57 protein-coding genes, 1 tRNA gene and 1 pseudogene are annotated in these 49,650 nt (G+C 33.0%); 30 read left to right on the plus strand and 29 right to left on the minus strand.

Going from position 1 to position 49,650, the window contains the following annotated elements; all coding sequences use genetic code 11:
- Positions 1 to 143 precede the first annotated feature (143 nt).
- Genes FQU21_RS16170 through FQU21_RS17580 form a run of 5 tightly spaced genes read left to right on the plus strand, consistent with a single transcriptional unit; the run spans position 144 to position 1,334 of the window.
- Positions 144 to 530, plus strand: a complete 387-nt coding sequence (locus tag FQU21_RS16170; RefSeq protein WP_246124856.1) for a hypothetical protein — start codon at positions 144 to 146, stop codon at positions 528 to 530.
- Positions 527 to 730 (plus strand): hypothetical protein, encoded by a 204-nt coding sequence (locus FQU21_RS17765; protein ID WP_246124857.1) that lies wholly within the window; start codon positions 527 to 529, stop codon positions 728 to 730. The genes FQU21_RS16170 and FQU21_RS17765 overlap by 4 nt, the downstream gene beginning before the upstream one ends.
- Positions 717 to 941, plus strand: coding sequence for a hypothetical protein (locus tag FQU21_RS16175; protein WP_147679050.1), 225 nt, complete (start codon positions 717 to 719; stop codon positions 939 to 941). Before FQU21_RS17765 ends, FQU21_RS16175 begins: the two co-directional genes overlap by 14 nt.
- 1 nt (position 942) lies before the next feature.
- Entirely contained in the window at positions 943 to 1,110 is a 168-nt protein-coding gene (locus FQU21_RS17575; protein WP_222708015.1) for a hypothetical protein, read from the plus strand.
- 38 nt (positions 1,111 to 1,148) lie between these two features.
- The gene (locus tag FQU21_RS17580; protein WP_222708016.1) at positions 1,149 to 1,334 is read left to right on the plus strand and encodes a protein-export chaperone SecB; all 186 of its coding nucleotides are present in this window, start codon (positions 1,149 to 1,151) and stop codon (positions 1,332 to 1,334) included.
- A 294-nt stretch (positions 1,335 to 1,628) separates the two neighbouring features.
- On the opposite strand, the gene FQU21_RS16185 is transcribed toward FQU21_RS17580, so the two are convergent.
- The 7 genes from FQU21_RS16185 to FQU21_RS16215 form a co-directional block, all read right to left on the minus strand.
- Positions 1,629 to 2,132: a GNAT family N-acetyltransferase gene (locus FQU21_RS16185; RefSeq protein WP_147679051.1), complete on the minus strand. Its 504-nt coding sequence runs from the start codon at positions 2,130 to 2,132 to the stop codon at positions 1,629 to 1,631.
- Positions 2,133 to 2,445: 313 nt separating this feature from the next.
- On the minus strand, positions 2,446 to 2,724 hold the full coding sequence (locus FQU21_RS16190; protein ID WP_187269407.1) for a putative quinol monooxygenase: 279 nt from the start codon (positions 2,722 to 2,724) through the stop codon (positions 2,446 to 2,448).
- 112 nt (positions 2,725 to 2,836) lie between these two features.
- Positions 2,837 to 3,547, minus strand: coding sequence for a 3-ketoacyl-ACP reductase (locus FQU21_RS16195; protein WP_147679053.1), 711 nt, complete (start codon positions 3,545 to 3,547; stop codon positions 2,837 to 2,839).
- A 247-nt stretch (positions 3,548 to 3,794) separates the two neighbouring features.
- Positions 3,795 to 4,853: an ACR3 family arsenite efflux transporter gene (gene arsB / locus FQU21_RS16200; RefSeq protein ID WP_147679054.1), complete on the minus strand. Its 1,059-nt coding sequence runs from the start codon at positions 4,851 to 4,853 to the stop codon at positions 3,795 to 3,797.
- 3 nt (positions 4,854 to 4,856) lie between these two features.
- On the minus strand, positions 4,857 to 5,474 hold the full coding sequence (locus FQU21_RS16205; RefSeq protein WP_147679055.1) for an arsenate-mycothiol transferase ArsC: 618 nt from the start codon (positions 5,472 to 5,474) through the stop codon (positions 4,857 to 4,859).
- 37 nt (positions 5,475 to 5,511) lie between these two features.
- Entirely contained in the window at positions 5,512 to 5,979 is a 468-nt protein-coding gene (locus tag FQU21_RS16210) for a DUF6428 family protein (protein ID WP_147679056.1), read from the minus strand.
- Positions 5,980 to 6,028: 49 nt separating this feature from the next.
- Complete coding sequence (locus tag FQU21_RS16215; protein ID WP_147679057.1) at positions 6,029 to 6,358, minus strand: ArsR/SmtB family transcription factor; 330 nt, start codon at positions 6,356 to 6,358, stop codon at positions 6,029 to 6,031.
- Positions 6,359 to 6,498: 140 nt separating this feature from the next.
- On the opposite strand from FQU21_RS16215, the gene FQU21_RS16220 reads away from it, so the two are divergent.
- The 3 genes from FQU21_RS16220 to FQU21_RS16230 all read left to right on the plus strand — a co-directional run bounded on the left by FQU21_RS16220 (position 6,499) and on the right by FQU21_RS16230 (position 8,777).
- The gene (locus FQU21_RS16220; protein ID WP_147679058.1) at positions 6,499 to 7,149 is read left to right on the plus strand and encodes a VOC family protein; all 651 of its coding nucleotides are present in this window, start codon (positions 6,499 to 6,501) and stop codon (positions 7,147 to 7,149) included.
- Positions 7,150 to 7,218: 69 nt separating this feature from the next.
- Positions 7,219 to 7,977, plus strand: coding sequence for a peroxide stress protein YaaA (gene yaaA / locus FQU21_RS16225; protein WP_147679059.1), 759 nt, complete (start codon positions 7,219 to 7,221; stop codon positions 7,975 to 7,977).
- Positions 7,978 to 8,051: 74 nt separating this feature from the next.
- Entirely contained in the window at positions 8,052 to 8,777 is a 726-nt protein-coding gene (locus FQU21_RS16230; protein WP_147679060.1) for a PLDc N-terminal domain-containing protein, read from the plus strand.
- 3 nt (positions 8,778 to 8,780) lie between these two features.
- On the opposite strand, the gene FQU21_RS16235 is transcribed toward FQU21_RS16230, so the two are convergent.
- Positions 8,781 to 8,915 carry a 30S ribosomal protein THX gene (locus FQU21_RS16235; protein WP_147679061.1) on the minus strand — a complete coding sequence of 45 codons (135 nt, stop codon included), beginning with the start codon at positions 8,913 to 8,915 and terminating at the stop codon, positions 8,781 to 8,783.
- Between the two features lie 65 nt (positions 8,916 to 8,980).
- Between FQU21_RS16235 and FQU21_RS16240 the strand changes: the two genes are divergently transcribed.
- The gene (locus FQU21_RS16240; protein WP_147679062.1) at positions 8,981 to 9,658 is read left to right on the plus strand and encodes a uracil-DNA glycosylase family protein; all 678 of its coding nucleotides are present in this window, start codon (positions 8,981 to 8,983) and stop codon (positions 9,656 to 9,658) included.
- Between the two features lie 226 nt (positions 9,659 to 9,884).
- Here FQU21_RS16240 and FQU21_RS16245 read toward each other — a convergent pair whose 3' ends face one another.
- Positions 9,885 to 11,741 carry a M1 family metallopeptidase gene (locus FQU21_RS16245; protein WP_147679063.1) on the minus strand — a complete coding sequence of 619 codons (1,857 nt, stop codon included), beginning with the start codon at positions 11,739 to 11,741 and terminating at the stop codon, positions 9,885 to 9,887.
- A gap of 178 nt (positions 11,742 to 11,919) precedes the next feature.
- Here FQU21_RS16245 and FQU21_RS16250 point away from each other — a divergent pair, with 178 nt between their 5' ends.
- Genes FQU21_RS16250 through FQU21_RS16260 form a run of 3 tightly spaced genes read left to right on the plus strand, consistent with a single transcriptional unit; the run spans position 11,920 to position 13,651 of the window.
- Entirely contained in the window at positions 11,920 to 13,212 is a 1,293-nt protein-coding gene (locus FQU21_RS16250) for a DEAD/DEAH box helicase (protein ID WP_147679064.1), read from the plus strand.
- A gap of 3 nt (positions 13,213 to 13,215) precedes the next feature.
- The gene (locus FQU21_RS16255) at positions 13,216 to 13,440 is read left to right on the plus strand and encodes a DUF6500 family protein (protein WP_147679065.1); all 225 of its coding nucleotides are present in this window, start codon (positions 13,216 to 13,218) and stop codon (positions 13,438 to 13,440) included.
- A complete protein-coding gene (locus FQU21_RS16260; RefSeq protein WP_147679066.1) occupies positions 13,421 to 13,651 on the plus strand; it encodes a VF530 family protein in 231 nt (76 codons plus the stop codon). The genes FQU21_RS16255 and FQU21_RS16260 overlap by 20 nt, the downstream gene beginning before the upstream one ends.
- 47 nt (positions 13,652 to 13,698) lie before the next feature.
- Here the strand turns inward: FQU21_RS16260 and FQU21_RS16265 are convergent.
- From FQU21_RS16265 to FQU21_RS16290, 6 genes and pseudogenes are all read right to left on the minus strand, one after another.
- A pseudogene (locus FQU21_RS16265) lies at positions 13,699 to 15,267 on the minus strand (methylmalonyl-CoA mutase family protein); the annotation flags it as partial.
- A 77-nt stretch (positions 15,268 to 15,344) separates the two neighbouring features.
- The gene (locus FQU21_RS16270) at positions 15,345 to 16,709 is read right to left on the minus strand and encodes a methylmalonyl-CoA mutase subunit beta (RefSeq protein WP_147679068.1); all 1,365 of its coding nucleotides are present in this window, start codon (positions 16,707 to 16,709) and stop codon (positions 15,345 to 15,347) included.
- Positions 16,702 to 17,034: an FtsB family cell division protein gene (locus FQU21_RS16275; RefSeq protein WP_147679069.1), complete on the minus strand. Its 333-nt coding sequence runs from the start codon at positions 17,032 to 17,034 to the stop codon at positions 16,702 to 16,704. The genes FQU21_RS16270 and FQU21_RS16275 overlap by 8 nt, the downstream gene beginning before the upstream one ends.
- A complete protein-coding gene (gene udk / locus FQU21_RS16280; RefSeq protein WP_147679070.1) occupies positions 17,035 to 17,640 on the minus strand; it encodes a uridine kinase in 606 nt (201 codons plus the stop codon). It abuts the gene before it with no gap.
- 51 nt (positions 17,641 to 17,691) lie between these two features.
- Entirely contained in the window at positions 17,692 to 18,108 is a 417-nt protein-coding gene (locus tag FQU21_RS16285) for a c-type cytochrome (protein WP_222708017.1), read from the minus strand.
- A 10-nt stretch (positions 18,109 to 18,118) separates the two neighbouring features.
- Positions 18,119 to 19,243 (minus strand): PQQ-dependent sugar dehydrogenase, encoded by a 1,125-nt coding sequence (locus tag FQU21_RS16290; RefSeq protein WP_147679071.1) that lies wholly within the window; start codon positions 19,241 to 19,243, stop codon positions 18,119 to 18,121.
- Between the two features lie 229 nt (positions 19,244 to 19,472).
- Here FQU21_RS16290 and FQU21_RS16295 point away from each other — a divergent pair.
- Both FQU21_RS16295 and FQU21_RS16300 read left to right on the plus strand, forming a co-directional pair.
- Positions 19,473 to 19,547: transfer RNA gene (locus FQU21_RS16295), tRNA-Pro, on the plus strand.
- 232 nt (positions 19,548 to 19,779) lie between these two features.
- Positions 19,780 to 21,018 (plus strand): site-specific integrase, encoded by a 1,239-nt coding sequence (locus FQU21_RS16300; RefSeq protein WP_147679072.1) that lies wholly within the window; start codon positions 19,780 to 19,782, stop codon positions 21,016 to 21,018.
- Here FQU21_RS16300 and FQU21_RS16305 read toward each other — a convergent pair.
- On the minus strand, positions 21,011 to 21,328 hold the full coding sequence (locus FQU21_RS16305) for a winged helix-turn-helix transcriptional regulator (protein ID WP_147679073.1): 318 nt from the start codon (positions 21,326 to 21,328) through the stop codon (positions 21,011 to 21,013). The genes FQU21_RS16300 and FQU21_RS16305 overlap by 8 nt on opposite strands.
- A 101-nt stretch (positions 21,329 to 21,429) precedes the next feature.
- Between FQU21_RS16305 and FQU21_RS16310 the strand changes: the two genes are divergently transcribed.
- Positions 21,430 to 22,194, plus strand: a complete 765-nt coding sequence (locus FQU21_RS16310) for an MBL fold metallo-hydrolase (protein ID WP_147679074.1) — start codon at positions 21,430 to 21,432, stop codon at positions 22,192 to 22,194.
- Here the strand turns inward: FQU21_RS16310 and FQU21_RS16315 are convergent.
- From FQU21_RS16315 to thiC, 5 genes are all read right to left on the minus strand, one after another.
- Positions 22,191 to 22,880: an aspartate/glutamate racemase family protein gene (locus FQU21_RS16315; protein WP_147679075.1), complete on the minus strand. Its 690-nt coding sequence runs from the start codon at positions 22,878 to 22,880 to the stop codon at positions 22,191 to 22,193. The genes FQU21_RS16310 and FQU21_RS16315 overlap by 4 nt on opposite strands.
- 5 nt (positions 22,881 to 22,885) lie before the next feature.
- Positions 22,886 to 23,464, minus strand: a complete 579-nt coding sequence (locus FQU21_RS16320) for a GNAT family N-acetyltransferase (protein ID WP_147679076.1) — start codon at positions 23,462 to 23,464, stop codon at positions 22,886 to 22,888.
- Positions 23,465 to 23,616: 152 nt separating this feature from the next.
- The gene (thiE, locus tag FQU21_RS16325; protein ID WP_147679077.1) at positions 23,617 to 24,258 is read right to left on the minus strand and encodes a thiamine phosphate synthase; all 642 of its coding nucleotides are present in this window, start codon (positions 24,256 to 24,258) and stop codon (positions 23,617 to 23,619) included.
- Between the two features lie 11 nt (positions 24,259 to 24,269).
- Positions 24,270 to 24,998: a hydroxymethylpyrimidine/phosphomethylpyrimidine kinase gene (locus FQU21_RS16330; protein ID WP_147679078.1), complete on the minus strand. Its 729-nt coding sequence runs from the start codon at positions 24,996 to 24,998 to the stop codon at positions 24,270 to 24,272.
- A complete protein-coding gene (gene thiC, locus FQU21_RS16335) occupies positions 24,995 to 26,836 on the minus strand; it encodes a phosphomethylpyrimidine synthase ThiC (RefSeq protein ID WP_147679079.1) in 1,842 nt (613 codons plus the stop codon). The genes FQU21_RS16330 and thiC overlap by 4 nt, the downstream gene beginning before the upstream one ends.
- 138 nt (positions 26,837 to 26,974) lie before the next feature.
- On the opposite strand from thiC, the gene FQU21_RS16340 reads away from it, so the two are divergent.
- The 14 genes from FQU21_RS16340 (at position 26,975) to FQU21_RS16405 (ending at position 44,794) form a co-directional block, all read left to right on the plus strand.
- Complete coding sequence (locus tag FQU21_RS16340) at positions 26,975 to 27,892, plus strand: ketopantoate reductase family protein (RefSeq protein ID WP_147679080.1); 918 nt, start codon at positions 26,975 to 26,977, stop codon at positions 27,890 to 27,892.
- Complete coding sequence (locus tag FQU21_RS16345) at positions 27,893 to 28,666, plus strand: helix-turn-helix domain-containing protein (protein ID WP_147679081.1); 774 nt, start codon at positions 27,893 to 27,895, stop codon at positions 28,664 to 28,666.
- A gap of 65 nt (positions 28,667 to 28,731) precedes the next feature.
- Positions 28,732 to 29,601 carry an RteC domain-containing protein gene (locus FQU21_RS16350; protein WP_187269408.1) on the plus strand — a complete coding sequence of 290 codons (870 nt, stop codon included), beginning with the start codon at positions 28,732 to 28,734 and terminating at the stop codon, positions 29,599 to 29,601.
- A gap of 211 nt (positions 29,602 to 29,812) precedes the next feature.
- Positions 29,813 to 30,091 (plus strand): helix-turn-helix domain-containing protein, encoded by a 279-nt coding sequence (locus FQU21_RS16355; protein WP_147679082.1) that lies wholly within the window; start codon positions 29,813 to 29,815, stop codon positions 30,089 to 30,091.
- A 144-nt stretch (positions 30,092 to 30,235) separates the two neighbouring features.
- The gene (locus FQU21_RS16360; protein WP_147679083.1) at positions 30,236 to 30,772 is read left to right on the plus strand and encodes a lysophospholipid acyltransferase family protein; all 537 of its coding nucleotides are present in this window, start codon (positions 30,236 to 30,238) and stop codon (positions 30,770 to 30,772) included.
- A 76-nt stretch (positions 30,773 to 30,848) separates the two neighbouring features.
- A complete protein-coding gene (locus FQU21_RS16365) occupies positions 30,849 to 31,511 on the plus strand; it encodes an ATPase (RefSeq protein ID WP_147679084.1) in 663 nt (220 codons plus the stop codon).
- A gap of 159 nt (positions 31,512 to 31,670) precedes the next feature.
- Positions 31,671 to 33,593: an ATP-dependent nuclease gene (locus FQU21_RS16370; protein ID WP_147679085.1), complete on the plus strand. Its 1,923-nt coding sequence runs from the start codon at positions 31,671 to 31,673 to the stop codon at positions 33,591 to 33,593.
- Positions 33,594 to 33,595: 2 nt separating this feature from the next.
- Positions 33,596 to 35,419 (plus strand): UvrD-helicase domain-containing protein, encoded by a 1,824-nt coding sequence (locus tag FQU21_RS16375; protein WP_147679086.1) that lies wholly within the window; start codon positions 33,596 to 33,598, stop codon positions 35,417 to 35,419.
- 5 nt (positions 35,420 to 35,424) lie between these two features.
- Complete coding sequence (locus FQU21_RS16380) at positions 35,425 to 36,744, plus strand: hypothetical protein (protein WP_147679087.1); 1,320 nt, start codon at positions 35,425 to 35,427, stop codon at positions 36,742 to 36,744.
- Positions 36,717 to 37,397 carry a condensin complex protein MksE gene (locus tag FQU21_RS16385; RefSeq protein ID WP_394348412.1) on the plus strand — a complete coding sequence of 227 codons (681 nt, stop codon included), beginning with the start codon at positions 36,717 to 36,719 and terminating at the stop codon, positions 37,395 to 37,397. Before FQU21_RS16380 ends, FQU21_RS16385 begins: the two co-directional genes overlap by 28 nt.
- Positions 37,387 to 40,689, plus strand: coding sequence for a hypothetical protein (locus tag FQU21_RS16390; RefSeq protein WP_147679089.1), 3,303 nt, complete (start codon positions 37,387 to 37,389; stop codon positions 40,687 to 40,689). The genes FQU21_RS16385 and FQU21_RS16390 overlap by 11 nt, the downstream gene beginning before the upstream one ends.
- The gene (locus FQU21_RS16395) at positions 40,682 to 41,623 is read left to right on the plus strand and encodes a hypothetical protein (protein WP_147679090.1); all 942 of its coding nucleotides are present in this window, start codon (positions 40,682 to 40,684) and stop codon (positions 41,621 to 41,623) included. Before FQU21_RS16390 ends, FQU21_RS16395 begins: the two co-directional genes overlap by 8 nt.
- Before the next feature lie 11 nt (positions 41,624 to 41,634).
- On the plus strand, positions 41,635 to 43,848 hold the full coding sequence (locus tag FQU21_RS16400) for an AAA family ATPase (protein ID WP_147679091.1): 2,214 nt from the start codon (positions 41,635 to 41,637) through the stop codon (positions 43,846 to 43,848).
- Positions 43,826 to 44,794, plus strand: a complete 969-nt coding sequence (locus tag FQU21_RS16405) for a hypothetical protein (protein ID WP_147679092.1) — start codon at positions 43,826 to 43,828, stop codon at positions 44,792 to 44,794. Before FQU21_RS16400 ends, FQU21_RS16405 begins: the two co-directional genes overlap by 23 nt.
- A 571-nt stretch (positions 44,795 to 45,365) precedes the next feature.
- Here the strand turns inward: FQU21_RS16405 and FQU21_RS16410 are convergent.
- The 8 genes from FQU21_RS16410 to FQU21_RS16445 all read right to left on the minus strand — a co-directional run bounded on the left by FQU21_RS16410 (position 45,366) and on the right by FQU21_RS16445 (position 48,806).
- Positions 45,366 to 46,304, minus strand: coding sequence for a HipA domain-containing protein (locus FQU21_RS16410; protein ID WP_147679093.1), 939 nt, complete (start codon positions 46,302 to 46,304; stop codon positions 45,366 to 45,368).
- The gene (locus FQU21_RS16415) at positions 46,294 to 46,629 is read right to left on the minus strand and encodes a HipA N-terminal domain-containing protein (protein ID WP_147679094.1); all 336 of its coding nucleotides are present in this window, start codon (positions 46,627 to 46,629) and stop codon (positions 46,294 to 46,296) included. Before FQU21_RS16415 ends, FQU21_RS16410 begins: the two co-directional genes overlap by 11 nt.
- Positions 46,616 to 46,834 (minus strand): type II toxin-antitoxin system Y4mF family antitoxin, encoded by a 219-nt coding sequence (locus FQU21_RS16420; protein WP_008238836.1) that lies wholly within the window; start codon positions 46,832 to 46,834, stop codon positions 46,616 to 46,618. The genes FQU21_RS16415 and FQU21_RS16420 overlap by 14 nt, the downstream gene beginning before the upstream one ends.
- A gap of 191 nt (positions 46,835 to 47,025) precedes the next feature.
- The gene (locus tag FQU21_RS16425; RefSeq protein WP_246124858.1) at positions 47,026 to 47,211 is read right to left on the minus strand and encodes a hypothetical protein; all 186 of its coding nucleotides are present in this window, start codon (positions 47,209 to 47,211) and stop codon (positions 47,026 to 47,028) included.
- Positions 47,195 to 47,437: a hypothetical protein gene (locus FQU21_RS16430; protein ID WP_147679095.1), complete on the minus strand. Its 243-nt coding sequence runs from the start codon at positions 47,435 to 47,437 to the stop codon at positions 47,195 to 47,197. Before FQU21_RS16430 ends, FQU21_RS16425 begins: the two co-directional genes overlap by 17 nt.
- The gene (locus FQU21_RS16435; RefSeq protein ID WP_147679096.1) at positions 47,415 to 47,837 is read right to left on the minus strand and encodes a DUF5675 family protein; all 423 of its coding nucleotides are present in this window, start codon (positions 47,835 to 47,837) and stop codon (positions 47,415 to 47,417) included. The genes FQU21_RS16430 and FQU21_RS16435 overlap by 23 nt, the downstream gene beginning before the upstream one ends.
- 2 nt (positions 47,838 to 47,839) lie before the next feature.
- On the minus strand, positions 47,840 to 48,595 hold the full coding sequence (locus tag FQU21_RS16440) for a hypothetical protein (RefSeq protein WP_147679097.1): 756 nt from the start codon (positions 48,593 to 48,595) through the stop codon (positions 47,840 to 47,842).
- Positions 48,570 to 48,806 carry a hypothetical protein gene (locus FQU21_RS16445; RefSeq protein WP_147679098.1) on the minus strand — a complete coding sequence of 79 codons (237 nt, stop codon included), beginning with the start codon at positions 48,804 to 48,806 and terminating at the stop codon, positions 48,570 to 48,572. Before FQU21_RS16445 ends, FQU21_RS16440 begins: the two co-directional genes overlap by 26 nt.
- Before the next feature lie 12 nt (positions 48,807 to 48,818).
- On the opposite strand from FQU21_RS16445, the gene FQU21_RS16450 reads away from it, so the two are divergent.
- Positions 48,819 to 49,016, plus strand: a complete 198-nt coding sequence (locus FQU21_RS16450) for a hypothetical protein (protein WP_084176766.1) — start codon at positions 48,819 to 48,821, stop codon at positions 49,014 to 49,016.
- Positions 49,017 to 49,650 lie beyond the last annotated feature (634 nt).

Here is a 49,650-nt window from a genome sequence, read left to right on the forward strand (position 1 = left end):
CCTGAAATTTTAAGTGTATAAAAATAGAAACCGTCTCTAAAGACGGTTTTTAATTATAGTTATACTATTTATTACGGGCTTGTGCAACGGTTACCATTGTTGGCAGTAGTTTTTATTTTCTTATGTTTGTTTAAAAATTATTGATGACGAATAAGTTCAAAGGTTATCATGGAACAAGTATTTCTTCAGCAAAAGAAATACTCAAATCTAATTATGATTTATCCATAGGTGATAAAGAGTGGCTAGGTAATGGGGTTTATTTTTTTATTGAAGGAATTAGTTCAAAACCTAATGGACAAGCAAAAAATTGGGCAATTGCTCAATCTTGGGATAATGTAAATAAAAAAAATAAATATAAAGAATATTGTGTTATTAAATCTAATATAGAAGTAAGTGAACATAATTTATTAGATTTAACAAAAGAGGAAGGAGTTAATGTTTTGGAATATCTTCTAGAGTGTTTTGAAAAAAAGATTCAAAATATTAATAAAAAACTTGATTTTATTGATGGGTTATTGATGGGTTATTGATTAATTTAGCAAGAGGAGAAGGTATTTTGCCTATTGATGTTGTAAAAGGGAATTTTTACATTAAATTTGCAAAAGAAAGAATACAAAGAATTAACTTAAGAACTCCAAATTGTACTATTTGTACAGTTTTTAAACCAAATGAAAATATAGTAGACTCTACTATATTAACTACAGGAGATATAAAAGATGAAACTGGATAAAAACATAAAGGATAAAATTGATAATTATTTTCAGAATATTACTGCTGAAGAGCTTTGTAATATTGCTGTTAATAAATATGGATTTAAAGTAAATATTGATATTGAAATTGATAATCAATCTTTTAATGTAATTGAGCAAAATTTTTATGTTTCAAATACTGATAATAGTATTGATGTTAATACTATTAATTCAATGCCTTTAGCAGCTTAATATGAAAATACAGTTAGAAAATTGGAAAGTTCTTAAATTAAATTTTTCCTTTAATGAGGATGAAGTTAATAGAAAAGAAAATTCGTTTGACTTAAGTACAGGTCATTTTTTTCCTGAAGATAATCCTGATACTTTCGGTATAGGTTTTGAGATTGTGAGATTGAAATAAAAGATAAAAAATTCGATTTAAATGTCGAAACTATTTTTATGTTTAAATTAGATAAAGATATTTCAGAAGAATTTAAATTATCCGATTTCCCTAAAATTAATGCTCCTGCAATTGCTTTTCCTTATTTACGAGCATATATATCAAATTTAACATTACAGTCTGGTTTCGAACCTGTAATGTTACCTTCTATAAATTTTGTGAATTTAGCTAAAGAGAAAGAGTAAGTAAATTACTGCCAACTCCGGGATAAAAACAATTTCAGGCATGTTCGCATCAAACGCTTCCTTAAATATTCAATTTCTAATTAGTAAAATTTAACTTACACACCTTAAAAGGTTGTTAACACGAAGTAAACAAAAGCAAACTGATAAAACAGGGTTTGCAGAATTAATATAGCGGGTTTTAACTATTATAATTTCTACTGGCGTAAGCAATCACAAAACCCCGTACTTAAGGGGGTGCGAGAGGCGCGCTCCAACTGTTTTAGCTAGAGCCTTCTACGTGATTGGTTGTAGTTTTTATTTCAGTTCTTTTTCATAAAGATTATATATCGATAAAGGTAATTTCTTTATTCCTACTTTTTTAAACCCTAAATTTTCATAGTATTTACAAAGTTTTGGGTTTTGGGAGTCTGAATCAAGTCTTAAATATTTACAATTTTCTTTTTTTGCATTATTCTCTATTTTTAGTAATACCTTAGAGCCGTATCCTTTTCCATTGTATTTTTCTTTTATAACTAGAGAATGAATATATTTTGCTTTATGTTCTTGTTTACCCCAATATAAGATGTCTTCATTTAGTATTCGAACCATTCCCAAATTTTCGTTATCCATAGATTCTATAAAGAAAAATTCATTATTATTAATACCTTCTTCAACCCATTTTATTTTTTCGATAGGAGGATTTTTCCAGTATTGCCAGTGGTCAATATTCTTTTGACTAATTTTTTCAGCAGTCTCTTTGAATAGTTCTAAAACGGTGTTTCTATCTTTATTTTCTATTTGATTAAAATTAAGTTTCATTATTTTTTTTAAAATTATATCCAACTCCAAGAAAGATACTTTTCTGCATGCTGACATCAAAGACTTCCCTAAATATTCAATTTCAAATTTAGTGAATTTTAATCTACAAACCTTAAAAGGTTGTCAACACGAAGTGAATAAAAGCAACCTGATAAAATGCGGGTACAGAATTAATATAGCGTGTTTAACTATTAGCATTTCGATTACTGTAAGCAAACACAAACGCTAGGTTGTTTTATGGTTTAAAATGATGAGATTTCTCTTATCGTCGAAATGATATTTAGGCTAGTTTGGTAAGGAACAGTTCTCCCAATTAAAACACTTCAATCACCGGAGCACTAGCCAACAACGGCGTAATATCACTTACAAATTTTTTAAAATGTTCCGATGCATTATGAATTTCAATAGCTTCGGCATTTATATATTTTTCATGAAAAAGGAATTCCGTTTCTTTATCCACTTCGTTTAAAAGTCGGTAATGTAAACAGCCTGCTTCGGCATTACTTTCTGCCACCATGACTTTGGCTAACTTTAAAAATTCAGCTATTTTAGATTCTTGAACACTAATTTGGGCAATAATTACTTTTTCCATGTTATCAGGTTTAGGTGCTATGTTGTAAAGGTAAACTTTCAACTGCGTATAAAAAAATATGGCGGAATTCTCCATAGAAAATTCCGCCATACATAATAAATTTATGTAATAATTATGGATTTGTAGACCATAAGGCTGCGCTTTTAAGCATGGCGCGTCTTGGTAATTTTAAGCCTGCAACAATAAGTTCGGCAAAATCTTCGGGTTGTAAAACACTATCTTCAGAATCTTTAGTCGCAATGCCTAAATCGATAGACATATCCGATGCAATGGTACTTGGGGTTAAAGTACACACGCGGATATTGTTTTTACGAACTTCTTTCATTAAAGATTCCGACAGACCAATAACAGCAAATTTAGAAGCCGAATACGCCGATGTTGTAGCATTTCCGCTTAATCCAGCAGTAGAGGATACATTAATAATATCACCTTCATTTTTTTCAATTAAATAAGGTAACACTTCTTTGGTTACGTAATACATCCCCATAACATTGGTTTGCATAATTTGGCTCCATTGCTCAACTGGCATGTCGTTAAAGGTTCCAAAAGCAGCAATTCCTGCGTTGTTTACTAAAATATCTACAGTGCCAAGGGTATCAATAATACTTTTAATCCCTGTTTTTACGGCTTCATAATTTCCAACATCGAAAACTGAATAGGTGGCTTTTACACCGTAAGTTTCTAATTCCGAAACAGTTTCTTTTAAAACGGCTTCATTTCTGCCTGTGATAGCGACGTCGATACCTTCTTTTGCAAAGGCTATAGCTGTTGCTTTTCCTAAACCACGGCCACCGCCTGTAATGATTGCTTTTTTATTTTTCATATTATTTTTTTTGACTATATATTTAATGTTTGAGATCGAAAGAACTTTAGAAATCCTCACTAATATTTAGTAAAAGGAAAACTAAGAAAAAATGCTTAGAAATGGATAAGTGGTATATTAAATAAAGGTAACCAATTTTGACGTTGATTACCTTTATTTGCGATATCGATTATCAAATAGGTTAACAAAATTAGTTAAACCCAAAGATAAAATCAAGTATCTATTTTAATATTTAGAGGGATAATTTTTAATGCGCTGGCACAGACTTTTTATCATAGTATTTTTTCTTCAACCAAAACGACACGCGTACTAATAAAATAAGCGCAGGCACTTCAACCAAAGGTCCGATTACTCCTGTAAACGCTTGCCCAGAATTTAATCCGAAAACGGCGATAGCGACAGCAATGGCCAATTCAAAATTATTTCCGGCAGCAGTAAAAGCTACAGCAGCGGTTTTATCGTATGTAGCCCCAGTGGCTTTGGTAACGAAAAAACCAATGATGAACATAATGGTAAAATAGATAAGTAAAGGCACAGCAATGATTAAAACATCCATCGGGATTTCTACAATAAGTTCGCCTTTTAAAGAAAACATCACCACAATAGTAAATAAAAGCGCAATTAAAGTTAAAGGAGAAACGGTTGGAATAAAGGTGTTGTTATACCACGTTTCACCTTTAAGTTTTACTAAAAAGTAGCGACTTAAAATCCCTAAAATAAACGGGAGCCCTAAATAGATAGCGACACTTTCGGCAATGGTCGCAATGGAAATATCGACTATAGCACCTTCAAAACCAAAGTAGGGCGGGAGCACGGTAATAAAAAGCCAAGCATAAAAACTGTATGCAAAAACTTGAAAAATACTGTTTAGAGCTACTAAGCCGGCACCGTATTCACTACTACCGTCGGCGAGATCGTTCCAAACTAAAACCATAGCAATACAACGCGCGAGACCTATTAAAATAAGGCCTACCATGTATTCTGGGTAATCGTGCAGAAAAATAATAGCAAGAAAAAACATTAAAACTGGTCCAATAATCCAATTTAAAAGGAGTGAAATGGATAGCAGTTTGGTGTTTTTAAAAACCATAGGTAATAGTTTGTAATTCACCTTGGCAAGTGGCGGATACATCATTAAAATTAAACCAATGGCAATGGGGATATTGGTTGTGCCACTGCTCATATTATTAATTAAATCGGGGAACGTTGGGATAAAATACCCAATGCTAACACCAATAGCCATAGCCACAAAAATCCAAAGGGTTAAATTTTTATCGAGGAAACTGAGTTTTTTAGACTGTGCCATGTTTTAAGCTTCTATTTGTGAGAATACGTAAAATAATTCGGTTGCAATTTGTATGCTGCGTTCTTGATATTTTTCAGCCTGTTGTGGCGTGTTATCAAAAGCTTTGGGGTCTTCAAAAGTGATAGGAATTCGTTTTTCGGCACCTGCAATAAACGGACAACCATTATCGGCTTGGGAGCACGTCATGATGGCTGCAAAGTGTGCTTTAGGATTAAATTCACTATCCAATTTTTTTGAAAAACCAATAATTGGGTGTGAATTATCGGAATATTTTATGCTATAAACCGGATTGCTAGTTTCTGCAATTTTATTGATTTTAAAACCAGCGTTCACTAAAGTCTCTGCCACCATTGGGAAAAGCGCCGTAGCTTCTGTACCTCCCGAATAACAAAACACATTTTTAATATTGAAATAATACGCCATGGTTTGTGCCCAAACTTGAGATAAATGACTTCGTCTGGAGTTGTGCGTGCAAATAAAATTAATGCGAATGTCTTCTTTGGTATTTACTTTTAATTGAATAAAATCGATTAAAGGTTTTAATGTTTCTTTTCGTGAATCTGTGATGCTGTCAACCTTTAGTGTTGAAATTACGCTATTGATGTCGTTATATACAGTCATAAAATGATTTAAAAATTATTGATGAATAGATTAAAATTTAGCAACAACCACTTCCTGGTTTGCAAGATTGCCCAGTTGGAATTTCCGAGAATTGTAATTTTGGTTTTTCAGCAGGAACACCACATTGGTCTGGTGCTAAACAATCGGTTTGTTTGGTAGTTAATAAAAAGTTTGTCCCGTCGAAATCTAAGCCGAATTTCCCGATAGTTTCACCTTGATATTCTACTTCAATTTCCAAATCTTCAATACCTAAAGTTTTTTCAGACAGTTCAATAATGTTTAATAATTTTTCGGGATGTAATCTATGGTCGTAATCGTTGGCATTCCAAAGTTGAAAGTTTACAACGTTTTCTTTTCTTACGGTACCACCACAATCAATAAAGTGTTTTGTTATTTTTCCAACTTCAGTAACGTGAAAATGATTCGGTACTAATTCACCATTTGGCAATTTAAAAGCAATTTGATTCAAGGTGCTTAACTCTTTTTTTATTTCTGATAGTTTCATAATTCAATTTGTTTATTGTGATAATACGATTAATGTGTTCAAATTTTTTTTAGCAGCAATCCGTTTTAGGTAAATCTTGATTTAAAAAGGTATTCATAACGGCTTTCATTTTTGTCCAGTTTTCGGCATCTATACAGTAGCAAACGCTAGTGCCTTCTACATTCCCTTTTATTAAGCCTAAAAGTTTTAACTCTTTTAAATGCTGAGAAATGGTGGGTTGGGCTAAGCCAATTTCGTTAACCAAATCGCCACAAACACAAGAGTTTGTGTTAAATAAATGCTCTAAAATGGCAACGCGTGCGGGGTGGCCAAAAGCTTTGGCAAATAAGGCAATCTCGTTTTGTGAGTCGGAAAAAATTTCGGTTTTAGCTAATCCCATAGTTCTTTATTGTTTCATTGCAATATTACGATTAATATTTAAAACGAAAAAATATTGTCTATAAAATCCCTTTATCTCTAAATAAGTTTTATCGTTCTTGGAAGATGAAAAAGACCAGTTTTCTAATTTATCTTTGACCTATGAAAATCGAAGAAATCATATTATTCACGAATCAAATAGAAAAACAAAAACAGTTTTATCAACAGGTTTTAGAGTTGGATTTGGTTTTTAATTCCGAAGAAAAAATTACTTTTAAAGCGGGCTGTAGCTTATTAACTTTTCAATATAAGAAAGACGTTAAGGCAGCGCATTTTGCATTCAATATTCCGTCGAATAAAATTGATGACGCCTTAGTTTGGTTGAAAAAGCGGGTGTATATTTTGTCTGATGGTGAAACTGAAATTTCAAATTTTGAAAGTTGGAATGCTAAAGCGGTTTATTTTTATGATGCTGATAATAATATTGTAGAATGTATTGCAAGGCGCGATTTAAATATAGAATCATCGGTAAGCTTTTCATCAAAAAGTATACTATATATAAGTGAAATGGCTATAGCTACTGCGGATATTTCTGCTGTGTATCAAGCTATTTCAAACATAAAATCCATTCCCATTTTCGATGGGGATTTTAATAGGTTCTGTGCTTTAGGGAATCATGAAGGTCTGTTAATTTTAATAGATAAAACCGTTAAAACCTGGCAGCCAACCGGAGAAATGGCGCATACCGCCGATTTTATAATGAGAGGCGATTACAACTTTAGTTTTATAGATGGCGAAGTCCTTTCAACTTAAAGAAATATTGTAATTTAGAAGTTTAAAAAAAGAATAATATCTCAAGTATTTGAGTTAAAATATAAAGACATGAAATTAGTAATATCACCAGCAAAATCATTGGATCTGGAAACCCCATTGCCAACAAAACAATTCACGGAAGGCCAATTTTTAAAACAAGCAGCCCGCTTAAATAAAGTGCTTAAAAAGAAATCGGCTAAAAATTTATCCGAACTTATGAGCATTTCTCCAAATTTGGGACAATTAAATTATGAGCGCAACCAAGATTGGGCATTACCATTTACACCAGAAAATGCAAGGCCTGCAGTTTACGCTTTTAATGGCGATGTATATCGTGGTTTGGATGCTTATAATCTTCCTGAAAATAAGTTAGAAACCATGCAAAACACCGTGCGTATACTTTCTGGTCTATATGGCGTATTAAAACCATTGGATTTAATGCAGCCTTACCGTTTGGAAATGGGAACCAAACTACCCGTTGGAACCCATAAAAATCTTTACGAATTTTGGAAAAAGGATATTGTAAAAGCCTTAAATGAAGAGTTGGAAGATGGCGAGTTGTTTTTAAATTTAGCGAGTAACGAATACTTTAAAGCCCTAGATAAAAAGGCCTTAAAAGTACCCGTGGTTACTGCAAATTTTAAAGAATTTAAAAACGGAGCCTATAAAATTATTTCATTTTATGCTAAAGAAGCGCGTGGGCTTATGGCGCGTTATATTATAGATACCAATGCGCAAACGGTAGACGATTTAAAAGGATTTAATTATAGCGGTTACAGCTTTAGCGAAGAGCTATCTAAAGACAACGATTTAATTTTTATTCGATAAATCAGCCTCCAGTTTTTATGGTGGTCAAAAACAGAAACACTAAATTTGAACAATAACTCAGGATAAATTCATAAATGACTTACTACCTTATTATTGCTTTTCAAATCTATTGTATCTATCACATGTACAAAAACGGGAACTCCTTTTATTGGGCCATTCTTATCTTTTTTGTTCCGGTTATAGGTTGTATTATTTACTTGTTCACTCAGATTTATAATAAGCGTGACGCAGAAAAAATAACTAGTGAAATTACCGATATTATAAATCCGACTAAGAAAATTAAGGATTTAGAAAAGAAGCTGGAGTTTTCAGAATCTTACCAAAATAGGGTGAATTTAGCCGATGCTTATTTGGCGAATAAAGATTATAATAACGCTCTTACACATTATTTAAAAACCTTTAAAGAAGGGTATGAAAATGATTTGTATGTGAATAGTAAACTGGTTGAAACATATTTTTTACTTGAAGACTATAGCCGCGTGATTTTCCATGCTGAAAATATAAAAGACAAGTTAGAATATAAAAAATCTAAAACTCAATTTATTTGCGGATTGGCACATGAAAAATTAGGCGATTTTGAAGCTGCAGAGCAGAATTTGCGTGAAATAGATATTCGTTATTCTTTTTATAACGAACGCTTAATTTTTGCCGAGTTTTTAATACATAGAGATAAAAAAGAAGAAGCGAAATCTATTTTAGAAGACATAAAAAAAGAATCGCAAAATATGACGAAGACGAACCAAAAACTTTACCGAAGTACAGTGTCTCAAGTAGAAAAACTGTTATCCGAACTTAATTAAAACCTATTTAACAGTTGCTTTTTTAGAAATATCAATTTTAGTTTCTATAGATGGTTTTTTCTTAATTCGGGGTCTTCGAGCACCAAAAGTCCCTCTGTTTATTTTGCCTCGTTTTGTTTTTTTATCACCTTTTCCCATATTAATATTGTTTTAAATGTTATTGAAATAATATACTGAATTTTAAATTAAAAGTCAAGTAAAACGTGTTTAAACATCGGCACCCTTATCCTCCGTTTATAAAAAATGACACCACCAAATTGATTGTGGGCACGTTGCCGCCTCCAAGGTTTTCAACGGGCGATCTTTTAGAAAAGGATGTCGATTTTTGTTACGGGAGTTATTACAATTCCCTTTGGTTGTATTTGGATAAAATTCATGATTTGGGACTAAAATTCGATAATTCGGAAGAGGCGATTGCCCAACGAAAACAATTTTTAATCACTCACAAAATAGGTGTTTGCGATATTGTCGAGAGCTGCGAACGTGATAAAATTGATGCTTCAGATTTAGGGATGAAAAACATAAAACTTCGCGATCTAATCGGTTATTTAAAGCAATTTCCAACTATTGATACCCTTTTATTTACGGGCGGAAATAGTAAAAATGGCCCCGAATATTTTTTCAGAAAACATATAAAGGATTATCACTTAAAACTGGAATTGGTTTCTAATGAAGTTCCTAGAATCCATCAGTTTGAAATGCCAAATCATTTAGAAAATACAGAGAAAACCCGCATCATTAAAACGGTATCCTTAACCTCGTCTTCGGGTTCTGCAAATCGAGCCATTGGTAGTATGCCTCTTTATAAACAGTTAAAACAGCGGGATCCTAAATTTAATACTTTCGATTTTAGGGTGATGCAGTATCGTGAGTTTTTTTGAAGTATGCTGGTCTCAAATGCAGTTAACATGATGGCTTTAGCTTATAAAAAAATAGCCACGAATACACGAATTAATTAGTTATGTTTCACGAATTTCACCTAGCAGACTTTTAGTCTGCTAACCTAAGAGCTTCCAGTTCATAGTGGTTTAGTTCGGGGATAAAAAAAGACCTATTACATTTAAAACGAACAGGTCTTTTTCTTTAATACGCGGTTGTATTTTGAAATTATTCTGGGTTATATCCCAACATATCATCAATAGTATTCGCAGTTACCGAATGATAATTTTTACGTGCATATTTATAAATGGCTAAAGCTTCGTCTGTCTTGTTATTGTTTTTAAAGGCTTTATAAATGGTTGAAACATACCAACGACGGCCCACTTGGGTTAAAAATACTTCTATGTTTTTATCAATATTGTTACCGTGGTAATCGTGGTTTATGGCTTGCTCGTACCAAACCATGGCAATATAGGAATTGCTAGAATTGGTTAAATTGAATGTTTTATCAAGTGTTTTTATTTGTTCAACAGACATATCTTCTGGGAAATTACGAACAAAATGTACCCATTCTTGTGGTGTCCAACCGGTTGTAATGGCTTGGTCTATGGTATTTGTTTTTACAAAATCTTGAACTGTTTTTTCGACCTTTTCAAATTTATCAGAAACAATAATAGCTTGGTTTTCTGGAAGGCCAGGCTCATAAATCCATTCGGCAGTGTTGAACGTGATACCGTTTTTATCTAATAAATTTTCATTTAAATAATCAATAAATTTTTCAGTATTAGTTGTTGAAAACGCATGGGATTGGAAATAACTTTTCAGAAAAGCATCAAATTTTTCACGACCAACGCTTTCTTCTAAAGTTCTTAAAAATAGATAGCCTTTATCATAAGCAATACTGTTCATCCCATCGTCAGGATTTCTTCCTTTTAAATCTAATTTCAGTTTGGTATCCTCTGGTGCGTCCTTAAAACCTTCCAATTCTTCTTCTAAATCTTGTCTTCCAATTCGGGCTAACATATTGGCACGGTCTTTTCCGTAAAGGGCCTCCATAATGCGCATTTCAAAATAAACGGTAAAGCCTTCGTTAAGCCAAAAATCGTCCCAAGTGGCATTGGTCACTAAGTTTCCAGACCAAGAATGCGCCAACTCGTGCGCAATAAGTGAGGTTAAACTTTTATCACCAGTAATTACCGTTGGTGTGGCAAAAGTTAAACGCGGATTTTCCATACCTCCAAAAGGGAAACTTGGTGGTAATACAATCACATCAAACTGTTCCCAAGCATATTTTCCATAAAGTTTTTCTGCGGAAGCGACCATGTTTTCCATGTCTGAAAATTCATAAACGGCTTTGTCTAATAAGGATGGTTCAGCATAAATACCAGTACGATTACTGATGGGGTTATATGCGATATCCCCAACAGCAATGGCTATTAAATAAGGAGAAATGGGTTGTTTCATTTTAAAATGATACACACCATCTGGTGTTTTTTCTTTGGGGTTTTCGGCACTCATAACCGCCATAAGTTGTGCTGGTACTTGCACTTTGGCATTGTAGGTTAGCCTAATTTGCGGACTGTCTTGAATAGGAATCCAAGTTCGTGTTAGAATAGCTTGTCCTTGTGTAAATAAAAACGGCGCTTTTTTATCGGCAGTTTGCTGAGGTTTTAACCATTGCAAGGCTTCCGTTTTATTGGTGGTTTTATAAAATACCGTAATTTGTTTCGTGTCTTTTTTTATCGAAATTGTTAAAGGGTTTCCAAGTATTTCATCAAAATCACCTAAGGTAAAGTTGGTGTCTTTTCCATCGGCTTGTACCTTTTCAATATCTAAAAATTTGGAGTCGAGTATAATTTCCGAGGCATCGTTATTCGTTATTAAATAGGAAGCGCTTCCCGAAATGATTTCCGTTTCAAAATCCACATTAATATCTAAATCTAAATGGGTAATGACTGCTTTATTTGGTTTTGCGTAAGAGTGTGGTTCTTCAATATAAGTCATTAAAGGGTCTGTTTTTTTAGTGTTTTTACAGCTTATGAATAGGAGTAGGGCACAGCTAAAAAGAGATGTGAGGGTTTTCATATAATGTTGAAATAGGTTGAATATAGCCACGAAGTTACTCGTTTTTGTTTAAATTTAATAAATAAACTGCGGTCGAATAAATAAAACGTACATTTGCAGCTTAATAATTCGAGGTGATGTTTTATAAATAATTTGTCATCTCTACGGCTCGAACAAGAGGGCCGACTAAACAATTTATATGTCATTTCAATCTTTAGGCTTATCCGAAGCCTTGCTAAAAGCGATTAGCAAAAAAGGATATACTACCCCAAGTCCAATTCAAGAAAAAGCGATTCCTCCAGTTTTGGAAGGACACGATGTTTTAGCTTCGGCACAAACGGGAACCGGTAAAACAGCAGGTTTTACTTTACCGCTTTTACATATTTTATCGGAAAATCCGAAAGCAAAATATAGACCCATACGGGCTTTAATTTTAACGCCAACGCGTGAGTTAGCGGCACAAGTTTATGCCAATGTGAGAGAATATAGTGAGTTTTTAAATTTACGTAGCGCCGTTATTTTTGGCGGTGTAAACCAGAAACCACAAGTAGCCACCTTGCGCCAAGGTATTGATGTTTTGGTAGCGACTCCGGGTCGTTTATTAGATTTACAAAATCAAGGTTTACTATCATTGAAACGTGTGGAGATTTTTGTTTTAGATGAAGCGGATAGAATGCTCGATATGGGGTTTTTACGCGATATCGAAAAGGTTATAAAATCGATGCCAGAAAAGCGTCAGAATTTGATGTTTTCAGCAACGTTTTCAAAAGATATTAAAAAGTTAGCTCACGGGATTTTAAATCATCCGGTACAAGTTGAGGCTACTCCAGAAAACACAACGGTTGATGCGATTACTCAAAAAGTATATCGTGTAGCAAAAGGTTCTAAAACCGGATTAATTATTAAATTAATTTCTGAAGGAAACTGGAAACAAGTTTTAGTGTTTACTAGAACAAAACATGGGGCCAATAAACTTTGTGAAAAAATGGATAAAGCAGGAATTACTGCCGCAGCCATTCACGGAAATAAGAGTCAAGGCGCGAGAACAAAGGCTTTAGCTGGTTTTAAAAGCGGACGCATTCGTGTGTTAGTGGCGACAGATATTGCGGCACGTGGATTGGATATTCCATTATTACCACATGTTATTAATTTTGAAATTCCGAATATCCCTGAAGATTACGTACATAGAATTGGTAGAACGGGTAGAGCAGGAGCCAATGGTGTTGCTTTATCTTTGGTGAGTGCCGATGAAACGTCTTTTTTACGAGCTATTGAAAAACTGATTGAAATGAAACTTCCTATTGAAATTATGGAAGGTTTTGAACCCGATCCAAATGCTTCAACAGCACCTATAAAACAAGGGCAAGGGCGGCGAAATAGAAATTCTAGAAATTCAAATTCTAGATCTTCTAATAAATCGGGAGGAGCTTCAAATAGAAATTCTAATAGTAACTCAAGACGTCCAAAACGTAATTCTGACCGAAGAAATTAGAATATGCAGCAAGTTTTAAAAGATAAAATTATTGAGGTTTGCGATAAAAAGATAGCAGCAAAAGGAGACACCGTTGGTGTTTCCTTTTATGCGTTTTTTAAAAACAAAAATGATAATCCAGCATTGTTAATGGAAGCCGCTACGTGGTGGATAGAAACCCATAAATTGGATCATTTTGAAAAAGCAGTTAAAATAAAAGCATTAGTCAATGGAATCGCAACCAAATAATCCGTTACACGGTATAAAGTTAGAACAAATAATTAACGATTTGGTCGAACATTATGGTTGGGAATATATGGGACATACCATAAATATTAAATGTTTTAATGATAATCCTTCGGTAAAATCTAGTTTGAAATTTTTACGAAGAATGCCCTGGGCACGCACGAAAGTGGAGAACATGTATTTAAATATGCTGAAGAATAAAAATAGAAACTAAGCCATTCTAAAACATTACTGAACTCTTAGCTAAATCTTTTCAAAAGCTAAAGCCTTGGTGATTTCACCTAAAGTCGCGCGTTCTTGAGCAGCTTCAATAGCTAAGGTTAATAAATTATTTTTTCCTGTTTGTGCAGCTTCAGATAAACGTTGTAAAGTTGTTTTTACCTTTTCGGAATTTCTATGGGCTTTTATTTTTTGTAACTGTTCTGTTTGATATTTTCTAACGGCTTCGGTGTCAACTTTAAGAGTGGGAATAGGTGTTTCCTTTTCAAGTACATATTTGTTCATTCCAACAATAATATCCTGTTTTGTTTTTTCGCAAGCAGAAGGTTCTGCTATTTTAATTTTTGGTAGTCCTGCTGCTTCAATATCTTTAATTAAAGTCCACGCTTTTTCTGCAATCTCAGCGGTTAATTTTTCAATACCATAACTTCCAGCCCAGGGGTCAACGGTTTTGGTTATATGTGTTTCTTCTTGTAAATAGAGTTGCGTGTTTCGTGCTATGCGTTCCGAAAAATCGGTTGGTAAAGCCACGGCATGATCTAGCGCATTGGTATGTAAACTTTGCGTGCCTCCAAATACTGCGGCGGCGGCTTCAATAGTGGTTCGTGCCACGTTATTAAATGGATCTTTTGCTGTTAAACTCCTTCCAGATGTTTGGCAATGCACACGTAGCAAAAGAGATTTGGGGTTTTTTGGATTAAATTGTTGTACCAGTTTTGACCATAACATTCGGGCGGCTCGCATTTTAGCAATTTCTGTAAAATGATTCATGCCAATGCTCCAAGAAAAGGAAAGGCGTGGTGCAATCTTATCGATTTCTAAACCAGCATCAAGTCCTTGTTTAATATACTCCAAACCTTTAGCCAACGTATAAGCAAGTTCCGTAGCACAGGTGTCATCGGCTTTTTTTGTGAGGTTACCCGAAATACTTATGCCGTTAAATTTCGGAAGGTATTTGCTTGCATATTCCAAAATATCTAAAACAATTCGCATTGATGATTTTAGAGGATAAATAGCAGTTTTATTCAACATAAACTCCTGTAAAATATCATTTTGGATGCTTCCCGATAGTTGTTCGGGTTTTACACCTTGTTCTTCGGCTGCTACGATATAAAAGGCCATAATAGGCAAAACAGCGGTATTTATGTTTAGGGAAACCGAGATGTCCTCAAGTGGAATTTGGTCGAAAAGTAGTTTCATGTCTTCCACAGAATCTATGGCAACACCTGTTTTTCCAACCTGGCCAATGACCTTTTCGTGATCGGAATCGTATCCGCGATGTGTGGCTAAATCGAAAGCAACCGATAGGCTTTGTTGTCCTGCTTTTAAATTTCGTTTATAAAACGCATTGCTATCTTTAGCTGTAGAAAACCCGGAGTTTTGTTTAATAATCCATGGTTTTGTAACATACATGGTACTATATGGACCGCGTAAATAAGGTGGGATTCCAGCCGTAAAATGGAGATGTTCTAAATCTTCAATATCCTTTTTTGTATAGGTTGATTTAAACAGAATACCTTCGGGGACGGTAGATGGTTCATTTTTATCTAACCCAAAACCTTGGTTTTCTGTTTGTTTTTTTAAAGTGATATGTTGAAGATTTTTTCTCAAATTAGGTTTATTAAGCGTTAATCGTTTATGGTAATTTTATGGATTGTTACAACGGTTTTTTTAGAAAGACAGCTTATTCATCTTCCTTTTTTAAGCCTTACTTGCTCTACTTGTTCTGCTAACCGTTTTTCTATAATGGGCGCAATTAATGTTTTTCTTCGATTTGTTTTTACAAAAGGGTAAAGTTGTAAGTCCTGCGCCATAGTATCATTTGGATTGCAGAATTTATTTATACCCACTAAAATAGCTTCCCCGTTATTAAATTGTAGCTGCTCTTTGTCTGCACTTTCTTTAATTTTTCGTTGAATGGTGCCCGATTTTAACTGATTTAAAAACCCGCCGTTACGTTCAATATCCTTAAATACATCGAGTGCTTTTTCTGCTAATTGATGCGTTAAAGATTCTATGTAATAACTACCGTCTGCAATGGTATTGACTTTATTAAAATGACTTTCGTGTTTTAAAATAAGTAATTGATTTCTTGCGATACGCTCACTAAATTCGTTGGTTTTACGGTGAATAGCATCGTGAGGTAAATTGTAAACGGTATTGGCACCACCTAAAATAGCGCTCATACATTCGGTGGTAGTACGCAGCATATTGGTATTGTAATCGTATAGCGTTTTGTTGCGTTTTGTAGGTGTGGCGTTAATGTGGCAATCGATATGTATGTTGTATTCTTCAGCTAAAGTTTCCCAAAGTAGGCGCAATGCTCTAAGTTTTGCGATTTCGAAAAAATAATTTGAACCTATAGCAACATTGAAAGAGATTTGACTACCAACAAGCGATTCTGGTTTTAAAGCATGCAGGTATTCGTTAGCATGAGCCAAAGCATAGGCCAATTGCTGAACCATATTGGCACCTGCGTTTTGATATACCGCTGTGTTTATCGTTACAGATTTTGATGTTTGAAGGCTGGTTTCAAATGTTGAAAAATCATGGTTTAGACTTTGAAACCAATTGCCAGATTTGGCAAGATTACCAATAATATCAACCGCTACGGTAATGTTGTTTTTCCCCGTAAGGGTTATTAGTTTTTTTATGAAATTTACAGATAAAAACTGTAATTCAAAATGAATGGAAACAGTTTCTGTATTGATGTTTTTAAGTAAATCTTCAATAGAAATAGCGTCTTCTGAGGGTATAATAAAATGAATAGATTCCGCTCCGCCTTTAATCGCGTTTAAGGCATTTACATTCGATTTTTCTACATGGGCAACAAATATGCTTTGTCCAATGTGCCATGGAGACGTACTTGCGGTTGATGTAAGGGCGAGGTTCTCTAAATCGTCGGCATTATAAAATGGTTTTACGGCAATATCGTCGTTTGAATTCCAAATAAGGGTATCGTTAAAATCAGCTCCATTTAAATCGAACTGGATTTTTTGTTTCCATTGTTTTGTAGAAACCGCATTGAAAGTTTCGAATAAACCACTACTCATTATTTTTTACGTTTAAACTATCTTCATATTCGATAATATAAATGTCTTCATTTTCACGTTTCATATAATAGGTTTCGCGAGCAAATTTTTCTAAGCCTACTTCGGAACTTATTTTTTTAATTGCTTTCTTATCTTTTTCAATTTCACGTTTATAGTATTCTTTTTCGTTTTCTAGCGCTTCAATATCGTTGTTTAATTCATGGTGAATAAGCCAAGAATTAGCATCGAAAAATATCATCCAAATTAGGAATCCCGCAGAAATTAGGATAAACCAATTTTTGAAAGGTTTTAGATATTTGCTTGTATTTTTATTGAATTTTGCCATTTATAGTCTGTCGTTGATAATGGTACGCACAATATCCACAGCCACCGTATTATACTTATTATTTGGTATAATGATATCGGCATATTCTTTCATAGGCTCGATAAATTGGTCGTGCATAGGTTTTAGCGTAGTTTGGTAACGGGTTAACACTTCATCAATATCACGTCCGCGCTCGGAGATATCGCGTCTTAAACGACGAATTAAACGCTCGTCGGTATCGGCATGCACGAATATTTTAATATCAAACATATCTCGTAATTCCGGATTTGTTAAAATTAAAATCCCTTCAACAATCATAACTTTCCGCGGATGCGTTAAAATAGAATCTCCCGTTCTATTATGGTTTACAAAAGAATACACGGGTTGATGGATGTTTTTTCCTTTTTTTAGCGCTTTTAAATGCGAGGTTAGTAAATCGAAATCGATAGAGCGTGGGTGATCGAAATTTATATTAACACGTTCATCAAAAGATAGGTGAGAGGTGTCTTTATAATAAGAATCTTGGGAAATAATACCCACTTCACCTTCGGGTAATTCGTGGAGAATTTGGTTTACAACTGTTGTTTTTCCGCAGCCTGTACCGCCTGCAATTCCTATTATTAGCATGAATTTTTAATTTTCTGCAAAGTTAATTAAATGTAAAGGTTTCCGGAATCTTTATTTTTTAATTTTTGAAACTTCGTCTTTGGTAATCATTTTGTCATTCTTATTGCCCCAAGAATTGGTAATGTAGTTCATAACATCGGCAATTTCATCATCGCTTAAACCTAAAGGCATCATGGTGCCGTTGTACACCACATCATTTACAACCATACGACCTGTTTGCCCAAATTTTATGGCTTTAATGCTCGCTATTCTTTCTTTTTGTAGAAAATCCGATTTTGCTAAGGGCGGATAAATGCGCTCTACGCCTTTACCATTTGGTAAGTGACAAGACACGCAGAAATCGTTATAAATTTCGCGACCACGAACCTTGCTTTCTTTTAGAGGATCTGCTTGTTGTGCACTTAAAGGCGTTAGGATGGTGCTGTATATAGAACAGCCCATTATAATACAATATGCAATTAATTTCATAATATTTATTTTATTTATTCGGAATAATTTTAACAATACCTGTGCCTTCTATAGCAACATAAATATAACCATCTGGAGCTTGAATGACGTTGCGTACACGTCCCATATCTTTAAATAAAATCTCGCGTTTTATCACGGTATTATTCTTAAGTACTAAGCGTTCTAAATATTGAAACTTTAGCGAGCCCACCAAGATGCTGTTTTTCCAATCGGGATACTTGTCTGACGTAACAAAAGCCATACCACTTGGTGCAATAGAAGGTACCCAGTAAAAAATAGGTTGTTCCATGCCTTCTTTTTTTGTCAGCTCTGTAAAGGGCGTACCGCTATAATTGATGCCATAGGAAATTACTGGCCAGCCGTAGTTTTTACCTTTTGCAATGCTGTTAATTTCGTCGCCACCTTTCGGGCCGTGCTCATTCACCCAAATAGCGCCTGTTTTTGGGTGTATGGCCATGCCTTGTGGATTGCGATGTCCGTAACTAAAAACAGCAGTTTTGGCGTTGGAGCTGTTTACAAAAGGGTTATCGGCAGGGATGCTTCCGTCATCATTTAAACGGTATATTTTTCCACCATCTCGAGTAATATCTTGTGGATTTTCATCGCGATTGCCACGTTCGCCAATAGAAAAATAGAGGTAACCATCCTTGTCAAATTCAATTCGGGAACCAAAATGTTGACCTTTTTTAGTGTTTGGTGTGGCTTTGTATAATAGTTGTTTTTCAACAAAAGCGTTATTTTTTAATTTGCCACGCATTAGGGCGGTATTACCACCATCGCCTTCACCTTCCGCGGAAGCGTATGTTATGTAAATCCATCCATTATTTTTATAATTAGGATGAATTTTAATATCTAATAAACCGCCTTGTCCACGAAGGTAAACTTCGGGTAGGCCAGCTATATTTGTTTTTTGTCCATCTTTAAAATGAATAAGTTCGCCCGCTTTTTCTGTAATAAGCATGCTGCCGTCGGGTAGAAAATCCATACCCCAAGGAATGTTAATTCCTGGAACTACAATTTCTGTAGTGTAATTTAATGTTGTAGGTGTTTTTGCCTCTACTGAAGATGCTAATGGTTGTGCACAACATGTTAAAGTAATGAGTGTGACAAATAGGCTATACAGGGTAAGTTTCATTTTCAAGGCTTTTTATGCTTCTCAAATTTAGGTTAAAATAATATATTTTATTTGAATTAGAGATTAAGTCTGTTCTTTTTTTTTGTTTAATGTATAGTAAATCAATGGTTTATGTTATTTGGTTTTTTGGGTTAAAAATTATTTTAATTTTAAAGGAAAAAATAAAGTGAAATAAATTTGAATATTCAAAAAAAGCTTTATATTTGCACCCCGTTATAGATAGCTAATTCGGGGTGTAGCGTAGCCCGGTTATCGCGCCGCGTTTGGGACGCGGAGGTCGCAGGTTCGAATCCTGCCACCCCGACAAAAATTAATACCAATAGAAACTAAAACCTTGTAAATCGTATGATTTACAAGGTTTTATGGTTTTTGGGCTATCATAAGAATTGAATTAATATGACTTAATTCGGTTCACAATTCGGTTCACAGTTTCAAAACACAAAAAGTGTGAACCGAATAGATGCTTAAAATACTGTAATTGAAATAGTTGATTTGACTTTCGTCTTGAATGAATGTTTAACTAAAAGACGACAACTATGCAATCACAAACCACTTTTACCCTGTCATTTTGGGTTAATGCCACTCGTATTAAAAATAATCAAGTTTCAGTTTTTGCGAGAGTTACCGTAAACGGAAAACGAGCAAATATCAGTTTACAAAGAAAAGTAGTACTTTCCGAATGGGATTCTAATAAAGGAAGAGCAAGATGCAACAAACAAGAATCACGGCTACTCAACAGATATTTAGACCAGGTTAAAAATAGAATCTATGAAGCTCACGATCAACTTGTAAAAGAAAAAGCGTTTATTTGTGCCCAATCCATTAAAGCAAGGTTTCTAGGAGAAGATAACGAAGAATATTCTCTACTTACATTGGTTGATTATCACAACACCCAAATGAGTGAATCATTAAGTTACGGTACTTTAAAGAATTACTTTACTACCCAAAAGTATATCAAACTATTCCTAACCAATAAGAAAATACAAGATATCTATTTGTCTCAATTAACATTCCGTTTCCTGGTTGACTTCGAAAAGTTCTTGCGTTCTTATGTTCCGGAGGACCACCAAAAGCAAATGGAAAACAATACGGTTATGAAGCATATTCAAAGACTTCGTAAAATGGTTACGTTGGCTTATAAGATGGAATGGATAGATAAAGACCCTTTTATAAAATTCAAGCCTACTTATATCAAAAACGAGCGTGAATTTTTAAGAGAAGATGAATTGCAGAATATTATTAATAAGGAATTCGAAATTGAAAGATTAGAGCTCGTAAAAGACTTGTTTGTGTTCAGTTGCTATACAGGCTTATCGTACATTGATGTAATGAACCTCAACGAAGATAATATCACTTTCGGTATTGATGGTGGAAAATGGATAATCACCAATAGACAAAAAACACATAACAAAGTAAAAATCCCATTACTTACAGTCGCTGAAGAATTAATTCAAAAATACAAACACCATATAAAAGCAAAGAAAACAAAAACCTTATTCCCTAATATTTCAAATCAAAAGCTCAACGCATATCTAAAAGAAATTGCTGATTTATGCAAAATCAAAAAGAACTTAACATTTCATATAGCAAGACATACATTTGCTACTACAATCACTTTGAGTAATGGTGTGCCCATAGAAACAGTGTCAAAGTTACTTGGACATTCTAAAATTGCTACTACTCAAATATATGCTAAAGTAGTTGAAAGAAAAGTGAGTGAGGATATTGGATTGCTTAAGGCAAAATTGAATATAAAGAAAAGTAAGATTAATTAATATGTTTATTGCCAAAATCGTCTAGAGTTTTTAAAAGGTTTCCTAGTTCTTTTGCTTCTTCATGGATTTTATAAAACACCTTTGGAGGAAAGTCATTAAATTCTATTCGTTCAATAATATTATTTTCTTCTAGCTGTTTTAATTGTTCCAACAAAACTTTTTTTGATACCCGTGGCATTTTACGCCATAATTCAATAAACCGTATTTCTTTTTCTTGGAATAGATGATGCAAAATCAAGGGTTTCCATTTACCTGAAAGTAAATCTAAACTTCGCTTTACTCCGCAATTTTCAAACTCATTATAATTCATAATTAGGTTTTTAAGTGGGTTACTTAAAGGTAAACTTCTTTAAGTATACATAACGTGTCACTAATTTAGTGAATATAAATTATTCATAAAAAACAAACACTATGGAAGTTCAATTATGGCGAAATGCAACAGTATTACTACATATAAAAAACATAAAGTTTTTAATAGATCCTATGCTGGGGAAAAAATCTTCGTTTGGAGTTTTTCCTTGGACTCAGGACAATAAACCGAATCCCTTAGTAGATTTACCGTTTGACACAAAAGAGTTAGACAATTATTTAGCAAGTATAGATGCGGTTGTAGTAACCCATCTTCATCCAGACCATTGGGATAAAGCGGCTATAGAGCGTTTAGATAAAAACCTGCCTATTATTTGCCCTATTGCTATTGCAGAAACGATTGCAAACTATGGCTTTAAAAACATAAAAAGCTTTGAAAACAATATGCTATTTAAAGAAATTTCCATATCACTCACGGAAGGCTTGCATGGTACTGGAGAAATCGGAAAAAAAATGGGAACCGTAAATGGTTTTGTCTTTTCAACAAATGAAGAGTGTATTTATTTTGCCGGCGATACCATCTGGTGTAAAGAAGTAAAAGCGGTAATAAACTTATACAATCCACAATATGTGGTAGTAGCAGGTGGTGCAGCTACATTTGCAATTGGTGCACCTGTTACAATGACATCAGAAGATATAGTAGCATTATGTAAAACCTTTCCAGAAATAAAAGTCCTTGTAACACATCTGGAAGCTATTAGTCCATGTAAAGAAACCAGAGAATATATTTCTAAAAAAGTTTTAGAGAATGGATTTTCCAATAGATGTTATATTCCAGAGGATGGAGAAAGCTTCATTTTCGATTAATTTTCATCCAAAATAAAATCTAAAATAGCTTGCACGTGAATCTTGGTGGTATCAAAAACAGGGGTTGAATTAAAGTCTTTTTCGCTAATTAAAAGTGGGATTTCAGTACAGCCTAGAACAATACCTTGTGCCCCTTTTTGTATAAGATCTTCAGAAAATTTAACGAACTCCTTTTTCGAACTTTCTTTGATAATACCTTTGCCTAACTCTTCTTTTACGATATAATGAATACGCTCAATATCAGAAAGTGTTTCAGGTATAAGCACTTCTATTTGGTGTTCATTTAATTTTTTTCGGTAAAAATCCATTTCCATTGTAAACTTTGTTCCCAATAAACCTATTTTATCTATTTTCCTTGAATTAACCTCCTGTGCAGCTGCGGTTATTATACTGATTATTGGAATATTGATTTTTTTCTGAATTTCATCGGTAAATAAATGTGCTGTATTGGCACATAAAGCAATGCCGTCAACGTTGCTTTTTTCCAATTCTTTACTAGCTTTTAAAAGCAAATCAAAAGAATTTAACCATCCTTTGTCTTGTATATCAGCGAAGTTCAGAGAATAAAGAATAATTTCGGCAGAATGTAAACCTCCTAAAGCTTCATTAACACCTTCATTGATGTATTTATAGTAATCCAAGGTTGATGTCCAACTGATTCCACCAACTAATCCTATTTTTTTCATTTGTGTTATTCTTCTGTTATTTGTAAATCTTTTTTCATTACAAAAAAACGAAAGTTTTCCCTACCAATTTGAAAATCATGTTCACCAATTTTTTCAAATCCACTTTTGTTATAAAAACTTATAGCCCTAGTGTTTTCTTGGAGTACCGAAAGCCAGATTTCTTTAAAACCCAAATGTTTTGCTTTTTTTAGTAGATGATGTTGTAATTCACTCCCTATTTTCATAGAAAGGAAATCTTTAAGAACATATATTTTTTGAAGTTGACATACCTGGTTGGCTAGGGTAAATTCTGATGCCGAATTTAATTTAAGTTTGGCATAGCCAACAGGTAAATTATTAACTGTAGCTATCCAATATTTATTATTAGGTTTATCGATGCTATTTTCCATTTTATCAAGAGAAAAAGTAGCTTCAAGATAATCAAGTAAATCCTGCTCATAGCTAAAATAATGAGCAAAGGTTTCAGAGAATGTTATTCTACCTAAAAGTGCTATGAATTTAACATCTTTTTTACTTGCCTGCCGGATTTCAATTGTATTCATTTTAAGCTCAATTCTTTTGTTCATTATTTCTATAAACTCCAAAGTTTATAGAAGTTTTCAATACTTTTTGTATCTGCTCAATTGTTCTCCCTTTTCCCAATAGGAATTGGATATAAAATCAATTATAAACCGGGTATCCAATTTATTCTTTCTGATGTCGATTGTTATTGCTTTCATTTTCTAATTCATTTGCTTTATTGAAAAGCATCTTTAATGGTTTTTAATGTTAGCTTTTTGTTTTCACTTTCATTGATAAGGGAAGCGATGGCAATACCGTGTATTCCGACTGAAAGAAGCGGTGTAATATCATCTAACCGTATCCCTCCGATAGCCAATAGAGGAATCGTTGGAGTATCCATTTTCTGTAGAGTTGTAACCAGCTGACCAATCTCATCCAAAGATAAAAAAAAATCAATTTCAGGCTTGGTTCTTGTTTTACGAAAAGTCCCTAGTCCAATATAATCGGCAATACCATTTGATTGATGAAACTTGGCTTCTCTTTCATTATAGGCGGTTGCTCCAATAATCTTATCAACTCCAAGTTCTTTTCTAGCAATCTTATGATCCATATCTCCATTCCCTAGGTGAACACCATCTGCATCAATCTCAAGAGCAATATCCAAATGATCGTTAATTATTAAAGTAGCATCAAAAAGGTTACAAATTTTTTGGGTTTCCAATGCGATATCAAGCATTTCCGACCTTTCCATATCTTTGAGTCGAAGCTGTACCAAATCAACACCGGCTTCACAGGCTTCAAGTGCCAATTGCTGATGTGTTTTATGGGGCATATTTTGAGTGATAAAATGAATTTTGGATATTCTATTCTGTGTCATAGCGTATTTGTTTAAGCAATGCCAAGTAAAGACTCACTACTTAATATATAGTGATTGAGTAATTCTTTTGATTTATAATAAGCCTGTTTCATATTTAAACCCAGTGCCAGTCCAGCTGTTATGCCCGAAGACAGTATGCAACCCGTACCATGTTTATCAAAGCCAGTAAATCTTCTGGATTTTAGATGATGTACATTTTGATTCCACCACAAGTAGTCAATTACAAATTCTTCATTTTCAGAAACTGATTTCTGCAAAACAGAGGTATGTCCATTAAATTTATGAATGGCATCATTATTCCAAAGTTTTGAGTATTCCTCCTTGTTTGGTGTAATTAGGTCAATAAGTTCAATGGTGTTTAATAACTGTTTTGGGTCAATTTCATTCCAAAAATTAAATCCACTAGAGCTTTTGAATATAGGATCCCATACAATTTTTAAGTCTTGGTCGTAGTCTCTTAAAAGTTTGACCAACCATTTCAAAGTGTCGGAATCTTTTAAGATTCCAATCTTTACGGCAGTTATAGTGTGAAAGGAAAAAATGACATCTATCTGATCTTTAATCTCTTTTTCTGTCGACCAACGGATGCCACGAATTTCTGATTCATTTTGGATGGTTAAGGCACTAATTACCCCAAAACCATAGACATTGAAATGCTGAAATACTTTTATATCTGCTAGAATTCCTGCGCCCGCTGAAGAGTCAAACCCAGCAATCGATAATACTTTTGGTTGCTTCATAAGTAAATGGAGGATCCTTTTTTTGTAAATTCTTCAGCCTTTTCCTTTAAACCTTCTTCAATGACTTTCGTTTCTGTAGCTGCTTTTTCATGGGCCAGTTCGCGTATCTCCTGTGTGATTTTCATCGAACAGAATTTAGGGCCACACATACTACAGAAATGAGCTATTTTCGCCCCCTCTGCAGGTAAAGTTTCATCGTGATATTCACGAGCTCTATAGGGGTCAAGTGAAAGGTTGAACTGATCTTCCCATCGAAACTCGAACCTTGCTTTACTCAATGCATCATCCCTATATTGGGCAGATGGAAAACCTTTTGCCAAATCTGCTGCGTGGGCTGCTATTTTGTAGGCAATCAATCCATCCTTTACATCTTCTTTATTGGGTAACCCTAAATGTTCTTTAGGGGTTACGTAACAAAGCATAGCAGTACCAAACCAGCCAATCAAGGCAGCTCCAATAGCGCTCGTAATATGATCATATCCCGGAGCAATATCCGTAGTGAGTGGACCTAGCGTGTAAAAAGGGGCTTCGTGAGTAAGTTCCAATTGCTTATCCACATTTTCTTTAATTAACTGCATAGGAACATGCCCTGGACCTTCAATCATTACCTGAACATCATATTTCCAAGCGATTTTCGTGAGTTCTCCCAAGGTTTCCAATTCAGCAAACTGTGCTTTATCATTGGCATCTGCAATACTACCTGGGCGAAGTCCATCACCTAATGAAATGGAAACATCGTATTTATTCAATATTTCGCATAGTTCAGAAAAATGGGTGTAAATAAAGTTTTCTTTATGATGTGCCAAACACCATTTGGCCATGATGCTTCCACCTCGCGAAACAATACCCGTAAGCCGTGAAGCGGTAAGTGGAATATATTTTAATAGTACCCCTGCATGCAATGTAACATAGTCCACGCCTTGTTCCGCGTGTTCTATTAGGGTATCACGAAAAAGCTCCCAAGTTAATGCTTCAGGATTTCCATTGACTTTTTCCAACGCTTGATAAATAGGCACAGTTCCTAATGGCACAGGGCAATTTCGTATAATCCATTCTCGGGTTTCGTGGATGTTCTCTCCTGTGGATAAATCCATAATACAGTCAGCTCCCCAACGACAAGCCCATACCGCTTTTTCAACTTCTTCTGCAATAGAAGATGTCACTACGGAGTTTCCGATATTAGCATTCACTTTAGTAAGGAAGTTACGCCCAATTATCATAGGTTCTAATTCGGGATGGTTAATATTGGCAGGAATGATGGCACGACCTTTAGCCACTTCGTCCCGAACAAATTCTGGAGTAATTTTTTGAGGAATATTTGCGCCCCAACTATTTCCAGAATGCTGCTTGTAATTATCCATCATTAGTTTTTCCCGAATTGCTATGTATTCCATTTCTGGAGTAACTATACCTTGTTTTGCATAATACATTTGGGTATGGGTCGATTTTATAGAGCGTTTCGGTTTTCGAATATTTGGAAATCGCAATGTATCCAAAGTAGTATTCTTTAAACGTATATTCCCATATTTAGAGGATGGTCGTGAAAGTTCTATGAGTTTCTTGTCTTTTGCCAACCACTCCCTAACATCGGCAAGCCCTTGGGTTAAATCAATAGTTGCTTTTGGATCCGTATAGGGTCCACTGGTATCATAAAGGAATACTTCTGGATTTGTGGTATCTTTTTCTGTCCCATTTATGGTAGTTTTATCTTGCTTTACGCTTCTAAAAGGAATTTTCAAGCCTATTTCAGTAACTACATAGTGTTTTTTTGAATTGGGAAAAGGTTCTCTTGAAATATGTTGTGTATAATCTGCAGAAACCGTATCATTTTTGTTCATTTGTTTTTTTAACAAAAGTCATTAAATCACTATAAGTAAGATAGTATAAGTTGGACATTAGACTAAAATGTCCAACTTATACTATTTAAAATAGTGTGTTTTAACGTAATTTGTTGTTTATGTAAAATCAAAAATATAATGACTATATATATAATAGGCGCAGGAGCAATTGGTAAGGCATTGGCCGTTTGCTTAACACGACATGGTAGAGACGTTCACCTTATTCGCGGACGCGTGGATGATGGTAGTTCGTATAGTGAAAAAATAACATTGAAACTTAAATCAGGTCAAGAGTTGACAACGGATATAAGGTTTAATTCTTTATGTAACTTTTCTGACTTAAATAATAGTCTAGTTGTACTAACCAACAAATCTTTTGGTAATAAGGAGCTTGCCAAAAAGTTAAAAAGCAAAGCTATTAATTCTCCAATACTTATCTTGCAGAATGGTTTAGGTATAGAAAGATCATTTATCGAGCATGATTTTCAAGAGATTTATAGATGCGTACTTTTTGCAACCAGTCAAAATATTTCAAAAAATGAAGTAAGCTATAAGCCTGTAGCGGAATCTCCCATTGGTATAATCAGGCAAAATAATACAGTTTTAGAAACAATTGTAAGGGAAATGGATACACCAGAATTCAGATTTATTTCTGAAAAACAAATCGATAAAACAATATGGAAAAAGGCGATTGCAAATTGTGTGTTCAATTCCATATGTCCTTTATTGGACGTTGATAATGGGATTTTCCATAGAAATACTGAAGTCTTTTACCTAGCGAGGAGAATCATTAAGGAATGTGTGCTTATCTCCAAGAAAAAAGGGATTGCTTTGGAAGCTAAAGAAGTCGAGGATCAGGTGATTTCAATCAGTAAAATGTCCGATGGACAATTTATTTCCACATTACAGGATATTCGAAATAAAAGGGAAACTGAAATAGACACCCTCAATTTTGAAGTTGTAAGGATAGCAAAGCAAATGAACCTAGAGGCACAAGTCCAAGAAACAAAGTTACTTGGGGAGTTGGTAAAAATAAAATCAAAATTAAATAGATAGATGTATCAAATATTTTCCCCACCAGAACATTTACGTCATATAATACGCTATTATTGGCTACTTGATTTAAGCATAAAAGAGTGTGGAGTGACGGAATATATTTTTGCCTATCCCTACGTGAACTGGGTGTTTACCCTTGGGTCTCCATATACAGTTAAAGATAATCAGTCGGGGTCTCTAGTTATAAAAGATACACGCATTCTAGGGCCAAGAACCAATTTTGCAGAATATGTACACCCCAAAGGAAATCTGGCTTTTGGAGTGACCTTTCAATTTGGAAGTACACTGCCTATTTTCAAGGAAGAAACAAGTCTATTAACCAATAAAATTATTTTACAGGAAGAGATATTACCTGCTTTCAATTGGTTGACACCTTTCTTTGAAGAAGTCCAACCAGATATTTTTATGAATACTTTTAATCATCAAATTGAAAAAATTTCTTGTGGAAAGGATAGAAATGGGCAAGTTCTATGGAACCAATTTTTAGAACTCATCATAGGCGGAAAAAATTATGCATCATCTGCAAGTCGAATGTCAAGAATGCTCCAAATAAGTCAAAGGCACCTTCAAAGAATAACTATGCAATATGCCGGATTATCTCCAAAACAGGTACAATCAATGATTCGCTGTAGATTAGCAATTAAACATATTCATACAACAGGATGTACCCCTGATTTTTTTCACTATGGTTTTTACGATCAGAATCATTTTATTAAAGAGGTAAAAAGATGGTCAGGATATACACCTAACACGCTTCTATCCTTACTCAACTAATAATCTTATTAAGAATTGATTTGATTAGTGTAAAGAAGCAAAAAGTTTAATTAACACAGGAAATATTGAATGAAAAAGCAAGACTAAAAATTGAAAAAGTACTTAATACCTTCAAAAAAAGTATTAAGGAAATCGAAAGATCTGATCTTTCTGTAATCATAAATTCTTCAAAAGGGATACAAGTATCTAGAGATTGCCTACACCAATTAAGGTTAATTGTAAGAGTTAATCAATTTGATTCTATTCAAGAAGAAATAATTTTTTTTAAAGAACAAAAACCTTTTGTTTATGGTAGGTTGAAATTTTTTGTAAAAATTCATAAAAGTATTTTAGAAAGACCTAAAACATCTTTAGAAAGACAACGTAAATTTATTGACCAGCAACTTGAGGAATTAGACAGGCGCAGAAAAGCCTATCTTGATTTTGAAAAATATTATTTACAAAAAGAAACTAAATTAGACAAGTATTATTTCGTTAGAGGGAAAGATTCTTCAGAACTTATTTCTGACACCTCTCATTATTATACAGATCCAGAGTTCTCAACAAGTCATGATAATATGGTTGCGCAAATCATTGCTTCAGAGTTATTAATTAATCACTTTAATTCAGAATTACACTTTTTGCGTAGAAAAGAGCTACAGCCTTTCAAAGAAACCCTAACTATAATGCCATTAGATAATTCCGTTTGGACAGGAAGTAAAACCGATTTAGTGGAGCTTATATATGCGTTACAAGCATCGGGAGCTATTCAAAACGGAAAGGCAGAAATTAAACAGATGGCTACTATTTGCGAAGAGATATTTTCAATAGACCTTGGTAATTTTTATAGAACATATTTAGAAATTAGAGAACGTAAAATGGATAGATCTCGTTTTATCAAACATCTAAAAAAATGTCTTGACCAAAAAATGGAGAATGATGATCAGAAATATTAAATCTAAAACTGTTAAAATTCTTCCCAACCCATTCCCAACTTGGGAATATAACTTATCAATTCACTTCATATTTGCCAAACGAAAGTCAAATCGACAGATTCATGAACACATATTTATTAAAATGTGAAAGTTCGTGAGCTAAATCACATTAATAGCTACTGCTACGAATGTATATTCAAAGCGGTAGCTATTTTAAACAAAATCGTTTACTATGGCAGCAACAATTATCACAACAGAAGATCTTCGAGAGTTCAAATTAGAATTATTAGAAGACATCAAAGCAATAATCAATCATCAATCAGGTTTCGCACCTAAAAAGTGGCTCAAGTCACCAGAAGTTCGAGACCTCTTAAGTATCTCACCAGGAACATTACAAAATCTTCGTATCAATGGCACATTACCATACACAAAAGTCGGTGGAGTCATCTATTACGACTACGAAGAAATCCTCAAAGTAATGGAAGAAAACCGAATCCATAACAAATTTTAGTGTCATTGCGAGAAGCGTAGCGACGTGGCAATCTCACTCATATGCAAGAAGTAAACTACAGGATCGAGCGTTTAAAAAACATCCAGTGGATGTTTTTAGCGGAGAGGCCAGCTGGTGCATTGGCGTTTAAACTATAGAACTAATATGCAAGACGTTAATTATATTAAACATCTAAATTCAATCTTTGTCCAATTCTCAAAAGATAATCGATTAAATCCAACCCACATAAGCTTATACATAGCATTATTTCAGTTGTGGAATTTAAATCGATTTTTAGAAGAGTTTTATATAAACCGCGATGAGGTTATGCAATTATCTAAAATTGGTTCTAAATCTACCTATCACAGATGCATCAAGGAATTAAACCATTGGAAATATATCTTGTATTTCCCATCTCACAATCCTTATCGCGGAAGCAAAATTAAGATGTTCAAATTCGGGACAAGCTCTGGACAAGTAGTGGGACACAGCTCTACTCAAATCGAGACAAGCACTGGACAAGCACTGGTACCTATATATAAACATATACAAACTATAAAAAACAAAAACATTCATAAACAGGAAAATTTAAAAAATTCAGATTTAGAAGATTTTGAAAACAAGGAAAAACCTAATCGAGCTGTTCCAAATACAGACAACCTAAAGACTACTAAAAACAAAAACTACAATGAACCACTTTAATTTTTTGTCATTCTGAACTTGATTCAGAATCTCATCGTCATTGCGAACAAAGTGAAGCAATCTCATAAATACAAATATGAACACAAATCAACCTCACATAATCATTGAGAAAGGCGTTCAATACAAACTTGGCGAACTCAAAGACAATCATATCCATTATGATTTCAAAAGTATTCTCATTTACCTCAATGCAAAAGGAAAGTTGTTATTTGGCAAAAACTTCAAGATTTATGAAGAAGATAAGGTAGTGCTTTACAAATTATGCATTTATTTTATTCGCGATTTTGAAGCTTGCGAAAAACTAAATATAGATCCAAATAAAGGTATTCTATTGTCTGGTCCTGTAGGTTGTGGTAAAACCAGTTTAATGAAACTGTTAAGGCATATTGTATCACACCATAAACCCTATGAAGTTATTCCTGCAAGAAATATCACGTTTGCATTTAACAATATTGGATATAAAACCATTCAAGAATATGGAAACAGTAATTTCTATTGTTTTGATGATTTAGGAGTAGAAACAACCGGTAGACATTTTGGAAAGGACTGCAATGTTATGGGCGAAATCCTCTTATCGCGTTACGATCTATTCCTTCAGCGTAAAATAAGAACCCACGCAACCACAAACCTTAATGCTCAAGAGTTAGAAGAACGATATGGTAATCGTGTACGTTCCAGAATGAGGCAACTCTTTAATTTGATTGCTTTTGATAAGGAAAGTAAGGATAAGAGAATATAACTTTGAAACAAATTTTAACAAAATGAGGTAAACCGTAATAAAACAAATACATAATTTGTATATTTAGTGTGTAAAAAAATCCCTAAGCACTCAAAGTTTTTAATAGCTAATGATATTTCATTGGCTTTTTTATTTACTCAAAAAATAAATTAATAATAAATGTATCTATCTAAATTATATATAAAAAATTTTAGAGGAATTAAAGAAATGACCCTTAGCTTCAATCGTAGTATCAACATTTTGATTGGGGAAAACGGAAGTAACAAATCAGCGGTGATAGATGCCATAAGATTGCTTTACAATATGGGAGAACCCATTCGAGATATTTCAGTAAGTTTTGCAGACTTTCACGAAAGTGTGGCGTACGATGAAGATGAGAAAATTACTATAACAAGAACTGATAAGATTACTATAGTTTTTCAGTTTAAGGGGCTTTCCGCTTCTCAAAAAGGTGCTTTATACGAGTATATGGTCATCGACCCCGATGGCGAAAACGAATATGCGCAGGTAACGCTAACCTATGAAAATAAAGGTGGTAAATACCCAATTTCATCATATTACACAGGCAATGTTGAAGGTCAAAAAGCCGATTATAATACATTCGCAATTTTTCAACACTACTATTTAAGTGGCTTAAGAGACAGTACCCGAGATTTATTAACCAGCAGAGGTAATGTATTGGGACGTGTCATTAAAAGACGGGTAGAAAAAAACGAAACAGAGGATGTTATAGAAGGTATTATGCGGAATGCTAATGATGAGCTTTTGGCACAATCAGAAGTTTCAGAGACACGTGATGGTGTCAACGATAATCTTACAGGGATATACCAACGTTTTAAAGATAATCAAATTGGCCTTCAAATAGAGCAATCCAAAACTGAATACATTGTTAACGCTATAAAACCGTTTTTACCTCACGATAGGGTTAGTTTAGCTGGGGATGGATTTTCACTCTGGCAAAATAGCTTAGGGCAAAATAATCTCATATATATAGCAACAGTTCTCGGTGACATCAAGGATCAAATCAAAGAAAACAAAGTTCCTCATTTTGCTCTACTGATTGAAGAACCTGAAGCTCACTTGCATCCACAACTTCAATTAAGCTTATATAGTTTTTTAAGAGATTCAAGCACTTCAAAAAATAGCCAATTATTTATCACGACACATTCGCCTACTCTTACATCGAAAGTACCACTCAAAAATTTGATTTTATTGGATGGTAAAGCGTTTCAATTAAGTAAACAGTTTAAGCAAAGGGTTTCTGAAGAAATTGTTGAAGATACTGTAAAAAACAATAAACTGACCAGCTCGAACTTTAGATTTAGAAGAAAACAACTTGAAAGATATATTGACGTAACAAAATCTCAACTACTATTTGCAAAAGCAGTTCTTTTTGTTGAAGGTATTTCTGAAGAACTTTTAATTACAGCCTTTGCAGCAGTCAAAAAATATCGTTTAGAGGATTACAGAATTGAATTAGTGAATATTGGTGGGACGAGTTTTTACCCATTCATCCATTTGTTTAACTCAAATCAACCTAGCAGGTCTATCAACAAGCCTGTTTCAATTTTAACTGACAATGACAGGTTTCCTGAGTCTAAGAAAAAAGAATTTTCTTTTAAAAAATTGATTGAGGATGATTATGCTAAACTTGATGAATTGGACGCTTCAATTCAGGTAGCGGAAGTATCATCAAGGATACCCAACATTACTTCGGCTATTAATGGTAAAGACACCATTAAAGTTTTTCCGGCAGAAAAAACTCTTGAATACGAATTGGCTCTTGCAAATATTCCGAAGACAAAAGGAGGTATCGAAGCCAACTTTTTATTCAAATACATTGCTAAAAATAGGTCTGAAAAAGCAGAAGCTATACTTACCTATGTGGATTCAGTTATAGATGGTGAACTTTCTGAAGAGCAGCAAAGAAAGACTGCTATATTGTTGTGGAAGTCGTTTCCTTCAAAAGGTACATTTTCACAAAACTTTTCTCTTTACATTCTCAAAAACTTAAGGCGAGCTCGGAAAGAATTTGTAATCCCAAAATACATACGTAAAAGTTTAAAGCACTTAAAAGGATAAGTATGAAACTGGATATTACAGATGAATTACAAGCGTATTTTGATGCCAAAGGTAAAGTAGTTTTAAATGCTTGTCCAGGCAGTGGAAAAACTACGGCAATTGCCCAAAAAGTCATTCACCTTGAAGATGCATATAAAAGTACTTACGGTAATCACTCAGGTATTGCCTGTATCTCATTTACCAATGCAGCAAAAGATGAACTTAACCATACATACAATTTACTTTCGGGTAATACTCTTCAATATCCAAATTTGGTTAGCACAATTGATAGCTTTATCAACACCTTCATTACATTGCCCTTTTATTACCTTTTAGAAAGGAATTTTGCTAGACCGCAAATTTTAGAAAACAACGCCCGTTTAGATACATTTTGGAAAACCAAGTACAAGAATAGAAGTGGTAAGTTGGTTGATGGTCTTAAAAACCCTATGAACTCTTTTAAAGCCAAAACTGGCAGAAGCATATACTATCAATATTTACCATCCTCTATAAGATTAGAACCAGATGGTAGCTATACCGTAAATGGAAATGCACCTTCAGAAGATAAAGTAGATTTAGATGTCTTTGAAAAATATTGTAAATATATCAAAGGATGGCAGTTTGAAAAAGGTTTAATTACTACTAACGACTCAGCGTTTATTGCACTTAGGCTTCTTAGAAATAACCAAAAAATAAGCAAATGGCTTGGACAAAGGTTTCCTCACATAATCGTCGATGAAGCACAAGACAATTCACTTATGCAACATCGAATTTTCGAAGAACTCAATAATCAAGGATTAGTGAATATCGAATTCATTGGCGACCCTTATCAAAGTCTTTATGAGTTTAGAGATGCCAACCCACAGCTATTCTTGGACAAGTATGAAGGAGATGATTATGTTAGCCTGGATTTATCAAATAACAGAAGGTCCCCACAACGTATTATAGACTGTTTTTCACTACTAAGGTCACAAGATAAACGCACAATCAAAACAGCCTGTGAAACCGATTTAAAAGAGCCGATACTTATTTACAGGTACAAAGCCGATGGCAGAAGTGATATCATAAGTCATTTTGAAGAATATTGTATCAGTAAGGGATTTAATAAAAATAAGGTGGTGGTGCGAGGTAATAGTATAAGGAACAAAATGCTTGGTCGGGATGCACAACAAAGACCTTGGCACAACCCCTTGGTTTATGACCTAATCACTGCAAAGATTGAATATGATGACAAAAATTTAAAGGATGCCATAAACATAGCAAGGAACATTGTTATTCGATTAGAAAATAGAGGACTCTCTTTTGTAGAATTTGGTCATTTGCGAGCTGAACTTAAAACTGATTACCAACTCAATGCGCGAGTAATATGGTTTGTTGAAGGATTGCCAGAACTCTCTAATACGGTTGAAGAATGGTCAAAACTATGTCCCGCATATATAAAGAAAGCTTTAAACCTTGACTATGATTTAGATTTCGGTTTAAAAAAGACCTCAAAATATTTTGCTAAGGCTACACGCACCAACCCAGTATCAATGCACTTCAATCGAGTGGATATTGATAAAACCAGTTCACTTACAACAATTCATCAAGTTAAGGGAAAAACATTGGATGCAATTTTGATTTTTTTTGACGAAAACAACCACGCAAGTAATATTAATTTCAGGGATTTAGAGCCTGATGAGGATGGCTTTATTAAAGAAAAGAAACGTATAATTTATGTAGCAATGTCAAGACCTAAACACCTTTTAGCAATCGCATTTCCTGAGAAAATCACAGAAGCTCAGATAAAAGAAAAGTTAGGGAGCGATATATTGGTAGTGGTAGTTTCGGATATTGAAAAAAAGTGATAGTTATGAATAGCTTTAACCTATATAGAGAAGCAAAAGATCAGTATGAAAAATTAATCCCCGATAAAATCGACGGTTTAATTCTTCTGTCTCTATACGCAAAGTATAAGGATAAAGACTTTACTGAAGAGAATATTATATCAACGATTAATAAAGTATTTAAAGATCAAGGTAATGACAGCTCTAGAACAGAATACAATAGAAATAATTCTATAATTTTAAGATTCCAGGAATCCTTCCTTTGGAGAAATGCTTCAAAGAAAACTTATCAGTTTAAAAAATACGGTCTGGAGCTTTGTCAGAATATTGAAAAACGTTTAATCGAAAAATACAATCCTGCTAAAATTAAACGATTTTTTGATGAATTGCATAAAAGTCTCACTGAAAACATTGAGCAAAACAAAGATTTTAACGAATGGATTGAAGATCATTTTGAGATTAGACTTCCTGAACTTACTTCACAAATAGAAATTTTAGACCAGCAGGTTAACGAATCGGTAAAAGATTTTAAAACAGGAATAAATTCTAGGAATCAAGACATACTTGATGTCCTTAAAGGTATTGAAATACGTCTTGAAGTTATTAAAGAACAAGCATCCGAGTTAAGAAATGCATTTCAAATCTCATATGATATAGATGACCTTTTACTAGGATTACTAGAAGAAAACAAGGGGCAAAACTATATCGCAAATATTCACAGAGTTCAAACTTTTCACGATAATTCTAGAAGTCAATTAGAGCAAGTAAGTAAAAGAATTGAAAAAATTAAACCAAGAATTAGAGAGTTCATTTATGATTTCAATAAAAAGAACTTCGATAGGAAAACAAACAAGTTTATTGACTATTTACTACAACAATCTGTAGTAATTAGAGAAGGGGGAGCAAAAAAAATTAAACTTCCAGATAACCTGCCAGAATTATTGGTTAAATCTACAGAACATAATCTCAAATTTAATGTTATACCAATAAGAGAAATAAGTCCAAAACTACCTATTAAAGTAACAGAAAGAAAGATTAATGTAAACAAAAGAAGAGAGCTATTAGAAAAGACACTAAAATGGAAACAGGACAAAGAAAGAATACGTTACTGGACCAATTTGGCATTTAAAGAATTGGAAGAAAAAGGTACTTTTAACTTCACACCTTTTTTCTTTAAAATTCTAGAAGAAGATCAGCTCACAATTGCTGTTAAAACAGCTCATAGTATTATAAGAAAGAACATTATAAGTAGAACTAAATATAATGTGGCTATCAAAAAAGAACCAATATACGGCGCAACAAAAAAAGGAATATCCTTATGGCAAATGACAATACGGAAAGAATAGAATCATATAGTTTTTTGTATAATAAGAAAGCAAAAAACACCTTTGCAAAACTTGATTATGCTCTTCGAAGCGGTATCCATATTCAAAGAGAGTACCCTTTGAATGCAAACTTATATCGATTTTTAAGTGAATCAGAAAACTATGAGTCGCTTAAAGATTACTATAAGAACTTCTTCAACTTAAATCTCATAAAAGAAGGTAATGATTTCGATAATTACTATTATTTAAATTTCAATGAAGATGGTAAAGGAAATGTACCTTCTGATAATCGCGATTACTTAAAAAGCGAATACATTATTATCGGGATGCTATTCTTAAAGATGTATAAGCTAGATGGAAATATTGAACTAGACAGTGTGTCTGAATTTACCACACTATTATATGAGGAATATGAAGAACAGAAAAATGCATTGAGGAAACTTATTAATGATAATTCTTCTGATAAAAGTACAGATTTGGGTGATCAAAGATTCGAAACCGTTATAATGAAATCTTTTGAAAAGTTTGGAGATTTAGGGTGGTTAATATGGGAAAGGGAAGATGAAAAAGATAAATTTAAAATAATGCCATCTTTTGAACGCTTGCGAATTTACTATCAACCACAGATTGAAACCATTGATGATTTAATAAAGGAAGTGAAAGATGCTGAATAATTATCCTCGTATATATAGTTTGTCAACAATAGGTATTAAACAACATTTTAATGCCGATTATCTTTTCCATCCATACAGAACAGATTTTAGTGGCGAAAGTGGTAGTGGAAAGAGTATGATAGCCGATATGATACAATTAGTTCTTGTTGGATCAAGTGAGTTTAAATCTGCGACAGAAAGCAATAAGATTAGAGATATCAAAGGAATGTTAATTACCCCAAAAGGTCATTCAACATCTAGAGGTTATATTTTTTTAAATATTGAAGTCAATCCAAAAAAATACATTGTTATTGGTGCTTATATTGAGGGAACGAGTAATGCTGCCGAAATGTTTATTATTCAAAACGGTTATGATTGGGAGAACCCTACTGCATTAAGCAAACCGATTTTTTATAAGGATTTATTACTGGACAATAAAGTTGATACATTAAATAGCCTTTGTGAAAAGATTGAATTTGTTAGAATGAAATCTTTCAGGAGAAAGCAATACCATCAAATTCTTTATGATAATTCAATCCTATCTTTAAATTTGACTAAAAATGAAACCCTCAAAACATATGCAAATATCTTGAGGTCATTTTCAAGGGGAAAAGGTTTTAAAACCGAATCTGAAGATTTAAAAAAATTCCTCTTTGGAGATGATGAAAAAAATGCCATAATTGAAAAATATAATGAAGAAGTCGAAAATATAAGCAATGATTTTCACGAGCATAAAAGATATACTGAAGAGATAGAGCTCATCAATAATAAGCAGGATTTATTAAAGACGGCATTAAAAAAACAAAAGGAATATAAATCTGTATACACAGAATATTTAATAAAAAAATATAGTTATTGGAATAGCTTCAAAAAGAAAACTACAGAGTTGAAGTTCAAAATAAATGAGCAATTAAATGTAAGAAAACGTGAATTGCAATTTGTCGAAAATGAACTTTTGGAAATAAAAATAGAGGAGCTTAAAGAGTTGTCAGATATTAAAATTAAAGTTGCGGAGTTAACTAAAGTTGATAATTCTAAACACGATATTGAAAGTAAGTTTATAAATATTAGTAACGCCAAAAGACAAGTTGATATTGTAGAGAAATGGCTTACGTCTAACAATAACAATATTGAGAAAGTAAATACCTGGTTTAAACAACAATATGAAGAAACTAATAATAGAACAGCTTTACAAGAATTTACAAAACATCTCTCGACTCATAATGTATTAGATGTATTTAAAGTATCCAACTGGTTAATCGATTATAAGAAAGAAAGTAAAGCATATTCAAAAAAAATTGAAGCTTTAAAGAAAGAAGTAAACGAACTTGAATCTTTATCACGATTTTCAGATTTAAATAATCCAGAGTCTTTGGTAAATTGGGCTATAGATAACCTAAAGTTTCCTCTATCGCATAATCTTGAAAGTATTTTAATTTATTATCAAAAGTTTGGTAAGATTAAACCTTCAGAAGAAAATGCGAATAGATATGTCCCATTTCCAGAGCAACTTTTTCACAATATAGCCTCAAATATTAAGGATAAAACTGAAAATGGATTTTGGCTCAATCTAGATGGTGTTTATGAATTTATCTCATATTCAGAGCATCAGGTTCTCGACGTTGATAAACCAGAGGATATTGTAAAATCCTTATCAAAATTGAAAGAAAGTGTTGAAGAAAAACTGTCTAAACTTATCGCTAAAAAACAAAGTGAAGAGCACCTTAAAGATACACTGTTTGAATATAGCAATCTTGAAAAGCATATAGAGCTTTTTAAAAGAAAAGACCAGTTACTTAATTTCAATATAGATGATAGTATAAAAGATATAACAGAAGATACTTTTAAAGTATATATAAAGTCTTATGAAGACAAAACAAGTATCCTAAAACAATACAATTCTTTAAAGAAAAGATATGACGAAAATATAAATAGAAAGACCCTAATACAAAATCATCAAAAAAGAATTAAAGAGTTACGGTCAGACCTTTTTGAAAATAACGATTTGATTAATAATAAATTATTAAATGAAAGGATAGAGATAGAGAAACAACATTTGAAGATTCAGGAAGAAAACTTAAAAGAAAAGAACTTTGATGAAAAGTTGTTCAAAGAAACGTATGCCAAAGACAATAACAATAAATCTAAACTTTCTTTATCAAGCTTAAAACATCAATTTTTAAATTCTATAAAAGATTTAGAAAGGGAGATACAACAAAAAGAAGAACAATTTACTTTGGCAAAAGACCAAATAATGGAAACCCAAAATTTGAACGAACAGCTTTTTAAATCAAAGATTAGGTTTGATGAAAATATTGAAGAAACACTAAACCCTGATGATGGTGGTGACAATTCCTTTCAGGAAAAAGCAAAAAAAGTACAACGTGCTTATTTTGAATATTTAAAAATCATAACCAAAGACCTTCCTTATGATGAAACAGCATCAATAGGACAATTAGCAAATTACCTTCTACCTACTGTTTTTCCAACAATAAATGTTGATGAAGATTTAATTGAAAATGACATAGTTGAAAGATTAAATAAATTGACTCTTGATATTCAGGAAATAGGTTCTAGAAAAGTTGAGATTTTAGGTAGCATATTTAATGATGTATATAAAGTTTATACTGGATATTTAACAAAAATTAATGAAATTAACAGCTACCTTAAAAAAGGAAATAGAGGTATAACGGGTGGGAATAAGGCATCATTATCTTCAAAAAAATCAATTCATTACCCAGAAAACTGGCTTACTACTTTTAGAAAACAGTTGCATAATCAACTAAGTTATACAGGTTTATTTAGTGAACTTCGAGAAGAAATTGACATTAATGAAATGATGATTAAAGCATTTCAAAAGCTTGGTGGAAGTTCTAAAGTTGAACCAGAGGAATTAATGAACCCAAAATCCTATTTTGACTTGACATTTGAATTAAAACTCGAAAACGAAGAGGTTAATTCTGGTAGTAATGGGCAGACCTATGCAGCCAATGCTTTATTATGTTTGGCTAGACTATCACTAATTGAAGAAGGAGATAAAAAAGGATTAAAAATTATGCCTATAGACGAAGCGGAAGGTTTAGGAAGTAATTATGATATGTTGCACGAACTTGCTAAAAAAGAAAGATATCAAATTATAACTATGGCAATTGAGACCGCAGGAGAAATCACAGATAACGGTCAATACATCTATGTTATGAATATGAATAACTTGGCTGATGTTGATAGCTACGTACCACCTTTAGGAATTTTTTCTGAAGATGTGACTGAAGACATCGACCAATACATACAATCTCTATCTAGTAATGAATAAAAATATCACTTGGAAAGAATTAAAAGCACTAGATGATATCTATAGATTTAAAAAGACTAGAGCTAGTATTCAAAAACATCCTTATATCAATTATTTAATAAATGAAAGGAGAATTTTGGATTTAAAACCAGATAACATAAAAGTCATTGTTACTACTGATGAGTATGAAGAATTTTATGAACAGGAATTTAAAATCCAATATGAAGAAGCTAAAAAGTTCTTAGTTAAAAACGGAATTGAGCCATCAGCTAAAAAGAGTTTTACATTAGAAGATGTTAAAACATTGATGTTGATTAATGAAAATAAAGAAGAATTAAAAAATAACCCAACCAATATCGAAGATTTTTCAAATGAATTTTTTGAAATATCTAAATATTTAAAAGAGAAGAAAAGCGTTAGAGAGGCAGTCTTTTCTATTTTGGGTATTGATCAGTTCCCCCTAGATAAAAAAGAAAATCAATGGAGGTTAGTCGTTGATTATAAAAATCCAAAAGCAATTGTTTTATGTGAAAACAAATCATTTTTAAAACAACCTTGGATTGCTAGAAATACAGAAGTTAAAATGTGGTATGTTGGAGGGAATAACATAAAAATATTAGATGACATTGACGAAGTTGAACTATCTAAACCTATATATTATTCCTGTGATTGGGATTTAGCTGGTTTACAGATATATTCTAGAGTTAAGGGAAAGTTAAAAGATAGAAATAGTGATATTATGCTTCTATATCCAAACATACCACATAAAAGAATTAGTTCTTATATAAATTATCACAATAGTCATTGGGAATTAACGAAAACATTATCTGGTTTAAAACCGGAATTTTTTTCCAAGAAAGAACTATTACTAATAACAGACTTAATTCAGAGTGAAGAGTGGATTGAAGAAGAATCAACGGATCTGGAATTAATGATAAAAGGGACCCTAAATTAAATTATAGAAGTATGAGCAACTTTAGATTATTATCAATTATACCTTTTAAAGGATGTGATGAAAAATTTAGTAAAAATTTGATAATTGGTAAACCCTATAAATTTACAGAAGAGTACTCTATAGAGCTTAATAAAGATAATAGTAAAATTGAAAAAGTTATTAGTGTCAATAAAATTGATGGTAATAACATTTATAAGCTCAAAAATGGTATCAATATAGAGATATCTGCAGTTGTTGGTTTAAATGGTTCAGGGAAAAGTGCTCTAATAGAGCTTCTGTATTACTTAATTTATGCTTTAAGTATCTATAATAAAAAACAAAAACTATTAGATGAACATTCTGAAGTATTGGATCCTCAAATAGATAAAGCTCAAAGTGATGCAAGAAAACTCGAAAACCAAAAAAATAAGAATTTAAGAACAATAGAATTGTTAAAGTTTATAAACGACAATAAGTTAATATTTGATAAAAAAGATTTACAAGGTATAACAAATGGACAAACTCTTATTAAGAGTTTATTTAGGAAAAGATTAGAGTTTTTATTGGGTCAACAGCAGGATGATTTAAAAATTGAACGTTTAATAAAAAATAATCTAGCTGCTAGTATAGTATATATAGATTCTGATATTGTTTACTCAGTTAGTTTTTCTAAGAGAGGTAAGTTAGAGTTCTACGAATATAGTCTAGAAGGTAAACCGATAAGGAAGGATGATTTCTTTTTTGATCCCTTTTTCTACTCAATATGTTTGAATTATTCTCATCACTCATTAAACTCTAAAGTAATGGGTAATTGGATCAATAGTCTATTTCATAAAAATGATGGTTATACAACACCGGTAGTTATTAATCCAATGAGAGATGAAGGTAATTTTAATATTAATAGAGAATTACATTTATCAAAAGAAAGGATAATGTCTAATTTATCCTTTGATGTTGTTCTCAACAAAAAAGTGTCTTTACTAGAAAAGTATGAGCTTAAAAAGTTCTTATATTTTACAAAGAAAGATTTTGAATTAATTAAAAGAGCAGGTTTTGAAGATAAAGATGAAAGATTAAAATATACTAATACAAGATACTTAGATATTGATGATTTTGATAGTTTAAAATCTGTAAAGTTGGTTCGATCTATATTAGGGAACAATTATTTAAGGAAATACACAAACTATCAAGACTACGCTCTAGGCTATTTAGAGAAAAAGATAGATAGAATAAAAGATAACTATTCTCATTTATTTAGAGATAAAAACTTAAATCATAACAATAATAAGTTTATGGCTTTTTTAAGAAATGATAGAAGTCATATTACAAGAAAGTTAAGACAAACTATAAATTTTATAAAATATACAAACGAACCTAATTCCATATGGAATACCCGTGGTCATCATTCATACAGAGAGTTGACCCCAGATGATTTAAAAATTTGGATTAATGAGTGTAATTTAGATGAAAAAAAGCTTACCCCTTCTTTATTAATGGATTATGCGTTACCTGGCTTTTTCAATATTGACTTTGAAGTATCTGTAAATAAAGGGAAAAACTTAAAATTAAGTGAGCTAAGTTCGGGAGAACAACAAATGATTTTTAATATCAATACAATAACCTATCATCTATATAATTTACATTCAGTTCATTTTTCTGAAGAAAACACTGATGTAACAAGAATAGCTTATAAAAATGTAGCAGTTATTTTAGATGAAGTAGAGATCTATTATCATCCCGATATGCAAAGGGAACTTACAAGCAGTATTTTAAATGCTTTAGAAAATATAAAAAGAAAAGGACAAAAAGGTGTTGAATCTATTCATCTAATTTATTTAACTCATTCACCTTTTATTTTATCCGATATAATTTCGTCGAATATTTTGAGGTTAGATAATGGCAAAATAAAAACTATAGAGGAACAGACTTTTGGTGCTAATATTCACGATTTATTAGCAAATGATTTTTTCTTGAAAAATGGATTTATGGGTGAGGTTGCAAAGGAGAAAATTAATGAAGTTGTTGAAATTATGAAAGATATTCAGGATGGGGAATATCTAAAAGATACTATAGATAACTTAAGAGTAAAATGTAAAACCATAATTAACATTGTTGGTGAACCAATTTTATATATGAGTTTAATGGATTTATATACTGAAACATTTAAGGATTCTAAAATAGAGTTTATAGATGAACAAATAAAAAAACTAGAACAACTTAGGAATGATAGCAATTCATCAAAATAAAGTAATTAATGCTCAATCTTTATTCCAACCTGAAATAGAGAGCCAAAGAAAAAAGGCCTTAACCAAGCTAAAAAAAATTAATAAAAATCAATTTAATACGAATGAAAAGGATTATTTAAGAGAAGTTATAAGTTTGTTTGAAGATAATTCTTCAATAAAAATTATAGAATGTAATCCTAGTTATTTATCAAGTTTAGTATCTTCAATTGGGATAATTCCACCTAATTCAAGATTCTATAAAAATGGTAAGACTAAAAAAAAATTAAAACAATTTATCCTTGAGGCACTTAACTACTCATACTTGAGAAGTTCTTTTTACCCTAAATACTTTAGAGAAATAGGTGTAAAATCATGTGTGTATTGTAATTCTCAATTGTCAATTACTGCAGTTAAATCAAGAGATGTCTATTCGGCAAAATTTGATGTAGATCACTATTATTCAAAAGATGAATATCCTTTTTTAAGTATTTCACTTTTTAACTTATACCCGGCTTGCTCATCTTGTAACAGAGCAAAAAGCAATAATAAAATTGAGTTTGAATTATATACATCAAATCATAAGAATACAACAAAATCAAATTATAATTTTAAACTAAGCCCATATTCTAAATCTAAGTATTTAACCACTAGAGATTCTATGGAAATTGATTTTTATTTTACAGAACCCATTTATCTTAATCCTAGTACTAAGAAATTTAATGATGTTTTTCATATTGAAAGTATTTATGAGACTCAGAAAGATTTAATAGAAGAATTAATTATTAAAAGCCAAATTTATAATAAATCATACTTAAAAGCTTTGAAGTATAATTTTAGCAAGCTCTCATTACATCCAGAATTATTCAAAAGGACATTAGTTGGAAATTATACCCAAGATAAAGATATTCACAAAAGACCTATGAGCAAAATTGTTATGGATATAGCTAAGGATCTAGATTTAATATAATTCCCTACAAACCAAAATTCAGTTTATTGCTGTCGCAACAATCCTCTGTCTTTTGGTTTGTTCCGCTAGCCAACGCTCATGCAGTTTTTAGCTGCCAACCCTCACACAGCACATTGCTTGTTTTGTTAGATTGTATATTTTAATAAGAAGTACAACAAAAAATCAAAGAGCTGTTCCCAACACTCACGCCAAAAACTACCCAAAGCTATGTTTACATAACGGGTAGTTATAGTAGCATTCATTCACTTTCTGTACTATAACGCCATTATGTAAAATATCCGCTCACCAGCCGCCAATTACGAACTAACATTGAAGTTTAGAACACACAATTTTTCCATCTTTTCCCCACCACCCATTTCAACGGTGTAAGTTCCAGCAATTTTTAAAAGTTTCCATGTGTCTGCGGTAGGATGCATTACATTCACTCAATCCCTTATCAGGGTATCACTCATTACATTTACTCACCTCAACACCGCGCATAAAAAAAGAGCATTTCTTAAAAAATGCCCTTTATTTATCTTTTCCTTACGCCACTTTTAAAAATCACTTCCGCTTACGACACTTTGCCCCGTTAAGTGAGTCGTTCATATCTTGTTTCTAAAATACCTTTGTAAGCAGTTTTCATATCATCCGATAAAAAGGAATTATCAATCCATTTTATAGCTTTATATTTATTTTTGAGCATACGCTTAAAAACACCTTGTATTTGTCTATCAGTTAATCCAAGTCCTTGACCTAAATGCTCAAAATGGGCTTTTTTAAGTTTTCGCTTTTTCCCTTCAAGGGTGAGTGCCAATTCTTCAGTATCTTCAGGAAGAACAATAGACACATTTAACAAATCATATGCAGGAGCTAATATCCAACCTGAAGGACTTTCTATCATGGAAAAGTTTTTCAAATGCATATCATTGTTTCCCGTGAGAAAACTAAAGATAGCCAATTCAAAATAGAAGATTTTATCCAACAAAGTATTATTAGAATAACTGTCCAAGGCTTTACCAACTTTTTCCATGGAGCTTTTATACTTATCAAAAGCTTCCGTTATTTGAAACATATCCAACATATGGATTTTCTTTCCTTTTTCAGTCCTATCGATACGTTTGGTAACATAAGACAATTCACCCGAAGACAATTTTATCAAACTAGAGGGAACAACCCGTATGCCAAAAGCTTCCGCAATCCGCATAGTCAAATGTTCGTTCTCTGGCATTTCCGGAAATTGATGGGATGGTGGTTTAAATATATACTGGCCACCAAGTGCACCAACAACTGTTAACCGTGTGTCGGCTTGTTCTTGCGTTTCTTTTATCAAGGACATTGATAATTTAGGTTGCACACCTGGTACAGCAACACTGCGCTCAACAACACTCTTTGCCAATTCTGCCATTTGGTCTATAGTGTATGGGATTATTGGAGGTGTTGTAGTGCCAAAGAATTCCATAGAACATTTTTCATGAAAATCAGTTTCATTTTCAAGTGGCTCATAACAATATAAACATCTATTCTTCATGGTTATCAGTTTTAGGTACAACGCTTACTGCCCCAATACAATTCTGGCAACAAGCCAATAATAATCCCATACGATCATTTCGGTTTATTTTCCAGTTTTTTGATGCTATATCCAATAACCAACCTTCAGGGATCAAACCTTCAAAAAAAGGAAATAGTTTATTATCAGTATAAGCTTCTTTCCTAACAGGCATGGTAAACGTTATAAATTCAAAAGGATGGGTTTCTATATAAGTTGCATCGTACTGAAAAACATAATCACCTTCGCCAGTTTCGGTAATAGTTCCTGCCAAATAATCTTTATAATATACGTTACCTTGTCTCATTGTTCAATGCTTTACTATTTACAGGGGCTAACTCATGCCCAAACATAGCAAGAACAAGATTAACCTTTTCCATATTAAGCTTGGTCTTACCTTGTTCTATTTTTCGTACCACAGTTAAAGCAACACCAGCTCTGTCGGCAAACTCTTCTTGTGTGAGCCCAACTTCTTTTCTTCGTTCTTTAACAAATTCTGCTAATGATTTCATCTTATATTTATATTATGATTATATGCTTTTACATATAATTTTAAGCAAATATACATAATTATATGCTTTTACATATAATTTAAATAAAAAAGACGCAATTATATTCTTTTGCATATAAAATTAGGGATAGGTTTTAAAATTAAGTGAAGAGGTTAAGTATAAGAAAGCCCAGAAAGATACTGGGCTTATATTTACATTTTAAGATTTTTAATAAACTTAACAATGGATTTGAACAACATCGAGGCAATAAAACTGACCAAAGCCCCAACAAATGCCAAAACAATAGTGGTAACCAAATCCTCAACACCAATATTGACGATTGATGAAAAGAAAGTACCACCAATAATGGCAGATTTGGTGTTATAATCCATCGTCATTCTCATCAGTTTCAGTGTTTTCATCATCAGTAACTACGGCTTGACTTACTGCGGTGGCCACAGTACCAGCAACAGTCATATAAGTAGCAATGGTTACCACAATGGCAGGCATACTAATCGGTGCAGCTATGATAGCACCACCTGCAGTAGCAAGGGCAATACCAATATTTCGTAAAGTCTTGAAAAATTTAGGAGTTGGTTTTTTATAACGTTCTACAATGTTCATAATTCTGTGATTTAATAGTTAATAAAATAGGTTCTTTTCGGTCTTTAGCTTGGTACACCAAAGACAACAGTTTTTGCATAGCGCTTTTAGAGTAAACACCTTTGCCAATACCACTCAAATACGTTACTGGAGCAATACACCCTTGAAGCTCTTTTAAGGCATCATTGGCAGGATGAAACAGTATAAAACTTCTGCCTTTTACATCCTTCAAAATCAGATGGTTCTTAAACCGTTTTGAAAAACGTGGTTCAACTTTATAAGTGCCTTCGGGAATGCAGGAAATGTTTCGCTTGTTATCGTTCCAGGGCAATTCAATGGTGTGACAAAGAAACTTACCAGAATTAAAGAGAGCACCATTGGTGCCCTCTTCAAAATAGGCTCTATGCAGCACTAATTCCATACTTACGGAGTATCTACAATAACAATTGCCAAAGCGTTGTAAGCACCGTTCTTAAGCTCGTACATTTGTCCGTTTACCTCTTGGTAAAACTCAACACCAAGCACCTGAACAACAGGAAGCGTTGAGTTAGCAGTCAACGAAGCTGTTAAGGCAATGGCAGCAGTATCAGCAGCAGTGTAAGGAAGAATGGCAGTCTCATCATTTTCAAAAGTTGAGGTTTCATTTGCAAAATCCAATTCAGCAGCACCCATTACCACTTTAAAATGGGTTGTTCCAGTCGGAGCTGCAATTCTAACCGTTGGAGAAAATGCATCAAGGTTAACCGTAGCATCACCAGAAACACGGTCAAAAGCATTCGTAAACGGAGCAAAAAGCGTTGTGCCTAACTTTCCATTCAAATTGAATTCAAAGCTATTTAACAAGCTTAAATCGCCATCTTGCAAGGTTCTTAAACCTCTCTCATTGGTTGTATCTGTTTTGGTTACTGCAACAAGCGTTTTCGTCAAACGAGAAACCACACGTTTATCCTTTGCATTTTGCAAAAGAATACGAATAGCATTTCGCAAGAGCTTGCCACCTTTACCAGCTCGCCCAAATTCAGACCCATTTTCACGTGTTCTTTGAAACGCAGGATCATTCGCAATACGATTGCCATCAACACCGCCTTTTTCACGGGCTAAATGGCCATCAGTTGTTTTGTAAAAGGAAATACCACCTATAGTTCCTTTCAGTTTAATAATACCAGTTTGTTTTGCCATAATAATTCGTTTTTTGATTAATGAAACCAAAACACGTAATTTTATAGCACGTTGTTAAAAACCCAATGCCGTTTTCGGTCATCCATTCCGATATAACCAAAAACGTCATTAAAATATTGAAAACCCATTCGGGTTTCCAACATTTTAACAACGCATCATCATCACCATAATGACAAAACAATGAAGTATGGATGATGTACGGATAAAGCATAGATAAAGTATTATGACCCCAAAAAGAGCTTGCATATACCCAAAAGATATTCAGCGTATCACAGGACGTAGTGAACGTTATGGGCGTAAGCTTTTAAACGATATTAGAAACTACTTTGGAAAGGAATCTTACCAATTTGTCACAATCAAAGAATTTGTTGAATACAGCGGAATAGAAGAAGAAATTGTCAACAAATATTTAATAGATTAATCATAATATTTGATGCAAATTGACTGGTTTTAATGGAGTTAAAATCGTAAATTTGTAGTAAGACGTTCAGATAAATAATACTATTTCAAACTAACAGATAGGTCTACAATTCGGTTAACACTGTTTTAGTCTATTTCTAAAAGTATTGATTTTACAGCATAGTGGCGGTATAGTTCACATCCTGCCACCCCGACTTTAAAAAATAACCTTGTAAATTTTATGTTTACAAGGTTTTTTTTGTTTGTATTTTTTATGTAGCACATTTTAGCGTCCCCCATTAAAGCGCTTTTATGGCGCATTAATGGGTCGGGCTTTCCGCTATATCTTTTTTTTAGGGCCGTTTTGTATTTATATAATATAGGTCTATAATAAAGATCCTTCCAAACCTACCAATATATTACAGTTAAGACCAAAAAAAGGATGCCGCATCAATCCCTTACGCGGGAGCAGTCAACCAAAAACAGAACAAACCCATAAATAAAAAGCCAGTCAGCCATAGACGATGCTAAAAAACATAAATAAAACAACAATCTAAAACCTTAAAAATAAAAGCATTAAGCAAAAGGATAAATAAAACTCTAAAAAAGACCACAAAACCTCTTGCCAGAATCAAAAAGGCATGTATATTTGCACC

Origin of the sequence: Algibacter pacificus (genome assembly GCF_008033385.1) — a bacterium.
Lineage (GTDB): Bacteria > Bacteroidota > Bacteroidia > Flavobacteriales > Flavobacteriaceae > Algibacter > Algibacter pacificus.

What these genes read in the sequence shown, in the direction of transcription:
- FQU21_RS16170 (WP_246124856.1), top strand. Translation starts at nt 144, where the DNA reads ATGACGAATAAGTTCAAAGGTTATCATGGAACAAGTATTTCTTCAGCA.
- FQU21_RS16175 (WP_147679050.1), top strand. Translation starts at nt 717, where the DNA reads ATGAAACTGGATAAAAACATAAAGGATAAAATTGATAATTATTTTCAG.
- FQU21_RS17575 (WP_222708015.1), top strand. Translation starts at nt 943, where the DNA reads ATGAAAATACAGTTAGAAAATTGGAAAGTTCTTAAATTAAATTTTTCC.
- FQU21_RS17580 (WP_222708016.1), top strand. Translation starts at nt 1,149, where the DNA reads ATGTTTAAATTAGATAAAGATATTTCAGAAGAATTTAAATTATCCGAT.
- FQU21_RS16185 (WP_147679051.1), bottom strand. Translation starts at nt 2,132, where the DNA reads ATGAAACTTAATTTTAATCAAATAGAAAATAAAGATAGAAACACCGTT.
- FQU21_RS16190 (WP_187269407.1), bottom strand. Translation starts at nt 2,724, where the DNA reads ATGGAAAAAGTAATTATTGCCCAAATTAGTGTTCAAGAATCTAAAATA.
- FQU21_RS16195 (WP_147679053.1), bottom strand. Translation starts at nt 3,547, where the DNA reads ATGAAAAATAAAAAAGCAATCATTACAGGCGGTGGCCGTGGTTTAGGA.
- arsB (WP_147679054.1), bottom strand. Translation starts at nt 4,853, where the DNA reads ATGGCACAGTCTAAAAAACTCAGTTTCCTCGATAAAAATTTAACCCTT.
- FQU21_RS16205 (WP_147679055.1), bottom strand. Translation starts at nt 5,474, where the DNA reads ATGACTGTATATAACGACATCAATAGCGTAATTTCAACACTAAAGGTT.
- FQU21_RS16210 (WP_147679056.1), bottom strand. Translation starts at nt 5,979, where the DNA reads ATGAAACTATCAGAAATAAAAAAAGAGTTAAGCACCTTGAATCAAATT.
- FQU21_RS16215 (WP_147679057.1), bottom strand. Translation starts at nt 6,358, where the DNA reads ATGGGATTAGCTAAAACCGAAATTTTTTCCGACTCACAAAACGAGATT.
- FQU21_RS16220 (WP_147679058.1), top strand. Translation starts at nt 6,499, where the DNA reads ATGAAAATCGAAGAAATCATATTATTCACGAATCAAATAGAAAAACAA.
- yaaA (WP_147679059.1), top strand. Translation starts at nt 7,219, where the DNA reads ATGAAATTAGTAATATCACCAGCAAAATCATTGGATCTGGAAACCCCA.
- FQU21_RS16230 (WP_147679060.1), top strand. Translation starts at nt 8,052, where the DNA reads ATGACTTACTACCTTATTATTGCTTTTCAAATCTATTGTATCTATCAC.
- FQU21_RS16235 (WP_147679061.1), bottom strand. Translation starts at nt 8,915, where the DNA reads ATGGGAAAAGGTGATAAAAAAACAAAACGAGGCAAAATAAACAGAGGG.
- FQU21_RS16245 (WP_147679063.1), bottom strand. Translation starts at nt 11,741, where the DNA reads ATGAAAACCCTCACATCTCTTTTTAGCTGTGCCCTACTCCTATTCATA.
- FQU21_RS16250 (WP_147679064.1), top strand. Translation starts at nt 11,920, where the DNA reads ATGTCATTTCAATCTTTAGGCTTATCCGAAGCCTTGCTAAAAGCGATT.
- FQU21_RS16255 (WP_147679065.1), top strand. Translation starts at nt 13,216, where the DNA reads ATGCAGCAAGTTTTAAAAGATAAAATTATTGAGGTTTGCGATAAAAAG.
- FQU21_RS16260 (WP_147679066.1), top strand. Translation starts at nt 13,421, where the DNA reads ATGGAATCGCAACCAAATAATCCGTTACACGGTATAAAGTTAGAACAA.
- FQU21_RS16270 (WP_147679068.1), bottom strand. Translation starts at nt 16,709, where the DNA reads ATGAGTAGTGGTTTATTCGAAACTTTCAATGCGGTTTCTACAAAACAA.
- FQU21_RS16275 (WP_147679069.1), bottom strand. Translation starts at nt 17,034, where the DNA reads ATGGCAAAATTCAATAAAAATACAAGCAAATATCTAAAACCTTTCAAA.
- udk (WP_147679070.1), bottom strand. Translation starts at nt 17,640, where the DNA reads ATGCTAATAATAGGAATTGCAGGCGGTACAGGCTGCGGAAAAACAACA.
- FQU21_RS16285 (WP_222708017.1), bottom strand. Translation starts at nt 18,108, where the DNA reads ATGAAATTAATTGCATATTGTATTATAATGGGCTGTTCTATATACAGC.
- FQU21_RS16290 (WP_147679071.1), bottom strand. Translation starts at nt 19,243, where the DNA reads ATGAAACTTACCCTGTATAGCCTATTTGTCACACTCATTACTTTAACA.
- FQU21_RS16300 (WP_147679072.1), top strand. Translation starts at nt 19,780, where the DNA reads ATGCAATCACAAACCACTTTTACCCTGTCATTTTGGGTTAATGCCACT.
- FQU21_RS16305 (WP_147679073.1), bottom strand. Translation starts at nt 21,328, where the DNA reads ATGAATTATAATGAGTTTGAAAATTGCGGAGTAAAGCGAAGTTTAGAT.
- FQU21_RS16310 (WP_147679074.1), top strand. Translation starts at nt 21,430, where the DNA reads ATGGAAGTTCAATTATGGCGAAATGCAACAGTATTACTACATATAAAA.
- FQU21_RS16315 (WP_147679075.1), bottom strand. Translation starts at nt 22,880, where the DNA reads ATGAAAAAAATAGGATTAGTTGGTGGAATCAGTTGGACATCAACCTTG.
- thiE (WP_147679077.1), bottom strand. Translation starts at nt 24,258, where the DNA reads ATGACACAGAATAGAATATCCAAAATTCATTTTATCACTCAAAATATG.
- FQU21_RS16330 (WP_147679078.1), bottom strand. Translation starts at nt 24,998, where the DNA reads ATGAAGCAACCAAAAGTATTATCGATTGCTGGGTTTGACTCTTCAGCG.
- thiC (WP_147679079.1), bottom strand. Translation starts at nt 26,836, where the DNA reads ATGAACAAAAATGATACGGTTTCTGCAGATTATACACAACATATTTCA.
- FQU21_RS16340 (WP_147679080.1), top strand. Translation starts at nt 26,975, where the DNA reads ATGACTATATATATAATAGGCGCAGGAGCAATTGGTAAGGCATTGGCC.
- FQU21_RS16345 (WP_147679081.1), top strand. Translation starts at nt 27,893, where the DNA reads ATGTATCAAATATTTTCCCCACCAGAACATTTACGTCATATAATACGC.
- FQU21_RS16355 (WP_147679082.1), top strand. Translation starts at nt 29,813, where the DNA reads ATGGCAGCAACAATTATCACAACAGAAGATCTTCGAGAGTTCAAATTA.
- FQU21_RS16360 (WP_147679083.1), top strand. Translation starts at nt 30,236, where the DNA reads ATGCAAGACGTTAATTATATTAAACATCTAAATTCAATCTTTGTCCAA.
- FQU21_RS16365 (WP_147679084.1), top strand. Translation starts at nt 30,849, where the DNA reads ATGAACACAAATCAACCTCACATAATCATTGAGAAAGGCGTTCAATAC.
- FQU21_RS16370 (WP_147679085.1), top strand. Translation starts at nt 31,671, where the DNA reads ATGTATCTATCTAAATTATATATAAAAAATTTTAGAGGAATTAAAGAA.
- FQU21_RS16375 (WP_147679086.1), top strand. Translation starts at nt 33,596, where the DNA reads ATGAAACTGGATATTACAGATGAATTACAAGCGTATTTTGATGCCAAA.
- FQU21_RS16380 (WP_147679087.1), top strand. Translation starts at nt 35,425, where the DNA reads ATGAATAGCTTTAACCTATATAGAGAAGCAAAAGATCAGTATGAAAAA.
- FQU21_RS16385 (WP_394348412.1), top strand. Translation starts at nt 36,717, where the DNA reads ATGGCAAATGACAATACGGAAAGAATAGAATCATATAGTTTTTTGTAT.
- FQU21_RS16390 (WP_147679089.1), top strand. Translation starts at nt 37,387, where the DNA reads ATGCTGAATAATTATCCTCGTATATATAGTTTGTCAACAATAGGTATT.
- FQU21_RS16395 (WP_147679090.1), top strand. Translation starts at nt 40,682, where the DNA reads ATGAATAAAAATATCACTTGGAAAGAATTAAAAGCACTAGATGATATC.
- FQU21_RS16400 (WP_147679091.1), top strand. Translation starts at nt 41,635, where the DNA reads ATGAGCAACTTTAGATTATTATCAATTATACCTTTTAAAGGATGTGAT.
- FQU21_RS16405 (WP_147679092.1), top strand. Translation starts at nt 43,826, where the DNA reads ATGATAGCAATTCATCAAAATAAAGTAATTAATGCTCAATCTTTATTC.
- FQU21_RS16410 (WP_147679093.1), bottom strand. Translation starts at nt 46,304, where the DNA reads ATGAAGAATAGATGTTTATATTGTTATGAGCCACTTGAAAATGAAACT.
- FQU21_RS16415 (WP_147679094.1), bottom strand. Translation starts at nt 46,629, where the DNA reads ATGAGACAAGGTAACGTATATTATAAAGATTATTTGGCAGGAACTATT.
- FQU21_RS16420 (WP_008238836.1), bottom strand. Translation starts at nt 46,834, where the DNA reads ATGAAATCATTAGCAGAATTTGTTAAAGAACGAAGAAAAGAAGTTGGG.
- FQU21_RS16425 (WP_246124858.1), bottom strand. Translation starts at nt 47,211, where the DNA reads ATGACGATGGATTATAACACCAAATCTGCCATTATTGGTGGTACTTTC.
- FQU21_RS16430 (WP_147679095.1), bottom strand. Translation starts at nt 47,437, where the DNA reads ATGAACATTGTAGAACGTTATAAAAAACCAACTCCTAAATTTTTCAAG.
- FQU21_RS16435 (WP_147679096.1), bottom strand. Translation starts at nt 47,837, where the DNA reads ATGGAATTAGTGCTGCATAGAGCCTATTTTGAAGAGGGCACCAATGGT.
- FQU21_RS16440 (WP_147679097.1), bottom strand. Translation starts at nt 48,595, where the DNA reads ATGGCAAAACAAACTGGTATTATTAAACTGAAAGGAACTATAGGTGGT.
- FQU21_RS16445 (WP_147679098.1), bottom strand. Translation starts at nt 48,806, where the DNA reads ATGCTTTATCCGTACATCATCCATACTTCATTGTTTTGTCATTATGGT.
- FQU21_RS16450 (WP_084176766.1), top strand. Translation starts at nt 48,819, where the DNA reads ATGACCCCAAAAAGAGCTTGCATATACCCAAAAGATATTCAGCGTATC.